Here is a 57,671-nt window from a genome sequence, read left to right on the forward strand (position 1 = left end):
CTTTGACAATGGGGGGGGGGGGGGTCAAGTATATTTCCTTGTGAATCATACACTCACATCATATTTAGGCTCCTTATGCAATGGTTGCTTGAGGATGCCGAAAGGAAATCATGGCACAAAAGATTATTGCCGCGGACGGTTCTGTCTACGTTAAGAAGAAGCCTTTCTACCTCCGTTGGTGGTTTATCACTCTCGTTATTCTTGTTCTTCTTGGCGGTTGCGCTTCGATGATGGGCGGCGGCTCCAGCAAGTCTACGAGTGCGAGCGCTTCTTCATCTTCTGCAGCTGCTGATTCTTCTGCTGCTACTACTGAGGCTTCTCAGAAAACTGGTACTGAATCCTCTCCCGTAGCTGGGGCGGAATCCAACGCAAAGCAGAATGATAACAGCGTTCCCACTGAATATAAGTCTGCTTTGAAGAAGGCGGAGTCTTATTCTCGCACCATGCACATGTCCAAGCAGCGTATCTACGACCAGCTCACCAGTGAATTCGAAAAGTTCACTCCTGAAGCTGCTCAGTATGCTGTGGACAATATGAAGGCTGACTGGAACGCAAATGCCCTGGAGAGCGCAAAGAGCTACCAGAAGACGATGAACATGTCTCCTGAAGCAATCCGTTCTCAGCTGACTTCTTCCGTTGAAGGTTTCACCGAGGAAGAAGCTGATTACGCAGTCTCTCACCTGAGCTAATTCAATAGATGATTCATAGAAGCCGCCCGGCATGGAACACAATCCATACCGGGCGGCTTCTATTTTCGGTTAGCGCTGAACCTAGTCGTTCAGGTGCAGCAGCTTCAGCGAGTGCTCATACTTGATCATGAGGCAGGTACGAGTCGGTTCCTCCAGAAGTGCCAAACGCTGCGGGTCAGTATTATCCGCAATATCGGCAAGCTTCACCAGACGAGCCAAATCATTCACACGCACCCGGCTCAGATACGACTCACGCGACTCACCCGGGCGGCGGGTCAAGGCCTCAATCGCATCCACAATACGCGCCGAGAAGTGACGAGCCAGATATGCGAGGGAAACGCCGGTATCCTCCACCGTGTCATGCAGCAGCGCCACGATCTGCGCTTCAGCCTTCAGCTCCTCCAAAGAAATATCAGGGTGAGTCGCGGCAGCCAACTCACACGCAAGCTTACGTACCCCAAGAGCCACACGGCGAGGGTGGGAGATGTAGGGCCAGCCGTTACGGTCAGTCTGCCCCTCATGCGCCTTATCAGCGATGCTGTCTGCCAGGCGAACCATCTCTTTGTAGTAGTTATTCGACATGAGAACCTCCGTTGGTTTGAACTCCTGCGAGTTGATGGTCTCAGCGACGTTTTCCGCACCAACGCGGCACGGGTGGTAGCTGGTACCAACACTCTACGCCAGCTGTGGGGCTGCGGTGGCGGAACTCGCCCGAAACACCCTTAATACGTCAAATATGACGCGCCGAAGAAGAAAATAGGGTGCTTTATGTCTGCAAATCATAAACTTGGTGCCTGTTCTACCAGAGTTCTGCAGCGGATACCGACCCGCAGGAGGCGCCCCGCACCACCGCGAAAGTGTCTGCCGCACCCTTTGGCGCCGCCCGGTGTAACTCGCCCAAAATCTCATATGGTGGCAAAAAAATTTCTAACTTTTTCTGGCGAAAACAGGTGCTCAAACCGCCCAACACAAAGGCAGTTTAAGCGTGTTTAGCACACACCGATACACACTCATCAAACGAAAAAATTACACGCCCTCCGTGCCCTGCTAAAACATCCAAAAACCCGGATTTTTGTGCGAAAATACGCGATAAACTGGGGGCAACCAAACATCGGAGAACACCATGGCAGAGCTCTACGAGCGCTTCGTCGCTTTGTATCCCTACCCACACGAGCGAATCCGCCACGGCGCCCCACGAGCCGAACTTAACCGGCGATACCTCGAACACCTCTACGAGGGCAAGAACCGGGGAACAACCCCCATCGTGGTTGCCCTCGACCCGACCCTGCTCGGAACCATTGAGAATAACGTCTCCCTACGTACCTCAACCCCAGTACAGGACATCACCGCCGACACCGTCAAGCGGTACGCACACGAGCTCATCACCGACCAGCATCGTTACCTGGATCAAGTCGGTGTAGAAGTCGCCGCGCACGAGGCGTTCCGGCACCTGAACGAGAGCACCTACCTGCAGACCTACCGCCGCCTCATGGAGAACGGCGAACTCGGCGAAGACGATATTGGCACGCCCCTGAAAGCGGAGTACCCCTTCGAACTGACCGCCGGCATCATCAATGAGAAGGTTAAGGCCACCGACATTGACAGCGCCGCGGAACTGCTCATCATGGACCTGCCGCTGCGGAACGCATCCGGGGTGTTCGCCTACCTGCCCTTTGGCGGGTGGGATTCCAGTCCCAGCCCCGAGGCGATGCTGTCCATTGCCCGCTACTGGTTTGAACGCGACGACGCCTACCCGGCTGTTATCGCCTCAGACTTTATCGAGTTCTACACGCCGGTGCCGGTCACAACCCGCCGCGACGCCGAAATCCTGGCGGTCGAGCACACGATGGTTTCCTCGGCGATGCCGGTGCGTGTCTACCGCGGCTTCGACAAGCTCGTGGAGGCGCTCTACGGTCAGCACGACTGGTACCTGTGGTGGGAGCAGCTCCCGGCGGTGCTCCTCATTGAAACGCCCTAAACCAGCCTAGCTAGGCGAGTTAAAGCGAAGGGGCGGGATGAACCTACACGGTTCACCCCGCCCCTCTCGCGTATCTGCGCTAGTTCAGCTCGTCCACGTGCCGCGCCCGCAAAGCACGAGCGGTCGCCGTCGCGTAATCAACCGCCTGCACCACCCACGGAATCAGCAGCCGCCAATACATGCGCTTGGGCAGGTTACGCGCCACCGCCGCCCTGCGCAACGCACCCCAACGGTCCATGAGCGCCGGAATTGACCGGATCATCAACGCAATCAGCAGACCCAGACGCTCTGGGGAAAGACCAACGAAACGTAGCGGCGAACACAGCCTCACAAAGCCGTCAATCAGAACCGGCAGGGGAGTGCTCACCAGCAGAGCGCGGGACGCATAAAAAGCCGTCAGCATAGTCGCGATAGCATCCGCGCCGGAGGCGTACTGACCCGTAAACACGTAATAGCCGACCATAATCAGTAGCAGCAGAGACAGCGTGCGAACCACCAGCCACAGCTGGGAGGCAGGCACACCAGCCCACAACGCGCAGAACGTGGAGGCAACCAAAGCCACCAGCGCCACCTGCCAGCTGGTCACCGCCAACAGCAGAAACAACCCAAAGAAGAGCGTGCCCTTGAACCACAGCGGCGCCCGATGCACCGGCGTGTTCAACGGCTGGTAGAAACCCACCAGCAGAGTACCGGGGATGAAATCCGAGCCCTGGCCGGCGGGGCGAGGATTCACGCGCGGCGTGTTAGCGCCCATGCGCGCCTCCTGCAGTGTCCGTGCTGTCGCCTGCATCTTCGATATCGGCGCCTTCATTCGGGAACCCCTCGGCACACCACGTGCGGTACTGCTGAACCAGCTGCGCCGCATCCCCCTGGGCGAGCAAACGACCGTCATGAATAATCACGGCTTCATCGCAGGACGCCGCCAAATCCAGGTCGTGCGTGCTGAGCACCAGCATCTGATCCAGCGACTCCAAATGCTTGAGTAGCCGCGCGCGATTACGCAAATCCAGCAGGGTGGTCGGCTCATCGAGCAGAAGAATCTGCGGGCGCGCCGCCAGCACGCTGGTGAGAGCGACCAGCTGCTTTTCGCCTCCTGAGAGGGTGAAAACGCTCTGGTTCTCCAGGTGCTCGAGGCCGCGTTCGCGGAGCAGTTCACGAATCCGTTCGCGGCGCTGCTCACCGCTGAGGGTGCTACCTTCAACGGCTGCGGCACGGCGCAGGCTCAGGTCAATATCTTCGGCAACGGTGGGCATAATCAGCTGCGCCTCCGGCTGGGCAAAGAGCATGCCCACACCCTCAAAAGCGCCCTGCGAATTACCGCGAGCGCCATGGGAATTACCGCGAGTGCTCTGCGAGCCACGGCTCGGTGCCTCCAGGGTGTCGACGCCGTTCACGCGCACAATACCTTCATCCGGGTGGGTGAGCCCGTTAAAAAGCCCTAGCAGGGTCGACTTGCCGCTACCGTTCAGGCCCAGCACCGCGGTGCGCTTCGCCGTGAACCGCAGGCTTACATCCTTGAGGATACGGCGATGCCCGCCTTCGGGCAGCTCGGTGAAAACACTCACCGATTCAAGCTCAAGGGCGGGCATGCTGGTAGAGGCGCTCACCGCCTGCTCGCCCTGCACCTGCTGCGGTGCAGGCTGGCGCGTGGAGCGGCGAAAAAACATAGCTATCCTCTCGTGTGGCACATCGTGTGCCTTTAACGCTGGGCAGAAGCCAGGGACGGGAAGGCGCGGCGTACCGACAGACCAACCAGAACCGCGATCGTGGACTTCACCAGATCCCAGGGAACGAATACCATTGCCGCGCTGAACGCGGCGTCAAAAGTCATGTGGGCGTTCACCATCATACCGGCGATACCGCAGGCGGTCAGAACCACAAAACCGCAGAAGTTCGCGACCAGAGCCATGAGGAAGGTCGCACCAACCGAACGGGTGTTGCGGGTGAACAGGTAGGCGAGGGTACCGGCAATAGCGGCGAAGGGCAGGAAGCCGAGCAGGTAGCCGGCACTCGGGGAGGCGAGCGTACCCAAACCGGCGCCGCCCTTAGCGAAGATGGGCAGGCCAGCGAAACCAACCAGCAGGTACAGCGCTACGGAGGCGGTGGCACGCTTGCCGCCGAGCACCTGTGCGGTGATGTAAATGCCGAGGGTCTGGAAGGTGAAGGGAACCGCAACGCCGCCCAAGCTGACGGCGGGCATGATGGCGAGCGCGGCGATGAAGCCCGCGAACACTGCGATGAGGGAGAGATCGGTGGCAAGGGAGGTCTTTGCCGCTACGTTACGGCGCGGTGCCTGGGTTGCCTGCGGTGCCTGGGCTGATTCGCGCACGGAATCGGTCATTGGGGTGGTACTCCTTTGATACGTATTGCTCTGTAGATTTTTCTACAGAGTTGAGGGTGGCGGTGGTTGACTGCTTGTCACAACCCAGTTTTGAACAATGTTCTATGAATGGTGTTCGGTATGTATAGTACACCGCACACCACAAAAACAAAAGGTGCCCCACATGCGCACTCGGCACACCTGCACTAAAATTGATGAGGTGCTCTGCGCGCTCGCCGCTTCTAACCCGGCGAATCCCGCCTACCGAGCACTATCAACCCACACACCAGACCGCCATCCGGAAAGGCACCCATGATTGCTGTACAGAACCTCGAATTGCGTGCAGGCGCGCGCCTGCTCATGGAAGAGGTCACCTTCCGCATTGATAAGGGTGACAAGATTGGTCTCGTGGGCCGTAACGGTGCCGGCAAGACCACTATGACTAAGGTGCTTGCCGGTCTGACCCTGCCCGCTGACGGTACGGTGACCCGCAGCGGCACTATCGGTTACCTTCCGCAGGACCCGAAGGTGGACGACATGAGCCAGCTGGCGCGTGACCGTATCCTTTCGGCGCGTGGCCTGGACGGCGTGGCGCGCAAGATGCGTCAGGCGCAGGACGATATGGCGAGTGAGGACCCGGCGGTGCGCGCTAAGGGTATGCGCCGCTACGACCGTCTTGAGGCTGAGTTTATTGCCGGTGGCGGCTACGCGGCTGAGTCGGAGGCGGCGGTCATCACCTCCAACCTGGACCTGCCCGAGCGTGTGCTCGCCCAGCCGCTGTCTACTCTGTCGGGTGGTCAGCGTCGCCGCGTGGAGCTGGCGCGTATTCTCTTCTCCAATGCGGACACCATGCTGCTGGATGAGCCGACCAACCACCTGGACGCCGACTCGATTCTGTGGCTGCGTGACTTCTTGAAGAACTTCTCGGGCGGCCTGATGGTCATTAGCCACGATGTTGACCTGATGGAGCTGGTCGTCAACCGCGTCTTCTACCTGGACGCGAACCGCTGCGTGATTGACCAGTACAACATGGGCTGGAAGAATTACCTGACTCAGCGTGAGCAGGATGAGCACCGCCGCAAGCGTGAGCGTGCGAATGCGCAGAAGAAGGCGAATGCTCTGATGGAGCAGGCGAATAAGATGCGCGCGAAGGCGACGAAGGCTGTTGCTGCTCAGCAGATGATTAAGCGTGCTGAGAAGCTTCTGCGCGGTCTGGAGGATGAGCGTCAGAGCGATAAGGTTGCGGCGATTCGCTTCCCGGATCCGGCGCCGTGCGGTAAGACTCCGCTCTCTGCCCAGGGCCTGTCGAAGTCCTATGGCTCTCTGGAGATTTTCACGGACGTTGATTTGGCGATTGACCGCGGTTCGCGCGTGGTGGTGCTGGGCCTGAACGGTGCCGGTAAGACCACTCTGCTGCGCATGCTGGCTGGTTCCACCGAGCCTGATACTGGTGAGGTTGTGTACGGTCACGGCGCGAAGCTGGGCTATTTTGCGCAGGAACACGAAATTCTTGATGGTGACCGCACTGTCTTTGAGAACATGAAGTCTGCCGCGCCGGATCTGGACGACACCCGCGTGCGCACGATTCTGGGTTCGTTCCTGTTCTCCGGTGATGACGTGGATAAGCCTGCCGGTGTGCTTTCCGGCGGCGAGAAGACCCGTCTGTCCCTGGCGACCCTGGTGGCATCGAGCGCGAACGTGCTGCTGCTCGATGAGCCGACCAACAACCTGGACCCCGCCTCGCGTGAGGAGATTCTGAACGCGTTGAAGGCGTACCAGGGCGCTATCGTGATGGTTTCTCACGATGAGGGTGCCGTGGAGGCGCTGGATCCTGAGCGTGTGCTGCTTCTGCCGGATGCGGTGGAGGATTTGTGGTCGAAGGATTACCAGGATCTGATTTCGCTGGCGTAAGCAATATTCGCTGAACATCAAAGCATGGGGAGGCTCCGGTGCCGTGTGGCGCCGGGGCCTCTTTGCATGTATTGCGCGTTGTTTTATTGTTCGGGGCGTATTGTTTGTGGCGTATTGTCCAGGGCGTATTTTTGTGTTCTGAAAATGTGTTGCGGAGATATTGCCGGTATTTTTTCTCGTGAATAGTGCGGAAAAATGTGACCTGACCCGTGGGGTTGTATTGTTTTCTGAGCGTGTGTGCTGTTATTGCGTTCCTGTGCATGGGAACTGTGGGTTCTGACACACGAAACTTGCGGCGTATTTGACGGGAAATAATGTTGTCTTGTGGGTTTTTCTGAGGTAAAGAAAAGCTCTCAGGCGATATTTCAGGGGGTCTGTGTGGGATTTTCGAATTTTTCATGTGTCTCTACATACATTGTGGGAAAAATGGTAGAAACACAACATGCGTGGGGCGTAGACTTATAACTGTTCCCGCCATTGCGAGGACGCAAATGCGAAACATTAGGGCTCACTACCGATGGTGAGCTAACGCGGGGGAGAAGAGATTCCCGCCCGCTCACGAAGGAGAACTGCCAATGCACAACACTGAGTTCGAGAAGTACCCCACCTCCGGTGAAGAGAACGTTGAGGTTGACGTCTTCTGGCCCATCCAGGACGCTTAATCTCTCACCCCGATAGGTCGGGATAAGGATTAGAAAAGCGCCCCGTCGCTTCCGTAGGGAAGTGACGGGGCGCTTCGCTGTCCTCAGTAGAATTTAGTTATGCGGCACGTTATGCGGCGTGAATACCCAGTCCGAACATTTGCAGAGGGTATTCGGTAAAGCCCATCATGGCTGCCGCATACCAGGCGACGTACCCGGTCAGTGCTAGAACAAGTGCCTTCTCGCGTACGCTGCCAGCATCACCCAGGATCGGCAGTGCCATGTAGCCGCTCTTTTTCCATAGGGGGGATGCCACCAGGGGTTTGATAACAATGGGGTAGAGGGGCAGCAGTCCGCGGGTTGTCAGCAGGTCGCCAATCAGGTGAATGGTCGCGCCGACCGAAATAGCCCAGGGGAGCAGCGCCAGTGAATCAGTCGTGTAGGCGGCGTACCCGAGGGCGACGGCACCAATCCATCCACCCGGTGCGCCGAGCACGCGCAATGCCAGACCGCCCGAGAATGCGGCAAGAAGCAGTGAGGCCCAGGGGATTCCGTTGTAGCTCAGGTTGGCGCTGAAATAGGCAATTGCCCAGAAAGCTACCAGGCCCAAAATGGAGTGCGTTCCCTTGCGGTGCCCGCCGCTGACCGCCCCGACAATGCGTGCTACCCAGCGTGAAATGGGCGGGATGGAGTTGGCGATACTGCCGTTGTGGTGGTCAATATCCGGTAGCATACCCGCACCGGCACACGCCAGGGTGGTCACGATGAGGGTGGGGGTGTCTGGAACCTGCACCACTCCCGTCTCGACGAGCACTAGCCAGCCAGCTGCGGCGCTGACAGTATGCGAATAGCCCATCATGGGGAGGTGCCTCCTTGAGGTACGGGGTTGGGGTGCCTGAACTTTATTAGAACAAATATAGCATATATCGAAATTACTTTCGATAGGCTGGGTTATCCCTCAAGCGGCACCACCTCAAGCGGCGTCACCTCTCAAGCGGCGTCACCTCTCAAGTGGCACTACCCCTCAAAGGGCAGAGTCTGCTTCCAGAACTCGCGCTCGCGCAGGTAGTTCTCCAGCCAGCCCACGTGCTCGGAGCACGCCAACCAAATCTTGCGGCGCTCGGGGGTGTGCACCTTCGGGTTGTTCCAGAGCAGCTGAAATTCCGCCGCCTGCTGGCAGCCCTTGCGGGAGCACTTGGCGTACTCGGGTTGTGCATCCTGAGAAAGTGAACCGAGCAGATCCATGTCTTCTTATCCTTACTATTGCGCCTCGACGTGCGGTGTTATTCCGTGCCCGCGCGACCGGGCAGAAAAGGGGTGCGGGCTGTTCCGCTTCAGCTAGTGTACGCGCCCGATGAGGCTTGTAAAAGAAGGGGAGCAGGTGTTCAGTGTTCAAGAGTGGAGTGTAGCCTGCGGCACCTTTGCGCTAAAACGCGGTAAAATAGGGTTTGTCTGTCCATCCGTCCACACCCCAACCGCGTAGCCGCTGCATCGGCTCTGATCGTGAGGGGTCGACTCATCAAGGAAGCTCATGAGCGAGAACACTCCCAAGACCGTGCTGGTCACCGGCGGCAACCGAGGCATCGGCTACGAAATTGCCAAGGAATTCCAGGCAGCGGGACACAACGTCTGCATCACCTACCGTAGCGGTGAAGCCCCCGAAGAATTTTTCGCCGTCAAGGCAGATGTACGCGATGCCGACAGCATTAACGAAGCATTCAAGGAAATTGAAGCAGAGTTCGGCCCCGTGGAGGTGCTGGTCGCCAACGCAGGTATCACCCGCGACATGCTGCTGATGCGCATGAAGGAATCCGACTTCACCGACGTGGTCGACACCAACCTCACCGGTTCTTTCCGCGTGGTTCAGCGCGCCATCAAGGGCATGCTGAAGCTCAAGCGCGGCCGCATCATCCTGGTTTCCTCCGTGGTGGGTCTGTACGGTTCCCCCGGCCAGGTCAACTACTCCGCGTCCAAGGCTGCACTGGTCGGTATGGCGCGCTCCATCACCCGTGAGCTGGGCGGCCGTAACATCACCGCTAACGTGGTGGCACCGGGCTTCATTAACACCGCAATGACCGAGGTTCTGCCCGAAGAGACCAAGAAGAACTACCTGGCGTCCATCCCTGCTGGTCGTTTCGCGGAGGCGGAAGAGGTCGCTCGCGTGATTCGCTGGCTCGCATCCGATGAGGCTAGCTACATTTCTGGCGCTGTCATCCCCGTTGATGGCGGCCTGGGCATGGGTCACTAACCCCACCCCGTACGGACTGCACGAAGCGCCCGAGCGTGGGCGCACCCTTTCTAGACTTAAGGACATAAAACTATGGCACAGCTGACCGGCAAGACCATCATCATTACCGGCTCCTCCCGCGGCGTTGGCGCAGACACCGCACAGATTCTCGCTGCTGAGGGCGCGAACATTGTGGTGAACTACCGTTCCAAGGCACCGCGCGCAAACAAGATTGTCAAGGCTATTGAAGAGGCTGGCGGCAAGGCAATCGCAGTGCAGGCTGACGTGACCAACAGCGAGGACCTGCAGAACCTCGTCAACACCGCGGTGGAGACCTTCGGTTCCCTGGACTACCTGATTCTGAACGCTTCGGGCGGCATGGAAACCGGCATGGGCGAAGACTACGCAATGCGCCTGAACCGTGACGCACAGCTGAACCTGGCACGCCTGGCTGCAGAGAAGATGCCCGAAGGCGCACGCATCGTGTTCGTGACCAGCCACCAGGCGCACTTCATCCGCGAGGTTGAGACCATGGACGAGTACAAGCCCGTCGCAGAGTCCAAGCGCGCCGGTGAAGACGCACTGATCGCCGAGATCCCCGCACTCTCCGAGAAGGGTATCTCCCTGGTCGTGGTCTCCGCTGACATGATTGAAGGCACCGTTACCGCAACCCTGCTGAACCGCCTGCACCCCGGCGCTATTGAGCAGCGCCGCGAAACCGCCGGCAAGCTCTACACCGTCAACGAGTTCGCGCAGGAAATCGCGAAGATGGTCACCGCAGACGTTGAGACCGGCCACGTTGAGCTGGTCGGTGGCGCACGCGGCTTCATCGACTAATACTCTGTTGCTTTAGGTGCCGTTACGGATGCGCTCACGCCTTCCGTGGCGGCACCTGTAGCCCCTTATTCTTTGCGCGAGGAACCCAATGTGGGGTACCCGCGCACTATGCGCTCACTGCACCGGCAACCAGGCTAGGTTGCGAGGTAGGGGGGCGCATCCCATCCATCTAACTCACTGGAAGAAGAACCATGAGCACCGTACTCAACCTTCAGAATGTCTCCGTGATTCGCGGCGGCCGCAAGATTCTCAACGACGTTTCCTGGACTGTGAACGAAGGTGAACGCTGGGTTGTTCTGGGCCCCAACGGCGCCGGTAAGTCCACTCTGCTTTCGATTGCGGCAGCTCGCCTGCACCCGACCAGCGGCGAGGTTGAAATCCTTGACGAGACCCTCGGCGCTGTTGACGTGTTCGACCTGCGCCCGCGCATTGGTCTGTCCTCCGGTGCTTCGGCAACCCAGATTCCCGCCAACGAGAAGGTTTCCGACGTTGTCGTGACCGCAGCGTACGCTGTGTCCGGTCGTTGGAAGGAAGAATACGACGTCATGGACGACGAGCGTGCCACCGAACTGCTGGCTGAATGGGGTGTCGACACCCTCGCTGACCGCACCTTCGGATCCCTCTCCGATGGCGAACGCAAGCGTGCGCTGATTGCCCGTGCCCTCATGACCGACCCGGAAATGCTGCTGCTGGACGAGCCCGGCGCAGGTATGGACATCTCCGGCCGTGAGGACCTGGTCGAGCGTCTGACCGCACTTGCCGCTGACCCCTACGCACCGGCTACCGTGCTCATCACCCACCACCTCGAGGAAATCCCGGCGGGCTTCACCCACGCCCTGCTGATCCGTGACGGCGGCGTGGTTGCTGCCGGCCCGATCCTGTCCACCATTACCGAGGCGAACCTCGCAGCAACCTACGACATGGACCTAGCTCTGACCGTCACCTCTGCGGGTCGTTACTCCGCGTTCAAGCGCGCATGAGCCGTGCCCCGAAGCAGCTGAGCGCCGAACAGATCGCTGAGCGTGCCGAGCGTGTCTACGCCATCGAGTCGGTCACGGCTCTGGCGCAGGCACCCGAGCAGGCTTTGCGCTACTACACGCAGCTGACCGATGTGAAGCTCCGTAGCGCCATGGAGCCGCAGTGGGGTATTTACATTGCGGAGTCCTCGAAGGTGATTCGTCGTGCGCTCGCTGCCGGTCATCAGCCCGTTTCTTTCCTGATGAGTGAGAAGTGGGCTGATGATTTGGTGGATGTTCTGCGCGCCCATCCTGACACTCCCGCGTATGTGGGCAGTGAGGAGCAGCTGGAGCAGGTGACCGGTTTTCATCTGCATCGTGGCGCGTTGGCGGCGATGGCTCGTCCGGAGCCGCAGCCTCTGGAACAGTTGCTGCAGGGTGCCTCTCGCGTGGCGATTTTGGAAGATATTGTGGACCACACGAATGTGGGCGCTATTTTCCGTTCGGCTGCCGCGCTGAACGTGGATGCTGTGCTGGTGACTCCGCGGTGCGCTGATCCGCTGTATCGCCGCTCGATTCGCGTGTCGATGGGTACTGTTTTTCAGGTGCCGTGGGCTCGCCTGGAGTCGTGGCCTGCTGATCTGCAGACCCTGCACGAGCTGGGCTTTAAGAGCGCGGCGTTGGCTTTGGAGGAGGACTCGCTGACCCTGGAGGAGCTGTCTGCCCGCCGGGATGAGAAGCTGGCGCTGATTCTGGGCACGGAGGGGCACGGCCTGTCGCCCCGCACCTTGGCGGCGTGTGACGATACGGTGATGATTCCGATGTCGCACGGTGTGGATTCTTTGAATGTTGCGGCGGCGAGCGCCGTGGCGTTCTGGGAGACCCGCCCGCGTTCATAACCCGAGGTCTAACCTGGTCCCTAACCCGCGTAAGTGCCTTCTTTGGGTGCCCTTGCGGCGTGTCGGTTGGTGCCTGTGAGGGAACGTACTGGGATTTAATCCGTGAAGGTGGTACCCTTAATGGGTTGTGCGCGCCCTATGCGGGCACAATGGTGATGCGCTCTGAGATTTTCTCGATAGCTGCACATCGAAAAACCTACTCCATCTATATAAGGGCTACTGGCAAAATCCAGTAGCAGAAGAAGGTAATCAATGAAGGCAGAAATCCACCCGGACTACAACCTGGTTCTGTTCCGCGACCTCGCATCCGGCAAGGTCTTCCTGACCCGTTCCACCATGACCTCGGACAAGACCGAGAAGTGGGAAGACGGCAACGAGTACCCGATCGTCGAGGTTGAAATCTCGTCCGAGTCGCACCCGTTCTACACCGGTAAGCAGCGCATCATGGACTCCGCAGGTCGCGTCGAGCGCTTCAACGCACGCTTCGGCAACTTCGGCAAGAAGTAAATCTTCTTTCCCACTTTTGCTTTTTAGCGAAATCAATGCCCCGTTCTCCTTGGTTTTCAGGGAGGCGGGGCATTGCGCGTTTTATGGTGAGAGCTGCAATATTCGCCCAAACGTGAGGAAAGTTGTAATGTAAAACCTTTCGTTCGCCGGTGCGTAGACCGGCTGACGGCGTTACAATGAGTAAGTATTTTGCGAGCTGTGCATTTTCTGTGCCCTCCAGCGCCGCCCCGTATCGGGCGGGTATTTTCCGGCTCTCTGCATTCTAGAGACTTCGCTGGATGCGTTGCGCGCCTCGCGTATCACCACCTCAAACAAAGGACAACTTAATGAGCGACGCTCACTCTGAACCGTCGCAGAAGAAGAAATGGGTCAAGCGTATTCTGCTGATCCTGCTGATTCTTCTGCTGGTTATTACCCTCGGTATTGGTTTCTTTATTTGGCGTGCTGGCCACACCTGGGATAGCAAGACCGAGAAGTTTGACTCCATCACTAAGGTGGATGAAGACCTCAGCAAAATTAAGGAGCAGCTTGGCGAGGCTAAGAAGCTCAACGTGACGGAGCTGAAGGCTCCGACCGTCACCAACTCGGATACCGGCAAGAACGGCACCAACGCTAGCGGTGAGAACGGCTCCGATGCCGCTGCGGCTCTTGCAGCTAACGCGAGCGAGCACGATAAGGACGGCGACGGCATCCTGGACAATGGATACAATTACGGCGTCATTAAGGGACCCGGTAAGAACATCCTGCTGCTCGGTAGCGATACTCGTTCCGGTTCTGAAGCAGCTCAGGTGAGCGGCTCCCGTGCAGATAGCATCATGCTTGCTCACATCCCTGCTGATGGTAAGGGCGTGTACCTGGTCTCGATTATGCGTGATACCTGGGTGAACATCCCCGGCTACGGCGCGGCAAAGATTAATGCCGCACTGAACTACGGCGGTATTTCTCTGCAGGTGGCAACCGTTGAGAACCTGCTGGGTATCAAGATCGATCACGTGGCTGAGATTGAGTTCGAAGGCTTCAAGGCTCTGGTGAACTCGGTCGGTGGTGTGGATGTTCAGGTCCCCTTCAACTTCGACATCAACATTTGGTCCTTCAAGCAGGGTATGCAGCATATGGACGGCGGTGCGGCACTTGCCTTCGTGCGTGCGCGTTACCAGTTTGCTGATGGTGACTACCAGCGTGTTCGTAACCAGCGTGCGTTCCTGCGCGGTTTGTACAGCACGATGAAGTCTAAGGGTGCACTGGATAATGTGGGCTCTTTCCAGTCTGCTGTTGAGTCTATTGCTGGATATATGCGTGTGGACTCCGGCCTGAACGCTGCTCAGATTGCTCAGATTGCGGCTCCGGTGCTGACCAGCGGTGACACCACGATGCGCATGACCACCCTGCCGAACGCAGGCCCCGGCTGGTCCTACGACGGTCAGTCGATTGTTATCGTGAACCAGGCTGCGAACGCTAACCTGTCCTATGCTTTGCAGCATGACAGCATGGATCAGTTCATGGCTACTTACGGCCAGGATTAAAATCTGACTCCTCGCGGGGGTGAAAGCTTGTATGAGCTTTCACCCCCGCAGCGTTTAACCGTTTCGGGTTAACTGTTCCAGGTTAATCCGTTTCTGGAGAAACCGGGTACGTGAAAGGGCGGCTACCTCACCGTGATGGTGGGTAGCCGCCCTTTGTGCGTATGTTCTGAGGGGAGAGCTTATGCCTTCGATTCAGGCTTTTCCTCTTCTTCGGTAGTCTCTTCGTCCTCGTACTCGTCGTCGTAGGCTTCGTAGTCATCGTAGTAGGGCTGACGGCCGAAGTAGAATGCCACAGCCGCAACAGCGCCACCCAGGATAGCGATGAGGATGCCGAGCATCGGGGTCCACAGCATCGAGATCAGACCGGCGACCAGAACGGCGAGGCCTGCACCCTTGACCAGGTTCAGCAGGCGTTCACGCTCGTTCGGCTCGTAGTATTCCTCTTCTTCCAGGCTGTACTCGATGATCGACTTCTCGGTGGCGGGCTCATGATGGGTTGGCTCAGAGGCAACGGAACCGCCGGTCAGGGAGCTAATGAAACCGCGGCGCCTCTTCGGCGCCTGCTGTGCGGAGGATTCCAGGTAGTGGCGTTCGCCTTCGGTGGGTACGAACGCGGCGGGCACATCGTACTCTTCACCAACGGGCAGCAGAGCCGGAACGTTATTGGGTAGAGTCTCGTACCATTCCTGCGGAATATCGGCGGGGCGCGCAGCCTGAACGGTCAGGGACAGCTCGAGGGTGTTACCGCGAATAGTGCCCCACGCGCTGGTGAGGCGGTCGTTCTCAAAAGCGTAACGGATGACAGGTGTCAGCTGCTCAGACATCTGGGTGCTCAGGCGGCCCACAAGCTTGCGGTCGTGGCGCACCTCAACACTGTCAACGAAACGGCCGTCGGAGGTCTTGAGCTGGTTCGCTTCCAGGGTCAGGATCACGCGGCCTTCACCGCTGGGCGGCAGGATGCTGTGCAGGTATTCGGAGTGTTCCTTCTCGTCGAGCACCTTCATCGACGGGCCCTGGGGCAGCAGGGTCGCGCGGGTCGGTGCGTCGTTGAGGGGGAAGAGAGAGCCGGGTGCGGACAGGGAGAGCACACCGGTGCTCTTCACGTGCATACCGCCGCCTTCAGCACGCACGGCAACGGCGGAAAGCTGCAGGTGCGCGATGGGCTCGTAGCCGGAGGCGACCACGCGGGTAATGGAATCCCAGTACGCGGCGGAGTCTGCCGCGCTCATGCGGCCTACCTTGAATTCGTCAATGTAGACGGCAATGCTATTGGGCTCGTAGGGGTTATCCGGTTCGGGAACGAGGCGCGCTTCACCGTACCAGATACGTTCACGGTCGATGTGCAGTTCCTCAAAGATTTGGAGGGTTTCTGCTTCGTAGTAATCATCGGTGACGATGTTAACGCTACCGCGGTCACCGAGTGCGTAATCGACCACTGAAAACTCCTTCTGATATGTCTAAGCGAGCGGATACCTAGTCTATTCTCTCATGCTTTCAGGGTGGACAGCTCACAAAAACGGGTGACATTTATCTGTCTTTTAGCACCGGGTGCATATAGTTTTGTGCCCTGGTGAAACTGCCCCGGTAATAAGTGCCCTTGTCAGTATGTGAACCACTGTATGAGGGAAATATTTGGACGGCATACCGCCGCTATGAATTCTATAGATGAGCCAGAAAAAGACCACCGCCCGGCACGTCCTGGTACGTTACCGGGAGCGTGCCGAACGGCAGTCTCTCAAAGAGGCTAGAGAACCTAGCGGGGGAGAGCGGAACCTAGCCTAGATACCGGCTCACACCCCGCCACAAGCCCTCAAACCATGCAACTTAGTCCTGCAGGGAGGCGTTGAACTTCTGAGCCACAATCGAACGGTGGCCGTGATCCTGAGCCTCCAGAACCAGACGACGCAGAGCCGAAGGAGCCTCGGGGTTCGCCTCCAGCCAACGCTGAGCCAACGCAACGGAGGGGTTACCCTCAACACCCAGACCCTCAGTGGAGCCGGTGTTGTACGGAGCCTTCGGGTACAGGCCACGCACAATGCGGGTCGCCATACCAATCGAACGGGACGCCCAAATGGGCAGCAGAGCCTCAAAGTAGGAGTCGTAGTAGGACTCACGCAGCTCAACCGGACCGCGAGCAAAACCGTTAATGGTCGAAGCCAGAGCGTCGTTCGATAGCGACTCGTCTTCCATGATGGTCTTGTACGCGGCAGCCTTACGCTCAGCAGAGGGCAGGGCAGCAATCGCGTACGCGTAACCATTCGAAGAAATCGAGGAGGGGCTGTACTTCGCCGCACGGTCCAGATCCTCAACGGTGACCAGGTCGCGACTTGCGAGCGCACCCAGTGCACTCCAACCCAGGTTCTGGTCGTAAGGAATGCCGGTTGCGTCAGCAATATCGCCGGTGGTGTCTTCGAAAGCACCGCGGGCAATATCGCGGCAGAGCTCTTCACCCTTGGTCGCGTTGGTGGAGACCGAAATCAGGGCGCGCAGCAGAATCAGCTGCTCGTCGGAGCCGGGCTTAGCCTGCGCCAGTGCGGCTGCGAATGCGTCGTAGAGAGCGTCGTAGAGGCGCTCGCGGCCGGTGGGTGCGGAGAAGGTTGCGATAGCGACCTGTGCGTTGTTGACCATGGTGCCCAGCAGGGATGCGCTCGGTTCCTTGGAGACGTTGCGTACGACTGCGTCGACGTAGGTGGTGACAGGCAGGCGTGCATCGCGCACGTTCTCCCAGAGGGAGCCCCAGATGAGGCCGCGGGAGAGTGCGGATTCGAGGGTGGAGACACCTTCGATAGCTGCCTGCAGGCCGTCTTCGTCGGTCAGGGCGACCTTGGCGTAGGTGTGGTCTTCTGCGTTGAGCATGAGCAGGTCAGCTTCGCCAACGAGCTTCTTCTGCTCCTCGGTGAGCTCCACGCGGTGCTCGGAGACGGGCTCTGCCGGGTACTCGAGGGAGAGCAGGCCGGTGGAGGTGAGCTTGCCGTCGGTCAGCGCGAAGGTTTCCAGCTTTGCCACGTGAGGGCGGCCCAGACCTGCGGGCTGCTGTGCGGGCAGTTCCTGGGTGAGGATCAGGTCGGTGAGCTGGCCGTCTTTGCCGTAGACGCGCTTGGTGCCCAGTGCGGACACGCCGGAGGTCTGCAGCCATGCGTTAGCCCATGCCTGCATGTCGCGGCCGGACACCTCGTTGAGTACCTGCAGGAAGTCGTTCAGGGAGGTGTTGCCCCACTCGAAGCGCTTGAAGTACACGCGTGCTGCCTCGATGAAGGTGTCGAAGCCGACGTAGGCAACCAGCTGCTTGAGCACGGATGCGCCCTTTGCGTAGGTGATGCCGTCGAAGTTCTGCGATGCTGCTTCCAGGTGGGGGATGTCAGCGACGATGGGGTGGGTGGTGGGCAGCTGGTCCTGCATGTATGCCCATGCCTTGCGGTTGTTCGCGAAGGTGACCCATGCGTCGTTGAAGTTGTTGGCTTCCTTAGCGCCGAGGGTGCCCATGAAATCTGCGAAGGATTCCTTGAGCCACAGGTCGTCCCACCACTTCATGGTGACGAGGTCGCCGAACCACATGTGTGCCATTTCGTGGCAGATGGTGTTGGTGCGGCCTTCGAGGTCGTCCTCGGTTGCGCCGGAGACGAAGATGTAGTCTTCGGTGAAGGTGACCAGGCCGGGGTTCTCCATTGCGCCGATGTTGTATTCGGGCACGAATGCCTGCTCGTACTTGGGGTACGGGTAGGGGTAGTCGAAGAGGTCCTGGAAGAAGTCCAGGCCGTTTTCGGTGACCTTGAAGATGTGGTCGTAGTCGAAGTGCGGCTTGAGGGACTGGCGGCAGTATACGACCAGGGGAATGTCACCGCTGTTGACCTTGCTCTTGGGCTTGTAGGTGGTGGTTGCAGTGAAGTATTCGCCGGCAACGATTGCGGTGATGTAGGTGGAGATCTTTGCGGTGGGGGAGAAGACTCGCTTGGTGATGGAGTCGTCGGTGGGGTCTACGACCTGGCTTTCGAGTACGCCGTTGGAGCTGACGACCCAGTCCTTGGGTGCGGTGATGCGGAAGTTGAAGACTGCCTTCAGGTCGGGCTGCTCGAAGTTCGGGAAGACTCGGCGGCAGTCGGAGGGTTCGTACTGGGTGTACAGGTAGACGCGACCGTCGGAGGGGTCGAAGTAGCGGTGCATACCTTCGCCGGAGCGGGAGTAGTAGGAGCGACCGTGGATGGTGAGCACGTTTTCTGCCTGCAGGTTGGGCAGGGTGATGCGTGCGCCGTTGACGACATCAGCCAAGGTCAGTTCGGTGCCGTTGAGCTTAACGGAGTCGACGCTGTGGTGGATGTAGTCGATGAAGGTTTCTGCACCGGGGGTGTTGCAGGAGAATCGGACGGTGGTGACGGTGGGGTAGGACTCGAATTCGGGGTCCTTGGCGTTAGTCAGGTCGACATGCACGTCGTAGGTGTCGACACTGATGAGAGCCGAACGTTCTGCGGCTTCTTCGCGGGAGAGGTTCTCATTATTCATGCTCTTTATTCTAGTCGTTATGACCGAAAATATGGCAGTTGAGTGGGCGTGCCGGTCATATTACTCAAGGTGCGAGAAGATCGCCGGGGGTGTTGGGAACCAACCAACCTCTAATATGTGATGCAGAACATACTCTTTCGATTTGCGGAGTGCTCAGAAAGCCCGTATAGTATTACGTGTTGCTTCGAACGGCACCGAAAGGAAAACGTTCGAAAGTCACCTGCGCGGGTGGCGGAATAGGCAGACGCGCTAGCTTGAGGTGCTAGTCCTCGTATTAGAGGGTGGGGGTTCAAGTCCCCCCTCGCGCACAGATAATCCCCGGTTCTTTGGAACCGGGGATTTTTGTATGCCCGGTAGAGTATGCCCGGTAAAAAGTACACAAAAAAGTAGTGGGGTGAGGCTCCTTGATAGGAGCCTCACCCCACACTAGCTACGCTAAGGAAGCTAGAAGAACAGCTGCATCAGCTGAAACTGAACGAATCAGTATCATGCAGTCTCACTCGAAGAGATTACTCAGCCAGACGCTCCGGGTCGGTGGTGACCAGAATCTTCACAGCGGTCTCGTTGTGGTGGATCAGGGTGTCGAAGCCCTTGTCAATCAGGTCTTCCACAGCGATCTTGCCGGTGATGAAGGGCTTGAGGTCAATCTTGCCGGACTCAACGAGCTTGATGGTCTCCGGGTGGGAGTTCACGTATGCGATGGTGCCGCGGATATCGAGCTCCTTGAGCACAACCTTCTGAACATCCAGGGAAGCGGGCTTACCCCAAATGGAGACGATAACGAGCTTGCCGGTGGGCTTGAGAGCATCCAGAATCAGGTCCAGTGCGGGCTGAACGGAGGTGCACTCGAACGCGATGTCAGCGCCACGGCCGTCGGTCAGCTTGTGAATCTCAGCCAGAACGTCAACCTCAGCGGGGGAGAAAGCGTAGTCAGCAACGCCGGAGTCCAGAGCCTTCTGGCGGCGCAGCGGGGACAGCTCGGAGATAATAACCTTAGCGCCCTTAGCCTTCAGAACTGCGGAGGTCAGCAGGCCGATGGGGCCAGCACCGGTCACCAGTGCGAATGCGCCCTCTTCGAACTCGCCTGCACGCTCAACAGCGTGGTAGCCAACGCTCAGGGGCTCAATCAGTGCAGCCTCGTCCAGGGGAATGGTGTTGGGGATCTTGTGAACCCAGCGGCGCTTGACAGCAACCTTCTCGGACAGACCGCCACCGCGACCTGCCAGGCCGATGAAGTTCATGTCCTTGGACAGGTGGTAGTCCTTGGAGTCGGGGCCGGTGTAGACGTCATCACGAATGATGTAGGGCTCGACGACAACGTGGTCGCCAACCTCAAGGTCGTCTACGCCTTCGCCTAGTGCCTCAACAACACCGGAGAATTCGTGACCGAGGGTGACGGGGGAGTCCTCACCAGAAATGGGGTGGGGATGACCGTGCTGGGGGCAGAAGATGGGGCCGTCCAGGTATTCGTGCAGGTCGGTACCGCAAATACCGCACCATGCGACCTTGACCAGAACCTCGCCCGCAGCGGCTTCGGGTGCGGGGATGTCTTCAATGCGGATGTCGTTACGGTCGTAGAAGCGTGCTGCCTTCATGGGATGGAGCTCCTTAGCGTGGTTGTGGCGCTCGCAGCGGTGTGTGCTTGCCGGTACGGTTCGCATCCATGGGTCTGTCACAGTGTTGACAGAGGCCCAAACGACATGGTTTGGACCGGTTGTGAACTGTCCTGCCGGCATTCGCATCGCTAGCGCCGGATGGTGATGGGTGCGGCTGGATTGTCGCTCCCATGTGCTTAACGCTACTCCACTGAATCAAAGATTCCTAGGATATATACAAATTTTCTTTTATGTGACACAAATTTCTTTTTGGACGTTTTCGACTCCATCACGCCCGAGCATCTAGCGCCCGGCGAGCGCAGACGGTAGCGTAGAAGCATGACTGACGCGAACGCACAGGGCACCGCCGCCCACACCCAGCCCACTTCTGACAGCTCCGGTCGAACGGCACCGAACCGACCCGCCGCAATAACCCGCCACTACGACGCGCCCGACGCTGATTGCGTGCGCGGTAGCGAGTACTCCGAAATCCTCGCCCTCGAAACCGAGCAGCGTAAGCATGCCGCTGAGCACCGCCGCAAGCGCGGGCACGCGCACCCCGAGCAGGAACATGCCGACCACGGTCAGCCCGAGCAGAAACGTAGCCACGGCGAGCGCCATGGTCACGGAAAGGGTCACGGTCACCGCCTCGACGAAGACAGCGGGCTGGCGCATATTCGCCGCGACCTCGCCGAATCCGTCGCCACCCGCGCAGACTCTTTGACCGCAATTCTCAAGGCGATTCACGCGCATCCTGAGACTGCCTACGAGGAGTATTTCGCCTCCCGCACGCTCGTTGATGCGGTCCGCGAAGCCTGCCCGAACCTCAGTAACCCGAACCTCAGTATCGAGTACCCCGCCTTCGGTCTGGATACCGCGTTCAAGGTGGAGCTCACCAGCGCCGACTACGACCCCGCCACACACCGCACCATTGCGATTCTTTCCGAATACGACGCGCTGCCGGGCATCGGTCACGGCTGCGGCCACAACGTCATCGCAGTATCCGGGCTGGGCGCTTTCCTTGCCCTGGCAGATGCGCTCGCTACCGGCCCCGAGGCGTTCAGCGGCAGGGTCCTTTATTACGGCACGCCCGCCGAAGAGTCCGATGCCGGTAAGGAGCTGATGGCGCGCGCCGGCGCGTTCGAGCAGGTGGACGCCGCCATTATGGTGCACCCCTACTTTATCGATGTGGCTGATCAGGCGTGGTTGGGTCGCCGTGAATGTCGCGTGACCTACACGGGCGTGAGTGCGCACGCTTCCTCGCACCCGTTTATGGGTCGTAACGCCCTGGATGCGGCGAACCTGGCGTATCAGGGGTTGGGTTTGTTGCGTCAGCAGATTCCCGGTTCTGACCGTATCCACGCGATTATCGACCACGGCGGGGACGCCCCGAACCTGATTCCTGCCTCCGCGAGCCTGCACATTAATATCCGTTCCAAGCACGCGCCGACTCTGCGTGCGCTCTCGCGACGGGTTGAGGAGGTGCTGCGCGGTGCGGCGCTCATGGCTGGTGTGAGTGCGGAGGTGACTTGGGATTCTTCGCCGATGACCATGCCGGTGCGCACGAACCGCCCGCTGCTCAAGCGTTGGGTTTCGGCTCAGCGTTCGGTGGGCCGTCACCCGTACCCGCCCGGTACGGTGAGCGACACGCTGGCGGCTTCGACTGATTTCGGTAATGTGAGCCTGCGTGTGCCCGGTATTCACCCGCTCATTCAGATTGCGCCTGAGGGTACCGGTATGCACACGGTGGAGTTCGCGCACTGTGCGGATACTCCGGCGGCGGTTGATGCTGCCCTGGACGCGGCGTTCGGGTTGGCTTCTGTGGCTTTGGACTTCCTGGTTGATGACGAGTTAGCTCAGGCGGTCCGTGCTGATTTTGAGGCTTCCGGAGGCGCTGTAGATGTGGAAGGCTACTTTAGCGACATGTGAGCTTGGTCAAAAGGTCAGAACGTCATTATTTGGTTTTATGAGTGAAAAACACCCCGAAGAGCCCATAAAGTCACCATGACCCATCGCGAAAAACAAAATAATCCAACACAAAACGCAGAATCTGCGGCATAATAGAAAGTAACGAAGCGAGCCCACCGGGGGAGAACGCCCACCCTAAGGAAATTCACCCCCGAGGCACACACCCGCTTCCTAATAAACCCCGCGAGAATCCTCTCGCACCACACGGATAACTCTCACGAAAAGAGGGCATACAGCAATGAACGGTGTCAACAACCCCACCAAGCTCGGCGTCATCGGTGCAGGCGGCGTCGGTAGCGCAACCGCATACGCAGCTATGGTCCGCGGCTCCGCAGATGAAATCGTCCTGTACGACATCGACGGCAAGCGCGCACACGCTGAAGCACTGGACATCGCACACGGCGCAATGTTCGCACACGAAGCAACCGTAACCGGTGGCGACGACATCGAACTGCTGCGCGACTGCGACATGGTCATCATCACCGCTGGTGCTCGCCAGAAGCCCGGCCAGCCCCGCCTCGAACTGGCAGGCGCAAACGTCGCAATCCTCGAGAAGCTGCTGCCGAACATCCTGTCCGTAGCACCCAACGCGATTATCATGCTCGTCACCAACCCCTGTGACGTTCTCACCATCGTGGCTCAGAAGATTACCGGCCTGCCCGCAAACCGCGTGCTGTCCTCCGGTACCGTTCTGGACTCCTCCCGCCTGCGTTGGCTGATTGCTAACAAGGCTGGCGTCTCCATCAAGAGCGTTCACGCAAACGTTGTTGGCGAGCACGGCGACTCCGAGTTCCCCGTCTGGTCTGCAGCAAACATCGGTATGGTTCCCCTGACCGAGTGGGAGCAGGACGGTAAGCCCGTCTTCACCGACGAGGTCCGTGCAGAGCTGGCAAACGAAGCTATGCGCGCAGCATACAAGGTTATCGAGGGCAAGGGTTCCACCAACTACGCAATCGGTATCTCCGGTGCACGTATCGCTGAGGCATTCCTCGGCGGCCAGAACGCAGTGCTGCCCGTCTCCACCACCATTGCAGGCGAGCTGTACGGCTTCAAGGACGTTGCACTGTCCCTGCCCACCATCGTGAACCGTGAGGGCATCCAGCGCGTGCTCGAGGTTCCCATGAACGAGGCTGAGCTGGCACAGCTGAAGGCATCCGCTGAGGCAATCCGCGCATCCGCAGCTTCCCTGGGCTTCTAAAAACCCGGCTTCTAATTCTCTCGGGTTCATGACCCGTAAGAAGCAAACATTCAGTAGGCGCAGCGTCAAGCTGAGCTAACCGACAGAAGAACCCGCCGCACCCGGCACCTGCTCTCTTGAGGAGTGGGGGAGCTGGGGACGGCGGGTTCACTGTGTCTGTAAGGTCTTTTATGCGGGGCTTGATGCGCCGCGTGCTGCTTCGCGTGACCAACCTGGCTTTACCGCTTTGGCTTTGGTGCTCTCTTCGCGGCGCCGAATTTACCTGCCGATTGACCTGCCGCGCCCGTTCATAGTTCCGCGTTTAAACCGCCGTATGACCGCCCGGCGCACACCATAGGCGCGTAGGTAGTAGAATAATGGCATGAGCATTGATCCTCGCACCGAACTCACCCGCCTCCTTGACGCGCTGGAGGCGCACCTGACCGCCGTCGTAAACCGAACCGGCGAGCACGACCCCGCCGTCGATGAGGCGTACGTAGAAATCGCCAACGCCTTCGAAGCCTACGAAGATGCCCTTTTCGAGGCTCACAACGAGGTCACCCCCTTGAGCGTCTACGGTGACGAAGACGAGGACGACCTAGACGAACTGGTCGACGACGAAGAAGATGAAGACGACGACGATATTGAGTACGAGGACTAAGTAGCGCCTCGCCCATACGTTACGGACCGACCCCTGACCGGTACCCCCTATGCGGGGTAACGAGGCAGGGGTCGAACCGTACCCACAACACCCGTGCAGCGCCTACCAAGCGCCCGCTCCTCAGCGCCTACTGAGTGCAACGTCTACTGAGAAGCCCACCGAAAACCTGCCTGCCTGATACCCACCGAGCATGCACCGAGAACGGAGACACCCGTGAGCGAACCCCGCACCTGGCGCGACGCCGCCCTCATCCTCCGCACCCAAAAACTCGGCGAAACCGACCGTATCATCATCATGCTCACCCGCGACGGCGGAATCACCCACGCCGTCGCCAAAGCCGTACGCAAACCCACCTCCAAATTCGGTGGACGACTCGAACCGTTCATGCACACCGACCTGTCCTTCAGCCGTGGCAGAACCAACCTGCACACCATCGCCCAGGCGGCAACCCTGCACGCCTACACCGCACCCATTATGGCGAACTACGATGCGTACACGTGCGCCTCCACCATCGCCGAACTGGCAGAAGCACTCACCAAAGACACCGACAGCACCGCCGATATTTACACCCTGACCCACGGGGCGCTTGCCGCGCTCGCGCACGGGCAGCACGTGCCGCAGAGGATTCTGACCCGCTACCTAGCGCGCAGTATGAACGCCGCTGGCTGGCCGCTCATCGGGGAAAACTGCACCCGATGCGGCAACCCGCTGGTCAGCGCCGATAGCCAGGGTGCAGACAATGCTGGTGTAGTCAATAGCATCCCCGTCGCTACAAGCGGAAGCGGCAGGTACATTGCCTTCCACACCGCCCACACCTACGGGCACCACACGGTCCTCTGTCCCCAATGCGCACCCGCCACCGACACACCCCTGACCGGCCTGCGTGCCGAAGAGCTCGGCTATGCGCTCGCTACCGCATCGGCGGATCCGCGCGCCTGGGCGACTATTGACGCAGCACCGGTGCCGGTCGCCTCCAAAATTCTGGGTCTCTACCTGAAGACCACCCAGAACCTGCTCGAACACCCCCTGAAAACGGCGAGCGCCCTCGAAGCAGAAATTCCTGCATCGTAAAAGATGCACGCCGATGCGTCAAACATGCGCCAACCAGGACGCAAAATAACCCCCGAAGCACCCGCCCATGCGCACTGTGTCACGGTAAAATAGCTAACAGCACGCCAGGTTTATATCTGGCGCATATCTAGGCAAACGACCCCGGGGGAGAACCCGCCAGGGAAGAAAGGCACACATGGCACGCACCCAGCCCGTACCCCCGCCCGCACACCCCACCGGGGCAACCCCGCCGCCGATCCCGAAGAAGTTCATTCCGCAGCACGTCGCCGTCGTCATGGACGGTAATGGACGCTGGGCGAACGAACGCGGCCTGCCCCGCACCGAGGGTCACCGCGCCGGTGAGGCGGCACTGCTGGACGTTGTTGCGGGCGCTATCGAAATGGGTATCCCGTACGTGACCGCCTACGCGTTCTCCACCGAAAACTGGAAGCGCTCACCCAGCGAAGTCGCGTTCATTATGCGTTTCTCCACCGAGGTGCTGCAGCGTCAGCTGGCAACCCTTAAGACCTGGGGTGTGCGTATCCGCTGGGCTGGTCGCCGACCCAAGCTGTGGAAGAACGTCATCGAAGAGCTCGAACACTGCGAGCGCGAAACCATCGACAACACCGTCTGCACCCTCACCATGTGCGTGAACTACGGCGGCCGCGCAGAAATCGCTGACGCGGCGGCAGCTATCGCGGCGGATGCTGTGGCGGGCAAGATCAAGCCCGGCAACATTACGGAAAAGACCATCCAGAAGTACCTGGACGAGCCCGACCTGCCCGACGTTGACCTGTTCCTGCGTTCCTCCGGTGAGCAGCGCATCTCGAACTTCCTGCTCTGGCAGAGCGCCTACGCCGAGATGATTTTCATGAACGTGCTCTGGCCCGACGTTGACCGCCGCACCCTCTGGGAAGCTGTCGAAGAGTATGCGCGCCGCGACCGCCGCTACGGTGGCGCTGTCGACGCCGTCGCCAACGACAAGTAACGGCCCGGCATACAGTCCCGGCTCATAGCCCCATAAACCACCCACACCCTCCAACACTAGGGAGAACAAATGCGCATCTACCCGACCTTCTTCAACATCTTCTTCAAGGGCATGGACCCCGAGAAGGCACACCACGTCGGCTTCTGGGGCGTTCAGACCCTGCGCAACGTCGGCATCACCCGCGCGCTGCGCAAGTACTTCCAGCCTGCCCCCGAACTGGCAACCACCGTCATGGGCATTACTTTCCCTTCGCCGTTCGGCCTGGCTGCAGGCTTCGACAAGGGCGGTAAGGGCATTGCCGCGCTGGCTGGTATCGGCTTCGGCCACGTCGAGATCGGTACTATTACCGGTCAGGCGCAGCCCGGCAACCCGCAGCCGCGCCTCTTCCGCCTCGTCGAGGATAAGGCTGTCATCAACCGCATGGGCTTCAACAATGACGGTGCCGCAGCGGCAGGCCCGCGCGTTGCCGCCGCCCGCGCAGATCTCGAAACCGAATACCGCGGCGCTGTACGCCCGGTTATCGGCGTGAACATCGGCAAGACCAAGGTCGTTGAGCTTGAGAACGCTATCGAGGACTACCTGATTTCTACCCGCACCCTGGCACCGCAGGCAGACTACCTGGTCGTCAACGTTTCTTCCCCGAACACTCCGGGTCTGCGCACTCTGCAGGCTATCGAGTCGTTGCGCCCGCTGCTTGCCGCGGTGCGTGAAGAGGCAGACCGCGTATGCCCCAACCGCCACGTACCGCTGACCGTGAAGATCGCGCCGGACCTGGTCGATGAGGACGTTATCGAGGTGGCAGCCCTGGCTAAGGAGCTGAAGCTGGACGGCATCATCGCCACCAACACCACCATTGCCCGCGACGGCCTGGGCCTGACCAGCGACATGACCAAGGTCAAGGAAATCGGTGCTGGCGGCCTCTCCGGTGCGCCGCTGAAGCCCCGCTCCCTGGAGGTGCTGCGCCTGCTCAAGCGCGAAATTGGTGACGACCTTGCCATCATCTCCGTTGGCGGCGTGACCACCGCTGAGGATGTGCAGGAGCGCCTGGACGCTGGCGCCGACCTGGTGCAGGGCTACACCGCGTTCCTGTATGAGGGTCCGCTCTGGGCGGCACACATTAACCGTGGCCTGGTGAAGCTGCGCCGCGCTCGCCGCTAGAAGGTTTGCAGGCGGGAGCGTTATGCTTCCCGGCGCGCTGACTTGGCGTGTTGACTCTGCGTACTGAAGGGGGGGCACCGTTCTCTACCCGTTGGGGTGGAGGCGGTGCCCCTTTTGTGTGCCCTCTCAACGTGTAAGGGGTGGTTGTGCTGGTATCTGAGGGAGGGGGCTGAATTTTTACCTGAGATTCTGTTAGCGTTTTGTGTGTTGTGGATTGCACCCTGACCTGGAGCGATAGTACTATCAGAGTGGTGCAGCACCGACGATTGCACCACCACACTACACATTCAAAGGAGATGAGAGAATGTCTACCAAAAAATCTAAGACATTAATGATTAATGACATTATGACAAGCTTTAAAAATAAGTTTGTTTTGGACCTTAGTCCCGAAGAAAGCGAAGACAGTGTATTTGAGAAGCTTGCAGCCTATCTAGTAACCTGCAAGTATTCTTCAGATTATGAGTTCAGTCTTCAGGATATTTGTTCTGGTCAGAGTGATACAAACGCTGGATCTGAAATGTCCGTTGATTCTGCGGCTGTAGTCGTTAATGGATATGTTGTTCCTAACGTTGAGTATCTAGAATCCATCGCTGATAGCCTTGGGGATAAGATAAATGTTTCTTATGTATTTACGCAGTCGAAGAATGAAGAGCATTTCTCTGATCTGGCTGGAAAATATGGAAAATTTATCACTGGTGTAAATGCTATTCTTCGCGCCCAAGAACCAATTAAAGGCCTAACGAAAACAATTGACAACTTTATAGAGATTAAAAATCTTATAGAAAGTGGCCAAATTATCGTTGATGAAAAGCCTAAAGCTATTACGATTGACGGTGGAATTAAGGTAAATACTTGCTACGTAATTTCTGGAAGTGAAAAGAATAAAGAACGTTCTCTTGGGGGTGCTAAGAAGCACATTGAGAATAATATTTCCAACCTTGAGGCTGCAGGAAATTACGTAGTTGATGACTCGCTTATCATTGGTTACGAAACACTTCGAAAAATATATGATGATGTTTTCATGGGGGCGGATGCTCAATTTAACATGAGAACTTTGTCTCCTTTTGAGATGGACAATATTTCGAAGCATGGAATTGATGCAATTTATACAGGGTATCTTCCGTTCAAGGAATATAAAAAGGTAATCCAGGACGAGGATGGGGACCTTCGACCCAATGTCTTTAGTGAAAATGTTCGCGGGTATCTAGATAAAACACATATTAATAAATCCATTAAAGAGTCTCTCGCTTCCGGTGGAGCATTGGGAGAAGGGGACTCTGAGAGTATTGGTCGTGACCTTTTCTTTGCTATGAATAATGGTGTCACTATTATTGCTAAGCATCTACAATCTGGGCTAGGCACAGGCAATACTATGCGTCTTCAGGGATATCAGGTAGTTAATGGATGTCAGACAAGCCATATTTTGCATGAATATTATACTGACGTTATGGATAAGCTTAATAAGATTCGAGAAGATATACCCGAAAAATATTTAAGTCATGAAGGGGATGACTTGAAGAGTAAAATCCTTATGGATTGCATTGAAAGCGGTATGGGTAAAGAAGCAGTCAAAGAAGCGGTAGATGATTTATTGCCGAAGGTTGAAGCTGCTAATAAGTATGAAAAAGAGATTCTGGGTATCGAGTCTTCTATCTGTGTTCCGGTAAGAATTATTCATACTCGTAAGGATAGCGTTATTGATTTGATTATCGCATCTACGAATACTCAGAATCCAGTTAACGAGTTGGTCTTGCTATCGCGCTCAGAATTCAATAAGAAACTCGAGAATTACTTTGCAGGGCACTATGAAGGTTCTTTGAGGTATGAAAGAAGGAAGAATCAGTATGTTAACTCCATGGATTCAATTAATAGTAAAATCACTATGGATGATTTGCTTAAAGCATACGCAAGTATATTCTTGAAGTCTCCTCATGAGAGTGCACGCTATTTTGGAAAGCTGAAGAAAAGGGCTACCAGTAAGACTCCTTCAGTATTTTCTGATGGTCATAACTGCGATTCTTATTATCTCGCAGCGCGGATATATGTTGATTTGGATGCTTGGCTGAGGGAGAACCAGATTTTGTCTGAGTATCGACGCTATCGCTGGCACATGATGTACGCGGTTGCCGAAATCATTGACCGGGAAGCTGGTCGGGAGAATAAGAAGGCAAATAAAATTCTTGGTAGGAATATGAGCTTTGATCAGAGTGCTCCGAAGATGAAGGAAGTACTTGATCGTTATATCAAGATTCACGAGTCTGATAATGGGACTAAAATTAATGATATTTTTAGCGAAGCTAAGAAATCGATTGATAAAGCCATTAAGACTATGCAGAGGCGTGGAGTTCAGCTGAATGAAATTAATAAAGATGCAGAATTCCACAAAGAAATCTATAAGAATATCGTAAAATAAATTTACATAACTTTTGTGGGGCTGTGGCAGTTTTTCGTAAAACATGCCACAGCCCCACTTTTTGAACCGTATTCTGAGGAGTCTTTATACTGCTGATATAGGGCTTTGGTAACGCAGAGGATATTTAGCGGAAGATGCTTATAAGAGTAGGAGCAATGACAAGTTCCCAGTGCGCGCTCGCGCATAATGGAGATAAGCGGGAGACCATGCACTACAACGATGTGGAGGACCTACCATGAACCCCAATATGCTGAACCGCCGCTCAATACTGACCGGAGGCACACTCATCAGCCTCAGCACCCTACTCGCCGCCTGCGTGCCGCACGACATCACAACTGCAGGAGACGGATCCACCGCCTCCGGCGCAGCAGCCACTAACAGCAGCTCAAGCAGTGGAGCCAGCAATAACGCCGGTAGCGGGGAATACCGTAAAGCAGACGCCAAAGGCCCCGCTCAGAACGTCCCCAAACCCAACGCTCCCGAAGACGGCTACCGCGCAAAGACCGCCGACGGCCTCCTCAAAACCATGGACGCCTGGAACCAGTGGATCAACTACGGCGTCCAAACCGGCGACTACAGCAAAGCCCGCGAATTCCTCTCCTCATCAAACGACGGAGAACTCAAAATCTACCGGGAAATAGAAGCGCTCTACCAGCGCGGCGGATGGGTCATCGACGGCATCCAACACTTCGAACCCGCCGGTATACCCAGGACCGACGACCATCAAACCTACTACCTGGAAACCAACCACGAATGGGACAAACAAACCGAGGTAGAACCCGACGGCCGCCAAGAAACCTGGAGCAGCGACAAGGAAGAAGAAATCTACACGTTCGCCCTCGAACACCGCGACGGCAGGTGGCAGATCCTCTACTCCCGAATCGAAGCCTAACCGTACCGGCGTCTAACCTCGATACATTCACCCAGAAGCCACATGTGTTTCGAAAAGCCACCAAAGAAGTAGCTTCTCGAAACACATGTGGCTTTTCGCGTAAGAACACAAAAATAGGGGAGAGGCCTGAACCTTCAGGACCTCTCCCCAAGCACCTATAAGGCACTAACGACTTAGCGCGGGTACTCGCCGTACTTCACCATCGGAACCGGGCGGCGCATACGACGAATCATCATCACACGGTTAAACGCATACATGCCAGAACCACGCTGAACCTCGTCGAACTTCGCAATCAGCTTCTTCTTCAGGCCACGCCACAGAATGAAGTAGTCAACAACCCACAGAATCATCAGCGCATACATTGCGTACACCGAACCGTAATAAATCGTTGCACCAACGCTAGACGTACCAGCCACACCCTGGGCAATCCAGCCACCAATGAGCAGAACCAGCAGAATAGCCAGCATGAAATCGCCAAGGTTACGACGCGCATCCACATAGTCACGGATATAACGGCGCTGCGCACCACGGTCCACGGCGGGCAGGTAACGCTGATCGCCACCCATCAACGCATCATTCTGACGCTCACGCGCCTTCGCCATCGCTTCACGTTCACGAGCCTTCGCCTCCTTACGGTCATTAACAACCAGAGGCTGACGACGAGCCGCCTGCTGCTCCTTACGCGAAGGAGTAGGACGGCCCTTCTTCGGGGTGAACTTCGGATTAACCGGAGCCTGAGGCTCCTCTACAACCTGCGGCTGAACAGCTTCCGCTTCAGCCTTCTCTTTCTTACGACCAAACACCCTCCCATCATACCCGAACGGCACACACCAAACCCGCCCCCACAAGCCCACACCAGCAACTGAAACAACCCCAACCACCCGGCGGCGGCGGGTAAGGTAGGGGTAAGGTAGAAACATGACTACTGAATTCACCCACCACAGCGCCCTACGCGACGCCGTCACCAAAAACTTCGAAGCAACCCTGCAGACCCTCACCGAGCTCGTCGCCATCCCCTCCATCGCCTGGGAATCGCACGACCTCACCCAGGTAGACCGCAGCGCCGAGGCAGTCGCCGCGCTCGCAACCAAGGCAGGCTTCAACAACGTACGCATCGAACGCGCTACCTACACCACTGCCGACGGCACCGAAAAGCAGGGCATGCCCGCCGTCATCGCCTCCCGCCCCGCCGCAGAAGGCTACCCGACCATCCTGCTCTACGCCCACCACGACGTACAGCCCGCCGGCAACCTCGACCTGTGGAACACCGACCCCTTCGTCGCAACCCGCAAGGGCGACCGCCTCTACGGCCGCGGCGCCGCAGACGACAAGGCAGGCATCCTCGTGCACCTCGCCGCGCTCGCAGCCCTCAACGAAACTCTCGGCGAGGACTTCAAACTCGGCGTGAAGCTCTTCATTGAGGGCGAAGAAGAGGCAGGCTCACCCTCCTTCGTCTCCTTCCTCAACACCTACCGTGAAGAACTATCCGCCGACTACATCGTCGTCGCAGACTCCGCCAACTGGCGCGCCGGCGTACCCGCACTGACCACCAGCCTGCGCGGCGTCGCATCCGGCGACATCGAAGTACGCGTCGGCAGCCACGCCATCCACTCCGGCATGTTCGGTGGCCCCATGCTCGACGCACACACCCTCATGGCGCAGCTCCTCTCAACCCTGCACGATGCCACCGGCGCCGTAGCCGTCGAAGGCCTGCACCGCGCCCCCGAACCCGAACTCGAATACGCTGAAGCAGACTTCCGCAGCGACTCCGGCATCCTCGACTCCGTACCCCTGGCAGGCACCGGATCCGTCGCCTCCCGCCTGTGGACCCAGCCGGCAATCTCCGTCATCGGCATGGACATCCCCTCCATCGCAACCTCCTCCAACACCCTCGCCGTCGTATCCCGCGCACGCATCAGCACCCGCCTAGCACCCGGCGACAACCCCGAAAACGCACACCGCGCCCTCGCCGAACACATCAAGGCACACGCACCCCACGGCGCCCAGGCGAACTACACCGCCGTCGACTCCGGCATGCCCTTCGCCACCGAAGTCGACGCAGACGGCGCACAAACCGCCCTCGACGCAATGCGCACCGCCTGGGACGTCGAACCCGTACAGACCGGCATGGGCGGCTCCATCCCGTTCATCTCCGACCTCAAGGACCTCTTCCCGCAGGCACAGATCCTCGTCACTGGCGTTGAAGACCCCGACACCCGCGCACACAGCGCCAACGAGTCCCTGTACATCCCGGACTTCAAGAACGCAATCCTAGCGGAGGCGCTGCTGCTGAGCGCACTCGGCGCTCGCTAGTCGTTCGTTAGAGGCACTAGAGAGGCTAGAGATACCCGCGCTCGCCAGTGATAGCGGCGCAGAACGCGCTCGCTAAACCAGCCCGCAAAAAGTGGGGGAGAAGGGGCACCAAGCCCCAACCCCCACTTTTTCGGTATCCTAGAAGCAGAATTACTTATAAAGCCAACACGCAAACACTCACGCCCCCGGCGAACTATGCACACCCTAGGTTGTGCTCAGCTCTCCCCGGCGCGTATCGTGAAGGCTAAAACGCCCACACGCACCCACACGCGGTGCACCCGGGCAACCAACGAACACAAAGGACAACACCAATGAGTGAAACCACCACCGAACTGCCGACCCACGGCGTCAACCTCACCGAAGTAGCACAGACCAAAGTCCGCGCACTCCTCGAACAGGAAGGCCGCACCGACCTGCGCCTGCGCATCGCCGTCCAGCCCGGCGGCTGCTCCGGCCTCATCTACCAGCTCTACTTCGACGAGCGCGTCCTCGACGGCGACGCAGTCCGCAACTTCGACGGCGTAGAAGTCATCGTCGACAAGATGAGCGCACCCTACCTCGACGGCTCCACCATCGACTTCGAAGACACCATCGAAAAGCAGGGCTTCTCCATCGACAACCCCAACGCAGCAGGCTCCTGCGCATGCGGTGACTCCTTCCACTAAACCGAAGACACCCCAGCGCTAAGCACCCAAAAGTGCAACACGCCTAGTAAACCCCCGTCTCGCATACTGCACCCAACCATGCAGATACGCGACGGGGGTTTTACACTTAACACATGACTACGCACGAAATCACCTGGAAATACATCCTCAACCAGCTCGTCAAGCACCAAAACCTCACCGACACCGAAGTCGCCTGGGCAATGGACCAAATCATGACCGGCCAAACCGAACAGCCGATCCTCGCATCATTCCTCACCGCCCTTCACTCCAAAGGCGAAACCCCCGAAGAACTCGGCGCACTCGCAGCCGGCATGATCGCCAAAGCCGAAACCGTCGACATCGACCCCAACGCCGTAGACATCGTCGGCACCGGCGGAGACCAGCAAAACACCGTCAACATCTCCACCATGGCAGCCCTCGTCATCGCAGGCACCGGCGCAACCGTCGTCAAGCACGGCAACCGCGCCTCCACCTCCAAATCCGGCTCCGCAGACGTCCTCGAAGCCCTCGGAATCCGCCTCGACATGCCCATTCCCGCAGTCGCCGAATGCGCTCGCGAGACCGGTATCACCTTCCTGTTTGCGATGACTTTCCACCCGGCAATGCGCCACGTGGGCCCGACCCGCCGCCTGCTGGGCATTCCGACCGCGTTCAACTACCTGGGTCCCATGACCAACCCGGCTCGCGTGAAGTCCTCGGCTATCGGCGTTGCTAACCCGGTCATGGCTGAGAAGATGGCTCACGTCTTCGCGGAGCGAGGCGATCACGCCCTGATTTTCCGCGGCGATGACGGCCTGGATGAGCTGACCATCGCCACCACGAGCCGCCTGTGGGAGGCTGTAGACGGCGAACTGACCGAGTACCGTTTTGACCCGACCGAGTACGGTCTGCAGAACGCACCGCTGGAGCAGTTGCGTGGCGGCGACGCCGAGTACAACGCGGGCGTTTTCCGTGCAATTTTGGCAGGGGAGGGCGAAGCCCCGAAGAGCCCGCTACGCGCAATTCACGACGCTGTGCTCATCAACGCAGCCGCAGGCCTGGTGGCATACCGCCCGACCAACGGGGAGAGCTTTGAGACCCGTTTCACTCAGGCTTTGGCCGATGCACGCGAATCCATTGCATCCGGTGCAGCGGAGCGTGTGCTCAACGCCTGGGTAGAGTTCAGCTCCAAGCACGCAGAATAAGAAGCCCAGAATAAAGAAGCGCAGTAGCTGATGATAGGCACCCGAGATGGGGCGCACCGAATGGTGTGAGCTCGTCTCGGGTGTTTGTCGTTTAACGGGAGGCGCTGAGGGGCCCGAAGGTTTGGGACACGTGAGCGCCTGGCTGAGCGCAGGTTCAACCCGTGCCAGCTTGAGCGTAGAACGCACGGGTGAGTAGCCGGTGGGGTAGTGAAAAATAGGTCTACTTTACATAATGTATATTATCGGCTTTTTAGGGAGGTCTAGAATGAACCAAAGATTCCCCGTATCTAAATAAAGTCTTAACAGTTCATGTATTAACCTCACTCGGTCACCAGAACTGTCGCCAGTACTCAATCCGCCTGAAATAATGGATATACCCCGCATCACGAAGGTGCTGTCGCCTCGTGTGCAGATTCAACGTCAACCACGCCGGTTGATGTACACCAAAGGAGAAAACTCGTGGATTGGCTCTTTGAGACACCCTGGACACTCTGGGTTGCACTCGCCCTCGTTTTCGCCGTCATAGAAATGCTCAGCCTCGACCTGTTCTTTCTCATGCTGGCGATTAGCGCAGGCATCACCGCAGCAATATCGCCCTTCGTGGATAACATGCTGATTCGAACCGTTATTTTCGTGGTGATCTGCCTGATTTTGGTTCTTGGCCTGCGCCCGCCGCTGCTGAAAAAGCTCAATAAATCAGCCACCGGAGCTGTCACTAATGCTGAAGCACTCGTTGGTGCTGAGGTGCGCGTCACTCAAGATGTGACTAGTGAAACCGGTTTGGTTGTACTAGCTGGCGACACCTGGACGGCGCGCACCGCCTCCGGAACGCTCGTAGTAGGATCACACGCGAGGGTACGAGCCATTGAGGGTGCTACCGCAATCGTAGAGCCTCTCCCCCATGACTAAGACCAACAAACTAAGACCCATCTGAATACCGGCTCCAAAAGCCAACTCAGATACTCCAAAAACACACCATATAACTCACCGATAAGGAGAAACAATGCCTATCAGCCTTATTCTGACGGTCCTACTCATCCTCTTCGTGCTGACGATGCTCGCAAAGACCGTGCGCGTCATCCCGCAGGGACGAGCCGGCATCGTCGAACGACTGGGCAAGTTCCACGCCGTTCTCAACCCCGGCCTGCACATCGTCATCCCCGTAGTTGACCGCGTGCTGCCCCTCATCGACCTGCGTGAACAGGTCGTTTCCTTCCCCTCGCAGTCCGTGATCACCGAAGATAACCTCGTGGTCGGCATCGACACCGTCGTGTACTTCCAGGTCACCGACCCGCGTTCTGCAACCTACGAAATCACCAACTACATTCGCGCCGTAGACGAGCTGACCAGCGCAACCCTGCGTAACGTCGTTGGTGGCCTGAACTTGGAGCAGACCCTCACCTCCCGCGACCAGATCAACGCCGAGCTGCGAGGCGTACTCGACTCCACCACCGGCCGCTGGGGCCTGCGCGTCTCCCGCGTGGACATCAAGGAAATCCAGCCCCCGGTGTCCATTCAGGACTCCATGGAGAAGCAGATGCGTGCAGAGCGTGACCGCCGCGCCGCAATCCTCACCGCAGAAGGCCAGAAGCAGTCCGACATTCTGACCGCAGAAGGTGAATCCCGCGCAGCCATCCTTCGTGCGGAGGGTGAAAAGCAGGCACAGATCCTTCGCGCAGAAGGTGACGCACAGTCCGCAATCCTGCGTGCAAACGGTGAAGCAGAAGCCGTGCAGAAGGTCTTCGCAGCAATCCACGAATCCAACCCCAGCCAGCAGCTGCTCACCTACCAGTACCTGCAGACCCTGCCCAAGCTCGCCGAAGGCGACGCCAACAAGCTCTGGTTCATCCCGACTGAACTCGGCGATGCACTGCGCGGCCTCGGCAACGCATTCGGCACCCTGCCCGCATCCGACCTTGCGGACGCACCGAAGAAGCCCGCAGCGGAGGCACCCAAGAGCGCACCGCAGGCACCCGGAAGCTACGGCATCAACGGCTAAACGCGAAATCTAACGCATAAAAAGGCGTGAATCACCAAAAATCACGCCGAATAAACACCACCACGCTGGGCGGGTGGAGACTATTACCGATATAATGGATGTTTTGTAAACGTTCGAGGGAATAGCTCTCCCCCGCCCAACGTTATGCCTAAAGCGCCACAAGGCGCACCCGACGACACTGGAGGAAAAATGAGCGATCGTAGCCTGCGCGGTATGCGCCTGGGTTCCCAGTCGATGGAAACCGAATCGAACGTACAGCCCGCGCCCCGCCAGCGCGTCGAATACCGTACCGCTGACGGTGACCGCGTTTTCGTGACCTTCGCGGCAGAAGCAGAGATTCCCTCGGTCTGGACCGCAAAGTCCGGCAAGGAAGCATACCTCGTCAACGGCGACTCCACCGCAGACGCCGAAGAGGAAAAGCCCGCACGTACCCACTGGGATATGCTCATGGAACGCCGCAGCATCGAAGAGCTGGAAAAGACTCTGGAAGACCGCCTGGAATACTACCGCAAGCACTACGCGCTCTAAAAGCACCGTAGAGGCGCCGTAGAAAGGCTGTAGAAGCCCGCTAAGAGCCACCCGTGCTCTGAGGCGGGCTTCTTGTTTGGTAGGGGGCTTCCCATCGGCACGTGAGCCAGGATAGAGCGCTACAGAAAGCGTAAAAAGACCGGGGCGGATACGTTATGTATCCGCCCCGGTCTTTCGTATAAGTCTCAGAGCGAGGGACGATTACTTGCCCAGAGCCTTCTTCAGCTTCTGAATGCGGTTAGCCATACCCCAACGGGTCACCTTAGACATGGAGTCAAAGATAATGTTGCCGTCCATCTTCGAAGCGCCAATCTCACGCTCAACGAAGGTAATCGGAACCTCAACAATATTCAGGCCAGCCTGCTCAGAACGCCACGCCAGATCAACCTGGAACACGTAGCCCTTAGAGTCAATACCGTCCAGGTTCAGACGCTGCAGGGCCTCACGACGGTACGCGCGGAAACCAGCGGTAATGTCCTTGATGGAGGTGCCCAGAATCAGGCGGGTGTACAGGTTGGCGCCGCGAGAGAGAACCTGGCGGTGAGCCGGCCAGTTCTTGGTCTTGCCGCCGGGAACGTAACGCGAACCAATAGCCAGGTCAGCGCCCGCCTCCACAGCACGAACTAGAGAAGGAAGCTGCTCAGGCTGGTGCGAGCAGTCAGCGTCCATCTCAATCAGAACGTCGTAGCCTGCCTCAAGGCCCCAATCGAAGCCAGCGAGGTATGCGCCGCCCAGGCCGTCCTTAACGGTGCGGTGCAGAACGTGAATCTGGGAATCCTTAGCCGACAGCTCATCAGCAATCTGGCCGGTGCCGTCGGGGCTGTTATCATCCACCACGAGAATGTCCACCTCGGGAGCTGCCTTACGAAGACGCTCAACCACGATGGGCAGGTTCTCCTTCTCGTTATACGTCGGGATGACAGTTAGAACGCGCATATTACTCCCTCACAGGTGCATATAAAACAAGGCCGGTAGATATCCAGTATACCGGGTAAACATTCAGATTGATGAATTATTGAGGGGTTTTATCCCCATAAAAAGCCTCTGACAAGCTAAAAAATTAGTTACTTTCAGTGTAAACAGATTCCAGGATGGGCAGAGGCGAATCCTCATCCAGCACCGGAAGTAGCGGAATGCGAGCGCGGGGGTCGGTGCTCCACGATGCAACGCGGGAGTCGGGTGCTTGAACCATGAGGGCTTCGACGCGCCATTGTGCTACGTATGCGGGGGTGTCGGGGGTGAGCTGACCGGTGAAGGGGTTTTCTTCGTGTGCTAGGCGGTATACGCCGCGGGTGAGGGCGGCGAAGGCGCTGCGTGCGGAGATGCCGTGTTCGTCGTTGACGAGTTCGCGGATGAGGGACCAGGCGCCGGGTGCGTAGAGTTGGGTGTCGGAGCCGAGGGCGATGGAGGTGCCGGCTGCGTTTGCGCGGCGTGCGACTGAGGCGACGGATTCGCGTGCTTCTCCCCCGGCGTGTGCGAGGAGTGCCTGGACGGTGTCGTTGGCGGTTTCGTCTTCTTCGGGTTCGCAAACGCTGAGGCCGAGGTTGATGCGTGCTTCTGCCAGCTGGGTGAGGTGTTCGTCGGTGATGGGGTCCTGCGGGGTGCTGATTGCTGCGTCGAGGCGGATGGAGAGCCAGGGGCGGGTTTCGCGTGCGGCGAGCGCGGCGTCGGCTGCGGTGGTGAAGCTGGTGGATGCGTCGATGGAGAGTAGGAGTGCGGCGTCTTCGGCTACCTGTGCTGCTGCGGGGGCTTCGGTGGGTGCGACAAAGATGCCGACTAGCTGCAGGCCCTTGATGGCGCGTTCGCCTTCGGTGAGGGGGCGTAGTGCCTTGATGGCGCTGATGAGTTCGTCGGTTTCTACGCCGGTGGCGTTGAGGATGAGGCGGATGTCGGGTACGCCGTGTTCGGCGCTGTAGTAGCTGAGCGCGGAGATGAGGTCGGGTACGTCATCCATGCTGGCGAGTAGGGTGTGGGTGTGGTAGCCGGCTGCGCGGTATGTCTGCAGGTAGTCGAGGATTTCGGGTGCTTCTTTGCCTGCTACCGGTGCTAGTGCGCGTGCAAAGGTGGGGGTTAGTAGGGCGCCGTCGAGTTCGGTGATGGTGGCGGACTCGTCAGCAATGGAACGCGCCCCGGAGTCGGAACCAACCCAGCGGACGAAGCCGTCTTCGACAAGCATTGCGGTTGCGTACGGGTCGACAGGGCTGTACACGCTACCATCTACAAAAATACGGGTAGACATTAGATTCCTTTCACCTTTGAGGCGCGCCGAGGCGCACACGGGGCGGGCACTTCAATTGTGCTCGCGTAGCTTAGCTGAGCGTCTCATTTGAGTATAGAAGCACCCCCGCTGCCTGTGGTAGTTCGTTCGTCCTTAGATGAGGCGGAACTTAGATGGTGTAGAACAATGCACAGTAGCGGGGGTGGTGGCCCGAGCTGCTCGGACGCGGTGTAGCACTATGTACGGTGTAGCGCTCTGTGGAGGTGCTGGTTAGACGTCGAGTGCGACTACGCCGCGGCGTACCGCTTCGATTGCCTCTTCACAGCGGGCGCGGATGACCGGGTCCAGGGAACGGATGTGCGCGATCTGGTCCAGGGCGTCCAGTACCTGCTTTGCCCAGCGCACGAAGTCGCCGGCGGCAAGGCCGGTGTCCTCGATTGCCTTTGCGAGGTGCGCGCCGTTCGCCCAGGCGTACATGGGTTCGACCAGGCCGAAGTCGCATGCCGGGGTCGGGTTGACCTTGAACTGTTCCTCGGCTGCGTTCAGGTCGGCGAGGCGCTGCGTAATCGTCGCAATGGGTGCGCGCAGGGACGGGTGCGGGTAGTGCGCCAGGTATTCTACGGCGTCGCGCTTACCCTGGTAGGTTAGTGCGGCGACGGTTGCCGCGATGGCGGCGGGCTCCAGTCCGTCGAGGAAGTGCGCGTCCAGGCACAGGGCGGTCAGTAGGTCGCGCTCGCCGTAGATGCGGCGCAGCGCCTGGCCGCCGGTGGTTAGCGACAGTTCGTTATCCTCGGTGCGTTCGACGTAGCCGTAGCTCTCCAGCAGACGCGCAATGCGGTTGAAGACCTGCGCAATCGTGTTGGTGCGGCGGGCAATCTGACGGCGCAACCCTTCCGTCTCAGAGTTGAGCTTCTGCCAGCGTTCAGCCCAACGCATATGGTTCGTGCGGTCGGAGCAGCCGTGGCACGGGTGGTTACGCAGCTGAGCCTGCAGAGCCTCCAGCTGCGCGTCAATGCTGTTCTGACGAGCCGGGATGTTCTGCTGTGCGAGCGCACGCGGGGCGCGGCCGTCGTAGAGTGCCTGGCGCATGCGGCTTGCGGTGTCGCGGCGTTCCTTGGCGGTTTTGAGGCTTAGGCGCTTGGGGATTTTGATGCGTGAGACCGGTTCGATGGCGCCTTCGAAATCGCGGGTTGAGGCGGTGCGCTGGTGCGCGTCCTCGGTGACGATGCCGATGCGCGGGTCGGCGTGCGAATCGGAGCGGGTGATGACGACTGCGTAGCCGCGGGAGCGGCCGTGCGGAATGTAGATGATGTCGCCGGGCAGTAGCTGCTGGATGCTGTGGTGTGCCTGCGCGCGTGCGTGGCGTTCGTTGCTCTTGGATGCCTTCTTTTCCAGTTCGGCGATGTTGCGGCTGAGCTGGACGTATTCGGTGAAGTCGCCCAGGTGGCATGCCATGGCTTCGCGGTAGCCTTCTAGGGCGCTTTCGTTTTTGCGTACGCGGGAGGCGACGCCCACGACCGACTTGTCTGCCTGGAACTGTGCGAAGGAGGATTCCAGGATTTTGCGGGTGCGTTCGGCGCCGTAGGAGGCGATGAGGTTTGCCGCCATGTTGTAGGTGGGGCGGAATGAGGAGTTTAGCGGGTAGGTGCGGGTTGAGGCGAGGGTTGCCACGTGTTCTGGGGACATGCCGGGGCGCCACATGACGACGGCGTGGCCTTCGATGTCGATACCGCGGCGGCCGGCGCGTCCGGTCAGCTGGGTGTATTCGCCGGGGGTGATGTCTACGTGGGATTCGCCGTTGTACTTGGTGAGCTTTTCCAGGATGACGGTGCGGGCGGGCATGTTGATGCCCAGTGCGAGGGTTTCGGTGGCGAAGACCAGCTTGATCAGGCCCTGGGCGAAGAGGGTTTCGACAACCTCCTTGAACAGGGGTAGCAGGCCGGCGTGGTGCGCGGCGATACCGCGGATGAGGCCGTCACGCCATTCGTAGTAGCCGAGGGTGTTCAGGTCGCGGGTGTCCAGGTGAGCGGTTGCTTCCGCAATGTAGGCGCGGATGGTCTGCTGCTGTTCGGGGGTGGTCAGCGTAATATCGGCGGATACGCAGTGGCTGACTGCGCCGTCGCAACCGGCACGGGAAAAGATAAAGCAAATAGCCGGTAGCAGGCCCTGCTTGTCGAGGGCGCGCACCATCTCCGGGCGAGTAATACGCTGCGGACGCAGAGGCTTCTGCTCACCGCGCGCATCAAACTCCCGGTCGTTGCTGAAACGGTCACGACGGTCCGAGCGACCGCGCTCGCCGTTGCTGAACGTCTCATTGAGCCAGCCTTCACGGCGGTGACGGAAACGCTCACGCTTGCCGCCGTAGCGTCCACGGCCCGGCGCGGAACGGAAGCCGGGGCGTAGCGCCTTCAGCTGCGGGTTCAGGCGCAGACCGGCAAGCAGAGGGTTGGCGCCCGCCTCCACGGTTGCGCCGCGCTGCTTAGCTTTCTGTGCCTTCTTCGCCTGCTTGCGGGAGAACTTCTCCTCCGGCTCCTGGTTCTTGCCCTGGGTGTGGTTTTTGCCCTGTGCGGAGTTGTCTTCGGGTATGAACAGGTCCACCACGCGGTGACCGACCATCATGTGCTGCCACAGGGGTACCGGGCGGTGCTCGGAAACAATAATGTCCGTGCCGCCGCGCACCGTATCCAGCCACGCGCCGAACTCCTCAACGTTCGACACCGTAGCCGACAGGGAAATGACGTTCACATGCTCGGGAAGGTGAATAATCGCCTCTTCCCACACCGCGCCACGGAAACGGTCCGCCAGGTAGTGCACCTCATCCATGACCACATAGCCCAGGCCGGTCAGCGTGGTCGAGTTGGCGTAGAGCATGTTGCGCAACACCTCGGTGGTCATCACGACCACGGGTGCTTCCGTGTTAATGCTCGTATCGCCGGTGAGCAGACCCACGTAATCCTCACCGTACGCGCGCACAAAGTCGTGGTACTTCTGGTTGCTCAGCGCCTTAATGGGGGTCGTGTAGAACGCCTTCATGCCGCGGCGCAACGCCAGGTAGATACCGAACTCACCCACAATGGTCTTACCGGCACCCGTAGGGGCGGCAACCAGGACGGAGCGGTCCGCCTCCACGGCGGCACACGCCTGACGCTGAAAATCATCCAGCGGAAAATCAAGGGACGCCTCAAAAGCCCCGAGGGCGGTCTTCGCGTATGCGGCGCGCTCTCGGGATGCGGCGTAGGCGGCAGCGTAGTCGGTGCGCTCCGCCGGGGGCTGTGCGTTAGAAGCGTGTGCGTCGGATGTGTGCTGTGCGTGGTGCTTGCTCATAGTATGTCCAGTGTAACGGTTCACCCGCCGCGAGCCTTCAGAAAGCACCCTGCACGGGCACTAATCCGGTATGGGCGAACAGCGAGCGCATCGGCTGCGCGGTTTCGGCGCAATTTATGCTCAGTTTCTGCCGGGATGTACCGGCAGGCGTTGTAAAAATTCGTCTGTGCGCCTCGAGACGCTTTTTGGGGGCATGCGAAAGGGGCGGGGTACAGGTTCTCTGTACCCCGCCCCTTTCGGCTAGGTTGCTCAAAGCGAGCTATTCAATTTAGGAAGTCTTCTCTTCCTCGAAGTAACCCATCTTCGCCAGGTCTTCACTGCTGGTTGCGGTGTTCAGGCTTGCTTCATCCGAACCCTGCGCCAGCTTGGCAAGCTTGCGGTCGCGGCGCTTGTCGTTAATCATGCAGATGAGGATTGCTGCGAAGAAGAAAATCAGCAGCGGCGCCATGAGCACGAACATCATCATGATGTCGCTACCGGGTGCAGTCAGCGCTGCGATAACCGCAACGAGCACAACAACCCAACGCCAAGACTTCAGGATGGTCTTACCGCGAATCAGGCCCAGCATGTTAATGCCGACCAGAATCACGGGGATGATGAAGGCGCAGGAGAACGTAACGACGAACTTCAGGATGAAGGAGATGTACACGCCAGCGTCAATGTAGTTACTTTCGTTGACGGGGGTGAACTTCAGCAGCGCGTAGACCACGCCGGGGAGGGTGAAGTACGAAATGGCGACACCGCAGGCAAACGCGAAAATAGATGCGGTGAGGAAGCCGAAGAGATACTTCTTCTCCTTGGTGTGCAGTGCCGGCAGCAGGAATCGCAGTGCCTGGTAGAGCCAGACGGGAGAGGCGATCACCAAGCCGATGTACATACCGACCTTCAGCAGCTGGTCGAAAGGAGATGCGACGCTACCGTAGTTCAGGTTTGCGTTGCGGCCGGTTTCTGCGTTGATCTGCTGCAGGGGCGCAGAGATCATTTCGATGAAAGGCTGGTAGAGGAAGACCGTACCGATGATGGCTGCGATGATGGTTGCGATAGCCGCTTTGATGAGGCGGTCGCGGAATTCGCGCAGGTGTTCCTTGAGTTCCATGCGTGCTTCAGGATTGATTTTGCGGTTGCGCACGTCCTGGTCGGGTGTTGCCACGTGGTGTCCTCTGGGTGTCGGTGCCGTGTGTGATTCGGCTGAGGGGGTCTGGTGGGGTGTTTATGGGGTGGTGCCGCAAAACCCGTGCCGGCCGGTGGGCTGGCACGGGTTTGGTGCGTTGGGGCGGGACCGTTACTTGGTTTCGGTCTTGCCGTCCTTGCCGTTGTCTACGACCTCAGCGGTGACGACCTCTTCGCCGTCCTTCTCGCGGGGGTCCTTCTTGGAGTCGTTCTTCAGGCCCTCAACTTCGGTCTTGAAGATGCGCATGGACTGGCCGAGGCTGCGTGCCATGCCGGGCAGCTTGGGTGCGCCGAAGAGCAGGACGATGAGGAGGATAACGACGATGATGGTCGCGGGGTGGCTGAAAATCTGGCCCATGGTGGTGTGCCTTTCTGTTAGAGCAGGTCTCCGATGTTTTGAGGTTGGCCGAGTCGATCTCGTCGGGAGACCCGTCGCTTGATCCGCTCAGACCTGCGTGTCTGCTTACCTTGTTCGTAGTTATTGTATGCCTCAGTGATGGGTGTGAATACCCCGAGGGTGGTGTCTCGCGGGAGTTTTCGGCTCGCGTTCGCTTGCGCTGCGTCGAATTGTCCCTCGATTGACTCGACCCAGGTTACGGTTTCGTCAAGGAGTGTGAAACCGCGAGTGAGTGCTTTGTAGGTGAACCATGCCAAATAGAGGAGCGAGCAGATGATGAGCGCGCCCCATAGCAAAATCCAGAACCACCAAGACATGAGCACCATTATACAAGTTTTAGGTTAATGTTTTGGCGCCTTGGAAGGGTTTTTAGGGCGTTTTTGCTTGTGGGTGAAGTTCTATTTTTCTGCGGGCACACCTGCGGGCGCACCCCTGCGGCTGCTCGCGTTGAGGGTCTGCAACTGCTCAAGCAGCGCCGCGCGCAGGTGCGCAGGACCGACGAGCTCGAGGGCACCTCGGTGCGCAATGACGGTGTCGAGGATGTTCTTATCGCCAGCACCGTGGGCGTTGTTGTAGTAGTGGATGCGCACGTACTGGGTGCGTGAAGCCTTCTTCACGTGGTGGGTGCTGCGGCGCATGTACGTTGCGGTGAGAGTATCGAGCGGTTCACCGCTGGGAATGTGCTCGGTCGGGTGAATCCGCAACTCAGCGAACGGGTTGGTCTGAGTGCTGTGCTGCTGCGCGTGCCAATGCGGGACGGTGTCACCGGTGACCGGGTGGGTACGTCCCGCGCCCGCCTCGTGAATGTGGTTGATGCGGGTGAGGCGGAAGTTACGCCAGAAGTTGGGTTCCTTCTCCCCCGCCTGGCTGTCGGCAGTCTCGCTGGTGGCTGCGTGAGCAAAAGCCTCGGGTACATACTCGGGGACTTCCTCACCGCGCGCGGCATAGTAACGTTCCTCAGCGGTACGGCACCACGCATGCAGGTACATGTGGTCGCGGTGCAACACCAAAGCATACGGGTCCACCAGGCGATCAGCGGCACGCTCAGAGGTACCGTACCCAATGGTCACGGCGTTGCCGCTACTCAAGGCGGCAGTCGCCTCCTGCAGCAGAGGCTCCTCCGGGGCGAAGCACAGGTGCTGCGCATAGACGGGCGCGTTCGGGTACGCGGCGGCGAGCGCCGCACGGATACTGCCCAGACGCGCATCCGCCGGGTGCAGAATATCTGCGGCAGAGAGGGTAAAGACGAGAATGGCGAGCTCAGTGTCCGTGAGGCGCGCGTAGTTCAGCAGCGTGTTCGGGGTGGCGCCGCCAAAATCCGGCAGCAGGTTAATGTAGGTGGGCTTGAGGGCGTCCGGGTCCTTGGGGTCAGAATCGAAGGGAACGGTATCTACCTGCGCGAAAATCTCGGCAATGGTTTTGCCGAGGGCACGGTTCTTCTCGGTGTCCACGCTGTAGAGGGCGTTGAGCTGGTTCAACGGCATGGGCGCCTCATCGTGGGCGCTCGCCCAGCGGTCGGCACGGTGCAGACCCAGGAGCAGGTCCACAAGGTCGTCGAGGGAGTTGTTGCGGTTGCGCTGGTTGATATCCGCCCAGGTGCCGGGGTCTTCAACTGCGCCACTGTGCAGGTCGGTGAGGGTGCGCAACAGCTGCTGCTGGGCGGCGTAGCTGTCACGCTGGCGGGTAGAGGCAGCCTCCGATTCCTCGGGCGGCTCGATCACGCAGCTGTAGCTGGTCGCCGCCACAGCGCTATCAATCGTGCCGTACGAGGGCACGGTGAAGGGCTCCGACAGCGTGGAATCGGCGTTGACCTCGGCAACAATCAGGCTCTCTTCGTAGCCCTTAATGTCTTCAAGCCAGTTCTTGGCGTTAAACGTCGCATTGATGGGCGTCGAATCAATACGTGAGAGCATCGTGAGCTTCTGAATACGGCTGGCACGGAACGTGTACTCCTTACGCTCCGAGCTCTCAGTGTAGTAGCCGACAAAATACCAGGTGCCGTAACGGTAACCAATACCGGCAACACTGACCTTCTCCTGCGTGCGGGTCGCCCCGGCAGCCGTCTGATAGGTGAACGTGACCGTCTTACGCTCCGCATAGGCGGTGAACAGCTCATTCAGGTGCGGGTTATCGCTAAAGTAAATGCGCTGAAGAGGCTCGCGGTAGGTGTGCAGGTTCTTCGCGCGCTGACGCTTGCCGGTCTTCGGGTCCAGGATCTTCGCGGCGGCGAGCGCCTCATCGGTGAGGTTCTCGCTGGTCAGCGCAATCTTACGCAGAATGCGGTAGGCGTCATCCTGCAGTTCGGTGCCTTCCCAGCCGCGCAGGATGGTGTTGATGAGGCGGAACTCCTCAGCGGTGGGGTTCCAGGCGGGCAGCTTAGCGGCGTTGCTGGGTTCGAGGCGGTAGCGCTCTCCCAGGTCCGTGGTCACGTGGGTGATGCGCGCGCCGGCATCACGCAGGGTCTGCTTGGCTCGTTCAAAGGCGCGTTCCTGGGCCTCGCTGAGGGAGCCGTTAGCGCGAGTGCTAATACCGAGCAGGGTCAGTAGCTCGTTGCGGCTGATGCCCTGGGTTCGGGTTGCGGTATCGGGCGCCTCGGCGGCGGTGGCGAGGCGGTGAAGAGTCATGTAAAGCTGAGCTGCGGTGGACATGATTCCATCATACCGTGTGTGTTCCGCGGCACTTACTTTGCGTGTGGAGTGGCTGTGGGAGGGATACGGGAAGATTACGCCGGCATAGAAAGCCCACCGGCACGCGCCATCAACACGCATCCCCGGTACGCAAAAGCCCGGTGCCCCTCCCACAAACGGGAGAAAGCACCGGGCTGTGTGTCTCTTACGCGAGAAACGCGAGAACCTAGCTAGTCCTTAGCGGACGTCCAGCAGGTCCACCACGAAAATTAGGGACTCGCCGGGCTTAATGACCGAACCAGCGCCGCGGTCACCGTACGCCATGTCGGCGGGAATCTCCAGACGACGACGGCCGCCGACCTTCATGCCGAGCAGACCCTCATCCCAACCGCGGATAACCTGGCCAACGCCCACCTGGAACGGCAGCGGCTCGCCGCGGTTCCAGGACGCGTCAAACTCTTCACCGGTGGAGAATGCCACACCAACGTAGTGGGTGAGCACGCGGGAGCCGGGAACAACCTCAGCGCCAGCACCCTCGATCAGGTCGGTGATGACCAGCTCGGTGGGGGCGTCGCCCTCGGGGAAATCGATTTCGGGCTTTTCGCGGTCGAGGTTACGCTGACCGAAAGACATGGGTGTCTCCTTTGATTGGTTCGAAATACATCGAAATAGTGGGTGCGCCCGCCGCCTACGTCATATAAGCGGCGAGCGCGAAATAAAAATGTGGGCTACTGCGCGGTAGCCGAAGCGGTAGCCGCCGGGGTTGCGGTCGCAGAAGCGGTTGCCGAGGCGCTCGCCTCCGCAGCGGCCGCGCTAGAAGCCGCCTGAGCACGCTGCAGGGTCTGCGGGTTCTCCTCCGCGCCCAGAATATCAACAACGAACACCAGAGTGCCCGAAGGCTTGGAACCGCCGGTGTCGTTACCGTACGCCAAATCCGCCGGGATGACTAGCTCAACGCGGGAGCCGACCTTCTTGCCCTTCAGACCCTGAGTCCAGCCCTTGATAACGCCCTGCAGGGAGAGGCCCATCGGGGTGGAAGCGTCATAGTTGCCGTCGAAGACCTTACCGTCGGAGTACTGCACGCCAATGTAACGCACGTACACGGTATCGGTTTCCTTGACCTCGGCGCCCTCGCCCTCAATGAGGTTCTTCGAGACGAGCTCAGTGTATTCCTGCTTGGTGTCGGGCAGCTTAATATCAGCCTTGCCGGTGGACTCATCCAGAGTGAAGGACGGCAGCGACGGGTCAGCCTCAACAGCCTTACCGGTTGCGTACTTGGGCAGCTTCGTCTTCACGGTGTACACCTCAACGTTAGTTGCGGCACCGGGCGAAGCGGTCGTAGTGGTCACGCCCGCGGTGCTACGCTGCTGCAGAACGTTGGTGGTGTACGAGAAAGAACCGCCAACCTTAATCTTCTTCAGGGTTTCGTACACCTGCGGTGCAGCCTGCTTCAGCTGATCGTTAATCGGCAGCAGAATCGGCTCGCTGGAGTAAGTGGAACCGTTAAGCTTGCCGTCGGTGCCGTTGAACACGGCAGCCTCAACGAGCACGTAGTCACCATCGTTGATGGAGTCGCCGTTACCTTCCTCAATCACGTATGCGGAGGGGCTAGAAGCGGCGAAGGGAGTCGCGAAGGACGCCTCAGGCGCAGCGGTCGCGTTCTTCAAGGTGTACTGCACCTTGGACAAATCGCCATTGCTGGACTGCGCGCCACATGCGGACAGTGCAAGCGCGAGAGCTGCCGCGCTGGCACCGAAAATAGTGAGCTTAGAGCGTTTGGTCATAGTGTTATCCTCTGGGGTTTTCTGTGAGAGTGGGGCGTGTGAGTGCCCGTGTGCCACAGAACAGTTTACAGGTATAGGTTTAGCTGTTTTATGCTACGGCACGTAGCTGTGTTCAGGCTGTGTCGCGGCGCGGGGTGAGCTGGGGTTTTAGCAGGGCGGCGGGAATGCCGCCTCCTGATGCTGACGCGCCTTAGACGCCAGCAGGCTCAGCACGTCCTCCAGCTCCTCGCTGCCGGTAGCAAACGGGTCCTTACACACCAGCGTGTGCTGCGGGTATGCGTTGAGCTTCAAATGCACCCAATCCACGGTGAACTGCTCCCCCGCCGCAACCGCCGCATTAATGAAACGCGAACGCTGCAGAGCGCGAGTGTTCGGCGGCTGAGTCTTCGCCGCCTCCGCAGCACCCTCAGGCAGGATGCGCTTGACCGCACCGCGACGAACCAGCGCATGGAAGACGCTACGCTCCGGGTCGATGTCGTGGTACGCCAAATCCAGCTGACGGATGCGGGCGCTCGCATAATCGGCAGGCTGACCAGCCGCGCGGGCGCGGGCAATATACGCATCCAGAAGCTTCTTCTTAATCGCCCAGTCAATCTCCGTGTCAATGCTGCTGTAGTCGCCGGACTCGATAGCGTCCAGGGTGCGTTGCCACAGGTCCAGGGCGTATTCCACGTGGTGGTGGTGCGCGCCGTACTGCTGCACGTACTGGCGTGCCGCATCCAGGTAGTGACGCTGAACGCTCAACGCCGTGTAGTGCTTACCGTCCGTGGTTTCGAAGGTTGCAGTGCCGGTCAAATCGTGGCTGATAGCGCGCAGAGCCGCCGGAACAGACACAATATCCAGGCTCGTGACCGGGAAGCGGTCCTCCAGCATGCGCAGCACCAGGTCGGTGCTGGCAATCTTCAGCAGGGTCGTCGGCTCCGCCATGTTCGAATCACCATTAATGACGTGCATGCGGCGGAACTTCGAAGCGTCCGCGTGCGGCTCGTCGCGGGTGTTAATGAGCGGGCGAGCGCGCGAGGTTGAGGTGGATGCCGCCTCCCAAATATGGTCGGCACGCTGCGAGAACGAATACGAGGGCACACCCGTGCAGGACGCCGGGTCGGTCGAACCGGGCACCGGGCCACCGTTCGGGTGGGTCTTACCGGCACCAACCAGAATCTGGCGGGTCACCAGGAACGGCACGAGCTGCTTAATCAGGTCGTTGAACTGCAATTTGCGGCTGATCAGGTAGTTCTCGTGGCTGCCGTAGGAGTTGCCCGCCGAATCCACGTTGTTCTTGAACAGGTACAGTTCACCGTCGAGGGGGCGGCCCTCCGCGCCTGCGAGCAGGCGCTTGCGGGCGGTACGCGCCAGATCAGCGAAAAGCAGCTCACCGGCGCGTTCCTGCGCGAGTAGTTCATCAATGCTGCCGCATTCGGCGGAGGCGTACTCGGGGTGCGAACCCACGTCAAGGTAGAGCCTACCGCCGTTGGGCAGGAAGACGTTCGTTGAACGCCACTGATCCAGGACGGGCTTGAAAAGGGCGGCGGCGGACTCTTCGATGCTCAGCCGACCGAGCCCGTGCGGGACGTAGCTGAGCCCGAATTCGCTTTCAATGCCGAAAATACGGTGTTCCATGATGCTGACCCGGCGCGCAGGTGCGCCGGTTACTCGCCGCCCTTCTGGACGAAGCCGGTGACGAAGTCTTCAGCGTTCTCAGCGAGCAGGCCGTCAATTTCGTCGAGCAGGTCGTCGACCTCGCTCACGTCAGAGACAACGTGGGAGGCGGCGAGGGTCAGTTCCTGCTCCTGCTCGGCTGCGGTGGTTTCGGTCTGCTGTGCGCTGATGCGTTCGCGGCTCATGGTTCTCTCCTCAAGGGGTTTTCGGTTGTGGACAAATAAGTTTTTAGTGGGGTTGGGTGCGGGGTATAAGGGTTTTGGTACCCGGACCTTACTGCACCCCGCCTGTGGGTTATGTGGTTTTTACTCTTCCGAATGGGGGTATTCGCCCCGGGGAAGAATGTGAGTTTATGTGGGTTTAGGGGGTGTGCTGCTAGCGCAGGCGGTTCAGCAACGCATCCGAATGGTTTACCTCATCCAGCAGCGGCTCCACCTGGGCGGCACCGTAGCGGGTCGGCTCCATCATCGTAAAACGAGTCAGATCCTTCGAATACCTGCCGCGGCACGAGACCGTATCCCAGTTAATACCCAGAATCTCCTCCGGCCAACGCGCCATCAGAGTGCCACGCAAAAACGCACGAGTCTCACGCGGCGGCTCGGTCGTCGCACGCTTAATCTGCTCCGCAGAGAACAGCGTGCGCATACGGCCACGCGCCACCAGACGGTGATACAGGCTCTTCGACGGGTCAATATCAGCGTACTGCAAATCCAAAGCCTTCAACTTCGGATTCGCATAATCTACGCCCTGAGCGACATAACCGCGCACCAGCGCATACTTCGCCACCCAATCCAAACGATCCGCCAGCGAGAGCGGGTTGGTTTCCAGGGCGTCCAGAACCTCGCCCCACAAATCAAGGATCTGCGCGGTCGCAGCATCCACACCCGCCGGGTTCGACTCCTCGTGCGCGCGGGACGCCTCGTAGTAGGCGCGCTGAATCTGCAGGGCGCTCGCCGAACCGCTCGTGGACACCGGGTTCGGCAGGGTCGCCGAAGACGGCGCCAGCGGCAGCTGAACCGACAGCGACAGGTCGTGGCTGACCGCGTGCATCGCCGCCACCGGGTCGGACAGGCGCACACCCGGTAGCACCGGGTGCTGCTCGCTGTGCGACTCAATCAGGTTCATCACCAGCGCCGCCGTACCGAACTTCAACAGGTTCGAGTAGTGTGAGAGGTTCGCATCCGCCGGAATCACGTGCAGGCGGCGGTACTTCGACTCGTCCGCGTGCGGCTCATCGCGCGTGTTCACAATCGGGCGGCGAATCGTGGTCTCCAGGCCAATCGTGCGCTCAAAGAAATCAGCACGCGAACTAATCTGGAAGCCCGGAACCTCACCGTGCGTACCAATACCCACACGGCCCGCGCCCGTGAAAATTGCGCGGGTCGCAAAGAACGGCAGGAGCGCATCCGCAACCTGCTCAAACGGAACATCACGGCTGATTAGGTAGTTCTCGTGGGCGCCGTAGGACTGACCCTTCGAGTCGGTGTTGTTCTTGTACAGCTTCACCTGCGGCAAATCCTGCGCGTGGTTGCCCAGCTCCACCAGCGACTCGTACGCCAGCGCGTCACCGGCAGCGTCATAGAGCACCGCATCGGCGGGGGTCAGAACCTCCGGCGAGGAATACTCCGGATGCGCGTGATCCACATACAGGCGCGCACCATTGGGCAGAATCGCGTTCATGGTCACGCGGTCCCAATCCAGACGCTCCGGGAAACCACCGCGCCCGTGTACACCGGCGAGCGCATCCAGGGCGCTACGCGGCTCGGCGGGCTCACCCGGTGCCTGCACGCCCGCCTCACGCATAATTTCCAGGGCGATATCTTCGCTGGTCAGTTCGGAGCGGGTGTGCGTCATCTGGCTCGAGTGGGCGGTGGAGGCGTCCTGAACCTGGCCGAACGCGTCACGTAGCGGCGACTCGGATTCACCCAGCCACTGACCCTCGGGGGTGGCGGTTGAGTAGTTCTCTGCCTGGCGTGCCTGCTCGGCGGTCAGCTCATCCGCCAGGGCGCGGCGCTGCAGCTGCTCGCGGAAGGCGGCGCCGCGGCGGAAGGCAAGCTTGGCGTAGGTGTTGACCACCAGTGCGGACAGCACAGTCGGGTTGGTGCCCGGCGCGGAGGGCGCGATGACGCCGTACTCGGTTTCTGCACCCATAATGCGGTGCACGCCGTAGCTGGGGGTGGAGTTCATGGGGTTCTCCTGAAAAATCTATACCATCTAAAGGCTCTGGACCTGCGGTAATACTGAGTTTATGCGGGATAAGCGCGAGGTGTGGGCTGGGCGCGCGGCTTAGCGCGGCGGCTCAACCGACACCAAGCGGCCACGCACACCGGCAACGGTGAGCGCATCCTCAATATCGGGCAGCGGCGGCAAGTCCACCTGATCCTCAAACTCGGCGCGTACCGCCTCCAGCAGGTGGCGGGTGCCAATACCCACGCTCGAGGCGTCCGCACCGGCGGTCAGCGCCTGCAGCTGCTCCTTAATCGCGGCCTTCTTCGCGCGGTCCACAATATTGCGAATCACCGCGCCCGAAGCGAAATCGCCGCGGTACAGCGTGTGAGTGGACAGGTTCGCGCTCGCACCAGAACCAACGACCATGGAAGAATCCACGGTCGCCACAGCGTACGCCGTGGAGGGGGTGCGCGCGTACAGCTGACCTGCCGCCGCCGCAATCATCGCGGTCAGGGCGGCGCGGGTCGAGCCGGCGGCTGCCACCTCCGCAGCGTCCAGGGGCAGGTCCTCGGTCAGGTACAGGCCGAAAATCTCTGCCGCACCGGCGGCGTCCGGGCGGTTAATGCGGATTTTCAGGTCGAGTCGGCCCGGGCGCATCACGGCGGCATCAATCAGGTCTTCACGGTTGGTCGCGCCAATAACGATGACGTTCTGCAGCGACTCCACACCGTCAATTTCAGCAAGCAGCTGCGGCACGATGGTCGTCTCAATATCGGAGGAACGACCCGAACCGCGCATACGGAACAGCGACTCCATCTCGTCGAAGAACACGACGACCGGGTGGCCCGCCTCCGCCTTCTCACGGGCGGCAACGAAAATATCGCGAATCTGACGTTCGGTCTCACCAACGAACTTATCCAGCAGCTCGGGGCCCTTAATGTTCAAGAAGTAGCCGCGAGTAGCCGAACCCGGGTTCAGCGCAGCCGCACGAGCCGCCAGGGAGTTCGCCACAGCCTTAGCAATCATGGTCTTACCGTTACCGGGAGGACCGTACAGCAGAATGCCCTTGGGCGGCGCCAGGTGGTAGCGCTCAAAAATCTCGGGGTGCAGGTACGGCAGCTCCACCGCGTCGCGAATCTGCTCGATCTGCGCGCCCAGGCCACCAATCTGCTCGTAGGTGACGTCCGGGATCTCTTCCAGAACCAGCTCCTGCGAGCGGGAGGCGGGAACCTGCGAGGTCAGCATGCGGGTGCGCGTGTCAAGGGTGACCGCGTCACCGGTGCGCAGCTGCTCAATGTCGAGGGAACCAGCCACGCGCGCCACCTGCTGAGCACCCGAGGACGTATCAACCAGCACGCGCTGCTCATCCAGCACCTCGCGCACGGTCACCACGTCACCGAAAGGTTCGGTGTCCAGGGCGAGCACCGCCTCGGACTTGTCGTTGAGCAGCACGGTCATGCCGGGGGTGAGGGTGGACAGGTCAATCAGCGGGGACACCGGAATACGCATCATGCGGCCGCTCACCTGAACATCCAGGTAGGCGTCAATCTCGGCGGGAGTCTTATCGTCGGCAACCTGCTCGTAGGTCATGGTCTGACCCTCATGCACCGCCAGCACAATCGCCGAATTCAGCGGCGGCATAACGTTCTGCGACAGGGACGCGCGCAGACGCTCCACCTGGTAGCGCATGCTGGTGATTGCCTCAACGAGCTTGCGGTTCTTCTCCCCCGCACCACGAATCTGTCGGCTCATATTGTCGCGGGTTGCCTCCGCCGCGGAGAGTCGACGCAGCACGGCGTCATACTCCTGCGCGCTGACGGGCTGACTGCCGGGCAGGGAGGTCGACCCGAAAGCAGCCGAGTAGTGCGGTGCCGCGCTGGCTGCACTGTGGGCGGTGCCGTACTGGGGGGTTCCTGCCTGATCTGCAGATTCGTGGGTGGACACGGTAGCTCCTTTAGCTGTTCGTCCTGATCGGCGGCTACTCGGTGCGGGTACTGGGTGGGTATCGGGCACAGCGAGTAGCCTGGTGAGTGCACTGCGGGGGCTCCAGGCAACGCCCGTGCCCCCGCAGGTCAAAGATGGTTCAAATTATTCAGCAGACTCAGTCGCCTCAGCTGCTGCGCCGTTGTTCTGCGCGGTACCGTTCTGTTCCAGCGCAATCTCGTTCGCGCGTGCGGCGTGAGCGGCAAGGTTCTTCGCATCGCGGGCTGCGCGGCGAATCTTTTTGTCGGTCACCTCACGCTCACCCACGTTCATGGGAATCCACGCGTTCATATCCTCTTCAGAGAAGTCAGTCTTGGATGCGCGACGCTTCGGCGCCAGGCGTACCGCACCGTCAGCGAGGCGACGGGCAACCACCAGGAACGCGGTGTGCGCCACCATGCGGTGGTCGGGGCGGACCGCCAGGCCCTCCACATGCCAGCCGCGCACAATGGTTTCGTCGCATTCGGGTTCGGTGAAGCGGCCATCCAGGCGCATGCCCTCAACCAGGCGGGACATCTGGGTCACGGTCGCAACGTAGCAGATGAGCACGCCGCCGGGTGCGAGCGCCTCCGCTACAGCGTCCAGGCATTCCCAGGGTGCGAGCATGTCGAGTACGACGCGGTCGACGCTGCCGGGCTCTTCGACCTGCGGCAGGGTGTCCTGCAGGTCGCCGATGCTCAGCTTCCACGCCGGGTGCGGGCCACCGAACATGGTTTCAATGTTGCCGCGGGCGACGTCTGCGAACTCTTCACGACGTTCGAAGGAGTGCACGCAACCGTAGTCGCCGACTGCACGCAGCAGCGCGATGGACAGTGCACCGGAGCCAACGCCGGCCTCGACGACGCGTGCGCCGGGGAAGATGTCTGCCTTGACGATGATCTGGGCGGCGTCCTTGGGGTAGACGACGGCTGCGCCGCGCGGCATGGAGAGCACGAAGTCCTTGTAGAGGGGGCGCAGCGCCTGGTAGAGGATGCCGTGAGTGTTGGGGATGACGGTGCCTTCGGGTGCGCCGATGAGGTCGTCATGCTTGAGGAAGCCCTTGTGGGAGTGGTATTCGCCGCCTTCGGCGAGGGTGATGGTGGTGATGCGGCCGCGTTCGTCAGTGATTTGGACGCGCTCGCCGGGGCGGAAGGGGCCGCGGCGGTTGATTGCGCCGGTGGGGGTGTGGGTGCCGCTGCTCACGGGGTGATTCTCCTCGGGTTTGGGTCAGTCTGTGCTGTTCGCGCTTTGCGGCGAACTCTGGACGGAAAAAGTCCTTTTCTATTTTAGCGGAGTCTGCAAATCGGCTGTGGCGCATTACCCCGCGGGCGTGATAACCAGTCATCGGGTTCTACAACCGGTTAAACGCAAGGGGGTGGGTGACCCTGGAGTATTCCAGGATCACCCACCCCCTTGTTGGGCTTATATTGCTCTCAGAAGCCCTACGCTTCCTTCTGCGCCTCGTACGCGCGTACCTCAGCTAACATCTCTGCGGCAAGCGCATCGACCGTCTCACGGTCATACGGGCGAAGAGCGTACAGCTCCTCCATGACAGATGCAGCCATCTTAGAGGACCACGCCCAGGCGTGCCGCCAGGATGTCACGCACCAGCGCGCCACCGCCGACGGTGGTGTCCGCCAGAGCCTTCACAGCCCACGCATCCACAGCCGCCAGAGCAGCCGGTGCGTTCAAGTCCTCGCCGAGTGCCTCACGCACAGCAGCCAGCAGCTCAACAGCCGCCTCATCGCTTGCGCCCTCACGGCCCTCAGCCATCGACACCGCATGACGGTACGTATCCAGGCGAGCCTTCGCGTGCTCCAGCAGCTCATCAGTCCAGAACCAATCCGAACGGTAATGCTGACCCATAATCGCCAGACGCACCGCGTTCGCATCCTCACCGGCTGCACGCAGACGCGAAACCAGCACCAGGTTGCCGCGGGACTTGCTCATCTTGTGGCCGTCCAAACCGACCATGCCAGTGTGTGCGTAATGCTTAGCGTGCGGGCGCGCAGACACAGCCCACGAATGGCCAGCACCCAGGTCGTGGTGCGGGAAGGTCAGGTCGTTACCACCAGCCTGAACGGTCAGCGAACCATCCACAAAACGGCGGGCAATCATCGTGCACTCAATATGCCAGCCCGGGCGGCCCGCGCCCAGCTCGCCGGCATCCCAGCTCGGCTCGCCCTCACGCTCAACACGCCACAGCAGCGGATCCAGTGCGTCACGCTTACCGGCACGGTTCGGGTCGCCGCCGCGCTCAGCGAAAATCTCCAGCATCTCATCACGGCTCAAGTGGCAAACCTCGCCCGGCGCCCACGAGTAGCCCTCAGCGTTCGCGGGCAGCTCACGCACAGCCTTCAAATCCAGGTACACGTCACCGTCAGGATGCACCACACCCTGCTCGTCAGTGTAGCCGGGCACGCGGTACGCCAGGCCGCGGCGCAGCAAATCCTCAATCAGCGGGAACAGCCACTCAATGGACTCCACCACACCCACATAGTGCGCCGGCGGAATCACGTTCAGCGCCTTCATATCGGTGCGGAACAGCTCCGTCTGATCCTCAGCCAGCTCACGCCAATCAACATTCGTCGCGGTCGCACGCTCCAGCAGCGGGTCGTCCACATCGGTCACGTTCTGCACGTAGGTGACCGGCACGCCCGCATCCAGCCAGGCGCGGTGCAGCAAGTCAAAAGCAACATAGGTGGAGGCGTGACCCATATGCGTCGCGTCGTACGGGGTGATACCGCAAACGTACAGGCTCGCCGCCTTATCCTCCTGAACCTGA

At 59.5% G+C, this 57,671-nt stretch carries 48 protein-coding genes and 1 tRNA gene (1 of these 49 cut by a window edge); 24 read left to right on the forward strand and 25 right to left on the reverse strand.

All coding sequences use genetic code 11. The features are described from left to right. The first annotated feature begins 110 nt into the window (after positions 1 to 110). Positions 111 to 689, forward strand: a complete 579-nt coding sequence (locus HMPREF3055_RS05400; RefSeq protein WP_049347590.1) for an Ltp family lipoprotein — start codon at positions 111 to 113, stop codon at positions 687 to 689. 81 nt (positions 690 to 770) lie between these two features. On the opposite strand, the gene HMPREF3055_RS05405 is transcribed toward HMPREF3055_RS05400, so the two are convergent. Beyond that, positions 771 to 1,271, reverse strand: coding sequence for an HD domain-containing protein (locus HMPREF3055_RS05405; RefSeq protein WP_049356986.1), 501 nt, complete (start codon positions 1,269 to 1,271; stop codon positions 771 to 773). Between the two features lie 541 nt (positions 1,272 to 1,812). On the opposite strand from HMPREF3055_RS05405, the gene HMPREF3055_RS05410 reads away from it, so the two are divergent. Beyond that, a complete protein-coding gene (locus HMPREF3055_RS05410; protein ID WP_070634078.1) occupies positions 1,813 to 2,667 on the forward strand; it encodes a DUF4253 domain-containing protein in 855 nt (284 codons plus the stop codon). A gap of 79 nt (positions 2,668 to 2,746) precedes the next feature. Here HMPREF3055_RS05410 and HMPREF3055_RS05415 read toward each other — a convergent pair whose 3' ends face one another. Genes HMPREF3055_RS05415 through HMPREF3055_RS05425 form a run of 3 tightly spaced genes read right to left on the reverse strand, consistent with a single transcriptional unit; the run spans position 2,747 to position 5,008 of the window. After that, on the reverse strand, positions 2,747 to 3,421 hold the full coding sequence (locus HMPREF3055_RS05415; protein WP_070634077.1) for an energy-coupling factor transporter transmembrane component T family protein: 675 nt from the start codon (positions 3,419 to 3,421) through the stop codon (positions 2,747 to 2,749). Beyond that, a complete protein-coding gene (locus HMPREF3055_RS05420; protein WP_070738401.1) occupies positions 3,411 to 4,334 on the reverse strand; it encodes an energy-coupling factor ABC transporter ATP-binding protein in 924 nt (307 codons plus the stop codon). Before HMPREF3055_RS05420 ends, HMPREF3055_RS05415 begins: the two co-directional genes overlap by 11 nt. A gap of 32 nt (positions 4,335 to 4,366) precedes the next feature. Next, positions 4,367 to 5,008 (reverse strand): biotin transporter BioY, encoded by a 642-nt coding sequence (locus HMPREF3055_RS05425; protein WP_070690263.1) that lies wholly within the window; start codon positions 5,006 to 5,008, stop codon positions 4,367 to 4,369. A gap of 291 nt (positions 5,009 to 5,299) precedes the next feature. On the opposite strand from HMPREF3055_RS05425, the gene abc-f reads away from it, so the two are divergent. Further along, positions 5,300 to 6,898 carry a ribosomal protection-like ABC-F family protein gene (gene abc-f, locus HMPREF3055_RS05430; protein WP_070738403.1) on the forward strand — a complete coding sequence of 533 codons (1,599 nt, stop codon included), beginning with the start codon at positions 5,300 to 5,302 and terminating at the stop codon, positions 6,896 to 6,898. A gap of 771 nt (positions 6,899 to 7,669) precedes the next feature. Here abc-f and HMPREF3055_RS05435 read toward each other — a convergent pair. Both HMPREF3055_RS05435 and HMPREF3055_RS05440 read right to left on the reverse strand, forming a co-directional pair. Continuing rightward, complete coding sequence (locus HMPREF3055_RS05435; RefSeq protein ID WP_049354628.1) at positions 7,670 to 8,398, reverse strand: metal-dependent hydrolase; 729 nt, start codon at positions 8,396 to 8,398, stop codon at positions 7,670 to 7,672. Positions 8,399 to 8,556: 158 nt separating this feature from the next. Beyond that, positions 8,557 to 8,784 carry a hypothetical protein gene (locus HMPREF3055_RS05440; RefSeq protein ID WP_005506080.1) on the reverse strand — a complete coding sequence of 76 codons (228 nt, stop codon included), beginning with the start codon at positions 8,782 to 8,784 and terminating at the stop codon, positions 8,557 to 8,559. Between the two features lie 286 nt (positions 8,785 to 9,070). On the opposite strand from HMPREF3055_RS05440, the gene HMPREF3055_RS05445 reads away from it, so the two are divergent. The 6 genes from HMPREF3055_RS05445 to HMPREF3055_RS05470 all read left to right on the forward strand — a co-directional run bounded on the left by HMPREF3055_RS05445 (position 9,071) and on the right by HMPREF3055_RS05470 (position 14,488). Next, on the forward strand, positions 9,071 to 9,787 hold the full coding sequence (locus HMPREF3055_RS05445; RefSeq protein ID WP_005509097.1) for a beta-ketoacyl-ACP reductase: 717 nt from the start codon (positions 9,071 to 9,073) through the stop codon (positions 9,785 to 9,787). Positions 9,788 to 9,859: 72 nt separating this feature from the next. After that, positions 9,860 to 10,603 carry an SDR family oxidoreductase gene (locus HMPREF3055_RS05450; RefSeq protein ID WP_060824810.1) on the forward strand — a complete coding sequence of 248 codons (744 nt, stop codon included), beginning with the start codon at positions 9,860 to 9,862 and terminating at the stop codon, positions 10,601 to 10,603. 191 nt (positions 10,604 to 10,794) lie between these two features. Further along, a complete protein-coding gene (locus HMPREF3055_RS05455; protein ID WP_070690266.1) occupies positions 10,795 to 11,583 on the forward strand; it encodes an ABC transporter ATP-binding protein in 789 nt (262 codons plus the stop codon). Then, the gene (locus tag HMPREF3055_RS05460; RefSeq protein WP_070738405.1) at positions 11,580 to 12,458 is read left to right on the forward strand and encodes a TrmH family RNA methyltransferase; all 879 of its coding nucleotides are present in this window, start codon (positions 11,580 to 11,582) and stop codon (positions 12,456 to 12,458) included. Before HMPREF3055_RS05455 ends, HMPREF3055_RS05460 begins: the two co-directional genes overlap by 4 nt. Before the next feature lie 252 nt (positions 12,459 to 12,710). Then, the gene (locus tag HMPREF3055_RS05465; protein WP_005506069.1) at positions 12,711 to 12,965 is read left to right on the forward strand and encodes a type B 50S ribosomal protein L31; all 255 of its coding nucleotides are present in this window, start codon (positions 12,711 to 12,713) and stop codon (positions 12,963 to 12,965) included. Between the two features lie 326 nt (positions 12,966 to 13,291). Then, a complete protein-coding gene (locus HMPREF3055_RS05470; RefSeq protein WP_070738407.1) occupies positions 13,292 to 14,488 on the forward strand; it encodes an LCP family protein in 1,197 nt (398 codons plus the stop codon). 179 nt (positions 14,489 to 14,667) lie between these two features. On the opposite strand, the gene HMPREF3055_RS05475 is transcribed toward HMPREF3055_RS05470, so the two are convergent. Further along, positions 14,668 to 15,924, reverse strand: coding sequence for an HIRAN domain-containing protein (locus HMPREF3055_RS05475; RefSeq protein ID WP_049341251.1), 1,257 nt, complete (start codon positions 15,922 to 15,924; stop codon positions 14,668 to 14,670). A gap of 388 nt (positions 15,925 to 16,312) precedes the next feature. After that, the gene (pepN, locus tag HMPREF3055_RS05480) at positions 16,313 to 18,985 is read right to left on the reverse strand and encodes an aminopeptidase N (RefSeq protein WP_070738409.1); all 2,673 of its coding nucleotides are present in this window, start codon (positions 18,983 to 18,985) and stop codon (positions 16,313 to 16,315) included. A gap of 222 nt (positions 18,986 to 19,207) precedes the next feature. Between pepN and HMPREF3055_RS05485 the strand changes: the two genes are divergently transcribed. Further along, a tRNA-Leu gene (locus HMPREF3055_RS05485) sits at positions 19,208 to 19,293 on the forward strand. 201 nt (positions 19,294 to 19,494) lie between these two features. Here HMPREF3055_RS05485 and HMPREF3055_RS05490 read toward each other — a convergent pair. Continuing rightward, on the reverse strand, positions 19,495 to 20,580 hold the full coding sequence (locus HMPREF3055_RS05490; protein WP_070688249.1) for a 2,3-butanediol dehydrogenase: 1,086 nt from the start codon (positions 20,578 to 20,580) through the stop codon (positions 19,495 to 19,497). A 339-nt stretch (positions 20,581 to 20,919) separates the two neighbouring features. On the opposite strand from HMPREF3055_RS05490, the gene HMPREF3055_RS05495 reads away from it, so the two are divergent. From HMPREF3055_RS05495 to HMPREF3055_RS05530, 8 genes are all read left to right on the forward strand, one after another. Then, positions 20,920 to 22,509, forward strand: a complete 1,590-nt coding sequence (locus HMPREF3055_RS05495; RefSeq protein ID WP_070738411.1) for an amidohydrolase — start codon at positions 20,920 to 20,922, stop codon at positions 22,507 to 22,509. A gap of 277 nt (positions 22,510 to 22,786) precedes the next feature. Continuing rightward, complete coding sequence (locus HMPREF3055_RS05500; RefSeq protein ID WP_070738413.1) at positions 22,787 to 23,746, forward strand: L-lactate dehydrogenase; 960 nt, start codon at positions 22,787 to 22,789, stop codon at positions 23,744 to 23,746. A 361-nt stretch (positions 23,747 to 24,107) separates the two neighbouring features. Then, entirely contained in the window at positions 24,108 to 24,386 is a 279-nt protein-coding gene (locus HMPREF3055_RS05505) for a hypothetical protein (RefSeq protein WP_070643281.1), read from the forward strand. A gap of 213 nt (positions 24,387 to 24,599) precedes the next feature. Continuing rightward, positions 24,600 to 25,457: a DNA repair protein RecO gene (recO, locus tag HMPREF3055_RS05510; protein ID WP_070738415.1), complete on the forward strand. Its 858-nt coding sequence runs from the start codon at positions 24,600 to 24,602 to the stop codon at positions 25,455 to 25,457. A gap of 175 nt (positions 25,458 to 25,632) precedes the next feature. Next, positions 25,633 to 26,424, forward strand: coding sequence for an isoprenyl transferase (locus tag HMPREF3055_RS05515; protein WP_049341241.1), 792 nt, complete (start codon positions 25,633 to 25,635; stop codon positions 26,422 to 26,424). Between the two features lie 69 nt (positions 26,425 to 26,493). Next, entirely contained in the window at positions 26,494 to 27,582 is a 1,089-nt protein-coding gene (locus tag HMPREF3055_RS05520) for a quinone-dependent dihydroorotate dehydrogenase (RefSeq protein WP_049341239.1), read from the forward strand. 304 nt (positions 27,583 to 27,886) lie between these two features. Beyond that, a complete protein-coding gene (locus HMPREF3055_RS05525) occupies positions 27,887 to 29,995 on the forward strand; it encodes an AIPR family protein (RefSeq protein WP_049337627.1) in 2,109 nt (702 codons plus the stop codon). Positions 29,996 to 30,230: 235 nt separating this feature from the next. Continuing rightward, positions 30,231 to 30,887 (forward strand): DUF6318 family protein, encoded by a 657-nt coding sequence (locus HMPREF3055_RS05530; protein ID WP_070738417.1) that lies wholly within the window; start codon positions 30,231 to 30,233, stop codon positions 30,885 to 30,887. A 173-nt stretch (positions 30,888 to 31,060) separates the two neighbouring features. Here HMPREF3055_RS05530 and HMPREF3055_RS05535 read toward each other — a convergent pair whose 3' ends face one another. Further along, a complete protein-coding gene (locus HMPREF3055_RS05535) occupies positions 31,061 to 31,690 on the reverse strand; it encodes a DUF3043 domain-containing protein (RefSeq protein WP_070738419.1) in 630 nt (209 codons plus the stop codon). Positions 31,691 to 31,805: 115 nt separating this feature from the next. Here HMPREF3055_RS05535 and HMPREF3055_RS05540 point away from each other — a divergent pair, with 115 nt between their 5' ends. The 6 genes from HMPREF3055_RS05540 to HMPREF3055_RS05565 all read left to right on the forward strand — a co-directional run bounded on the left by HMPREF3055_RS05540 (position 31,806) and on the right by HMPREF3055_RS05565 (position 37,576). Next, a complete protein-coding gene (locus tag HMPREF3055_RS05540) occupies positions 31,806 to 33,200 on the forward strand; it encodes a M20/M25/M40 family metallo-hydrolase (RefSeq protein ID WP_070738421.1) in 1,395 nt (464 codons plus the stop codon). A gap of 311 nt (positions 33,201 to 33,511) precedes the next feature. Further along, complete coding sequence (locus HMPREF3055_RS05545) at positions 33,512 to 33,865, forward strand: HesB/IscA family protein (protein WP_070738423.1); 354 nt, start codon at positions 33,512 to 33,514, stop codon at positions 33,863 to 33,865. Between the two features lie 113 nt (positions 33,866 to 33,978). Beyond that, positions 33,979 to 35,049 (forward strand): anthranilate phosphoribosyltransferase, encoded by a 1,071-nt coding sequence (trpD, locus tag HMPREF3055_RS05550; protein WP_070738425.1) that lies wholly within the window; start codon positions 33,979 to 33,981, stop codon positions 35,047 to 35,049. Positions 35,050 to 35,508: 459 nt separating this feature from the next. Beyond that, the gene (locus HMPREF3055_RS05555) at positions 35,509 to 35,958 is read left to right on the forward strand and encodes an NfeD family protein (protein ID WP_070666600.1); all 450 of its coding nucleotides are present in this window, start codon (positions 35,509 to 35,511) and stop codon (positions 35,956 to 35,958) included. 94 nt (positions 35,959 to 36,052) lie between these two features. Next, positions 36,053 to 37,048, forward strand: coding sequence for an SPFH domain-containing protein (locus HMPREF3055_RS05560; RefSeq protein WP_005506035.1), 996 nt, complete (start codon positions 36,053 to 36,055; stop codon positions 37,046 to 37,048). A 189-nt stretch (positions 37,049 to 37,237) separates the two neighbouring features. Next, on the forward strand, positions 37,238 to 37,576 hold the full coding sequence (locus HMPREF3055_RS05565) for an RNA polymerase-binding protein RbpA (protein ID WP_005506034.1): 339 nt from the start codon (positions 37,238 to 37,240) through the stop codon (positions 37,574 to 37,576). Positions 37,577 to 37,777: 201 nt separating this feature from the next. Here HMPREF3055_RS05565 and HMPREF3055_RS05570 read toward each other — a convergent pair whose 3' ends face one another. The 15 genes from HMPREF3055_RS05570 to mshC all read right to left on the reverse strand — a co-directional run. Beyond that, positions 37,778 to 38,512, reverse strand: coding sequence for a polyprenol monophosphomannose synthase (locus HMPREF3055_RS05570; protein WP_049327188.1), 735 nt, complete (start codon positions 38,510 to 38,512; stop codon positions 37,778 to 37,780). A 124-nt stretch (positions 38,513 to 38,636) separates the two neighbouring features. After that, positions 38,637 to 39,815 carry an amidohydrolase gene (locus tag HMPREF3055_RS05575; RefSeq protein WP_070738427.1) on the reverse strand — a complete coding sequence of 393 codons (1,179 nt, stop codon included), beginning with the start codon at positions 39,813 to 39,815 and terminating at the stop codon, positions 38,637 to 38,639. Positions 39,816 to 40,064: 249 nt separating this feature from the next. Beyond that, positions 40,065 to 43,118 carry a DEAD/DEAH box helicase gene (locus tag HMPREF3055_RS05580; RefSeq protein WP_070738429.1) on the reverse strand — a complete coding sequence of 1,018 codons (3,054 nt, stop codon included), beginning with the start codon at positions 43,116 to 43,118 and terminating at the stop codon, positions 40,065 to 40,067. A gap of 268 nt (positions 43,119 to 43,386) precedes the next feature. After that, positions 43,387 to 44,268, reverse strand: a complete 882-nt coding sequence (tatC, locus tag HMPREF3055_RS05585; protein WP_070506288.1) for a twin-arginine translocase subunit TatC — start codon at positions 44,266 to 44,268, stop codon at positions 43,387 to 43,389. 132 nt (positions 44,269 to 44,400) lie between these two features. Further along, positions 44,401 to 44,646, reverse strand: a complete 246-nt coding sequence (tatA, locus tag HMPREF3055_RS05590; protein WP_005506024.1) for a Sec-independent protein translocase subunit TatA — start codon at positions 44,644 to 44,646, stop codon at positions 44,401 to 44,403. Positions 44,647 to 45,083: 437 nt separating this feature from the next. Next, a complete protein-coding gene (locus HMPREF3055_RS05600; protein WP_070738432.1) occupies positions 45,084 to 47,333 on the reverse strand; it encodes a WYL domain-containing transcriptional regulator in 2,250 nt (749 codons plus the stop codon). Between the two features lie 216 nt (positions 47,334 to 47,549). Next, entirely contained in the window at positions 47,550 to 47,945 is a 396-nt protein-coding gene (locus HMPREF3055_RS05605) for an FKBP-type peptidyl-prolyl cis-trans isomerase (protein WP_005508667.1), read from the reverse strand. Positions 47,946 to 48,040: 95 nt separating this feature from the next. Continuing rightward, positions 48,041 to 49,096, reverse strand: a complete 1,056-nt coding sequence (locus HMPREF3055_RS05610; protein ID WP_070688229.1) for an FKBP-type peptidyl-prolyl cis-trans isomerase — start codon at positions 49,094 to 49,096, stop codon at positions 48,041 to 48,043. A gap of 147 nt (positions 49,097 to 49,243) precedes the next feature. Continuing rightward, the gene (gene pafA, locus HMPREF3055_RS05615) at positions 49,244 to 50,716 is read right to left on the reverse strand and encodes a Pup--protein ligase (RefSeq protein ID WP_070738434.1); all 1,473 of its coding nucleotides are present in this window, start codon (positions 50,714 to 50,716) and stop codon (positions 49,244 to 49,246) included. Between the two features lie 29 nt (positions 50,717 to 50,745). Beyond that, positions 50,746 to 50,940: a ubiquitin-like protein Pup gene (locus HMPREF3055_RS05620; protein WP_005506016.1), complete on the reverse strand. Its 195-nt coding sequence runs from the start codon at positions 50,938 to 50,940 to the stop codon at positions 50,746 to 50,748. A 190-nt stretch (positions 50,941 to 51,130) separates the two neighbouring features. Further along, complete coding sequence (gene dop, locus HMPREF3055_RS05625) at positions 51,131 to 52,942, reverse strand: depupylase/deamidase Dop (protein WP_070738436.1); 1,812 nt, start codon at positions 52,940 to 52,942, stop codon at positions 51,131 to 51,133. A 99-nt stretch (positions 52,943 to 53,041) separates the two neighbouring features. Next, on the reverse strand, positions 53,042 to 54,868 hold the full coding sequence (gene arc, locus HMPREF3055_RS05630) for a proteasome ATPase (protein WP_070738438.1): 1,827 nt from the start codon (positions 54,866 to 54,868) through the stop codon (positions 53,042 to 53,044). A gap of 144 nt (positions 54,869 to 55,012) precedes the next feature. Continuing rightward, complete coding sequence (locus tag HMPREF3055_RS05635) at positions 55,013 to 56,089, reverse strand: tRNA (adenine-N1)-methyltransferase (protein ID WP_070738440.1); 1,077 nt, start codon at positions 56,087 to 56,089, stop codon at positions 55,013 to 55,015. Between the two features lie 239 nt (positions 56,090 to 56,328). After that, complete coding sequence (locus HMPREF3055_RS09490; protein WP_256387802.1) at positions 56,329 to 56,451, reverse strand: hypothetical protein; 123 nt, start codon at positions 56,449 to 56,451, stop codon at positions 56,329 to 56,331. A 1-nt stretch (position 56,452) separates the two neighbouring features. Then, positions 56,453 to 57,671 carry the 3' portion of a cysteine--1-D-myo-inosityl 2-amino-2-deoxy-alpha-D-glucopyranoside ligase gene (gene mshC / locus HMPREF3055_RS05640; RefSeq protein WP_070738442.1) on the reverse strand. It continues 89 nt past the right edge of the window, so only the last 1,219 of its 1,308 coding nucleotides appear in the window; its start codon lies beyond the right edge, outside the window; its stop codon occupies positions 56,453 to 56,455.

The organism is Rothia sp. HMSC061C12 (assembly GCF_001815755.1).
Taxonomy (GTDB): domain Bacteria; phylum Actinomycetota; class Actinomycetes; order Actinomycetales; family Micrococcaceae; genus Rothia; species Rothia mucilaginosa.

Coding starts and splice junctions, on each gene's coding strand:
- HMPREF3055_RS05400 (WP_049347590.1), top strand. CDS start 111: ATGGCACAAAAGATTATTGCCGCGGACGGTTCTGTCTACGTTAAGAAG.
- HMPREF3055_RS05405 (WP_049356986.1), bottom strand. CDS start 1,271: ATGTCGAATAACTACTACAAAGAGATGGTTCGCCTGGCAGACAGCATC.
- HMPREF3055_RS05410 (WP_070634078.1), top strand. CDS start 1,813: ATGGCAGAGCTCTACGAGCGCTTCGTCGCTTTGTATCCCTACCCACAC.
- HMPREF3055_RS05415 (WP_070634077.1), bottom strand. CDS start 3,421: ATGGGCGCTAACACGCCGCGCGTGAATCCTCGCCCCGCCGGCCAGGGC.
- HMPREF3055_RS05420 (WP_070738401.1), bottom strand. CDS start 4,334: ATGTTTTTTCGCCGCTCCACGCGCCAGCCTGCACCGCAGCAGGTGCAG.
- HMPREF3055_RS05425 (WP_070690263.1), bottom strand. CDS start 5,008: ATGACCGATTCCGTGCGCGAATCAGCCCAGGCACCGCAGGCAACCCAG.
- abc-f (WP_070738403.1), top strand. CDS start 5,300: ATGATTGCTGTACAGAACCTCGAATTGCGTGCAGGCGCGCGCCTGCTC.
- HMPREF3055_RS05435 (WP_049354628.1), bottom strand. CDS start 8,398: ATGATGGGCTATTCGCATACTGTCAGCGCCGCAGCTGGCTGGCTAGTG.
- HMPREF3055_RS05440 (WP_005506080.1), bottom strand. CDS start 8,784: ATGGATCTGCTCGGTTCACTTTCTCAGGATGCACAACCCGAGTACGCC.
- HMPREF3055_RS05445 (WP_005509097.1), top strand. CDS start 9,071: ATGAGCGAGAACACTCCCAAGACCGTGCTGGTCACCGGCGGCAACCGA.
- HMPREF3055_RS05450 (WP_060824810.1), top strand. CDS start 9,860: ATGGCACAGCTGACCGGCAAGACCATCATCATTACCGGCTCCTCCCGC.
- HMPREF3055_RS05455 (WP_070690266.1), top strand. CDS start 10,795: ATGAGCACCGTACTCAACCTTCAGAATGTCTCCGTGATTCGCGGCGGC.
- HMPREF3055_RS05460 (WP_070738405.1), top strand. CDS start 11,580: ATGAGCCGTGCCCCGAAGCAGCTGAGCGCCGAACAGATCGCTGAGCGT.
- HMPREF3055_RS05465 (WP_005506069.1), top strand. CDS start 12,711: ATGAAGGCAGAAATCCACCCGGACTACAACCTGGTTCTGTTCCGCGAC.
- HMPREF3055_RS05470 (WP_070738407.1), top strand. CDS start 13,292: ATGAGCGACGCTCACTCTGAACCGTCGCAGAAGAAGAAATGGGTCAAG.
- pepN (WP_070738409.1), bottom strand. CDS start 18,985: ATGAATAATGAGAACCTCTCCCGCGAAGAAGCCGCAGAACGTTCGGCT.
- HMPREF3055_RS05490 (WP_070688249.1), bottom strand. CDS start 20,580: ATGAAGGCAGCACGCTTCTACGACCGTAACGACATCCGCATTGAAGAC.
- HMPREF3055_RS05495 (WP_070738411.1), top strand. CDS start 20,920: ATGACTGACGCGAACGCACAGGGCACCGCCGCCCACACCCAGCCCACT.
- HMPREF3055_RS05500 (WP_070738413.1), top strand. CDS start 22,787: ATGAACGGTGTCAACAACCCCACCAAGCTCGGCGTCATCGGTGCAGGC.
- HMPREF3055_RS05505 (WP_070643281.1), top strand. CDS start 24,108: ATGAGCATTGATCCTCGCACCGAACTCACCCGCCTCCTTGACGCGCTG.
- HMPREF3055_RS05515 (WP_049341241.1), top strand. CDS start 25,633: ATGGCACGCACCCAGCCCGTACCCCCGCCCGCACACCCCACCGGGGCA.
- HMPREF3055_RS05520 (WP_049341239.1), top strand. CDS start 26,494: ATGCGCATCTACCCGACCTTCTTCAACATCTTCTTCAAGGGCATGGAC.
- HMPREF3055_RS05525 (WP_049337627.1), top strand. CDS start 27,887: ATGTCTACCAAAAAATCTAAGACATTAATGATTAATGACATTATGACA.
- HMPREF3055_RS05530 (WP_070738417.1), top strand. CDS start 30,231: ATGAACCCCAATATGCTGAACCGCCGCTCAATACTGACCGGAGGCACA.
- HMPREF3055_RS05540 (WP_070738421.1), top strand. CDS start 31,806: ATGACTACTGAATTCACCCACCACAGCGCCCTACGCGACGCCGTCACC.
- HMPREF3055_RS05545 (WP_070738423.1), top strand. CDS start 33,512: ATGAGTGAAACCACCACCGAACTGCCGACCCACGGCGTCAACCTCACC.
- trpD (WP_070738425.1), top strand. CDS start 33,979: ATGACTACGCACGAAATCACCTGGAAATACATCCTCAACCAGCTCGTC.
- HMPREF3055_RS05560 (WP_005506035.1), top strand. CDS start 36,053: ATGCCTATCAGCCTTATTCTGACGGTCCTACTCATCCTCTTCGTGCTG.
- HMPREF3055_RS05565 (WP_005506034.1), top strand. CDS start 37,238: ATGAGCGATCGTAGCCTGCGCGGTATGCGCCTGGGTTCCCAGTCGATG.
- HMPREF3055_RS05570 (WP_049327188.1), bottom strand. CDS start 38,512: ATGCGCGTTCTAACTGTCATCCCGACGTATAACGAGAAGGAGAACCTG.
- HMPREF3055_RS05575 (WP_070738427.1), bottom strand. CDS start 39,815: ATGTCTACCCGTATTTTTGTAGATGGTAGCGTGTACAGCCCTGTCGAC.
- HMPREF3055_RS05580 (WP_070738429.1), bottom strand. CDS start 43,118: ATGAGCAAGCACCACGCACAGCACACATCCGACGCACACGCTTCTAAC.
- tatA (WP_005506024.1), bottom strand. CDS start 44,646: ATGGGCCAGATTTTCAGCCACCCCGCGACCATCATCGTCGTTATCCTC.
- HMPREF3055_RS05600 (WP_070738432.1), bottom strand. CDS start 47,333: ATGTCCACCGCAGCTCAGCTTTACATGACTCTTCACCGCCTCGCCACC.
- HMPREF3055_RS05605 (WP_005508667.1), bottom strand. CDS start 47,945: ATGTCTTTCGGTCAGCGTAACCTCGACCGCGAAAAGCCCGAAATCGAT.
- HMPREF3055_RS05610 (WP_070688229.1), bottom strand. CDS start 49,096: ATGACCAAACGCTCTAAGCTCACTATTTTCGGTGCCAGCGCGGCAGCT.
- pafA (WP_070738434.1), bottom strand. CDS start 50,716: ATGGAACACCGTATTTTCGGCATTGAAAGCGAATTCGGGCTCAGCTAC.
- HMPREF3055_RS05620 (WP_005506016.1), bottom strand. CDS start 50,940: ATGAGCCGCGAACGCATCAGCGCACAGCAGACCGAAACCACCGCAGCC.
- dop (WP_070738436.1), bottom strand. CDS start 52,942: ATGAACTCCACCCCCAGCTACGGCGTGCACCGCATTATGGGTGCAGAA.
- HMPREF3055_RS09490 (WP_256387802.1), bottom strand. CDS start 56,451: ATGGCTGCATCTGTCATGGAGGAGCTGTACGCTCTTCGCCCGTATGAC.